The sequence below is a fragment of the Paraburkholderia diazotrophica genome, from assembly GCF_900108945.1.
GTDB lineage: Bacteria > Pseudomonadota > Gammaproteobacteria > Burkholderiales > Burkholderiaceae > Paraburkholderia > Paraburkholderia diazotrophica.
In genome coordinates, this window is sequence record NZ_FNYE01000006.1 from 172,258 (window position 1) to 229,928 (window position 57,671).

The window sequence follows — 57,671 nt, forward strand, 5'->3', positions numbered from 1 at the left end:
GCCCAACATGATTCATCCGATGCTCGCTGACTTCGGCCTGCGCTTCGTGTTCATCGTGCTGCTGCTCAGCGGCCTGAGCTTTCTCGGCCTCGGCGTGCAGCCGCCAAACGCAGACTGGGGTTCCCTGGTGCGCGAGAACATCGGCGGTCTGGCGGAAGGAGCGCCTGCCGTACTGATGCCTGCCGTTGCAATCGCGACGCTCACGGTTGGCGTGAACCTGCTGATCGATAGCCTGCGCCGGCATGTCGCGCGCACGCATGGAGGCGCCAAATGAACATGATCGAAGTCAAAGGCCTGCGCATAGTCGCGGGCTCGGCACCCGACCCGGTCGTCGAGATCGTCAAGGGGGTCGATTTCACCGTGAAAAAGGGAGAGGTGCTCGCGTTGATTGGCGAGTCAGGCTCGGGCAAGACGACGATTGCGCTATCGCTGCTGGGGCACGCGCGAGGCGGCTGCTCTATTGCTGGCGGCTCGGTGAAAATCGGCGGCGTCGAAGTGCTGTCACTCGATGCAGCCGGACGTCGCGGGTTGCGCGCGCGCACCGTCGCTTACGTCGCACAGAGCGCATCGGCAGGTTTCAACCCGGCCCGCACGATCATGGACCAGGTGACGGAGCCCGCGCTGCTGCACAGGTTGATGACGCCTGCCGCGGCCCGCGAGAAGGCCGTAGGACTGTTCCGCTCGCTCGCGCTGCCTGCGCCGGAAACGATCGGCTCGCGCTATCCGCATCAGGTCTCGGGCGGGCAGTTGCAGCGGCTGATGGCGGCGATGGCGCTGATTACCGATCCCGCCGTCGTCGTGTTCGACGAACCGACGACCGCGCTTGACGTCACGACACAGATCGAGGTGCTCGCCGCGTTCAAGAAAGTGATCCGCGAACTGGGCACCACGGCCGTCTATGTGTCGCACGATCTTGCCGTTGTCGCGCAGATGGCAGACCGTATTGTTGTGCTCAACGGCGGTACCGTGCGCGAAAACGGCACGACCGGGCAGGTACTTGATGCGCCGGCCGACGACTATACGCGGCAACTGCTTGCGGCAACCCGACGACGGGAGCCAGAGCTTGCGATTGCGGCCACAGATTCGTTGCCACCGCTGCTTGAGGTCCGCAATCTGAATGCCGGGTATGGACGGACCGACGCGAACGGCATACCAGCCGTGTGTGTGCTCGACAATGTGAGCCTCAAGATCGCGCGCGGCAGCGCGCTCGGCGTGATCGGCGAATCGGGTTCGGGCAAGACGACGCTCGCGCGCGTGGTGGCGGGACTGGTGGATCGTGCCCGGGGCGAGGTGCTGCTGGACGGCAAGCCGCTGCCCGAGAAGCTCTCCGCGCGCACGCCCGATCAGTACCGCCGCGTGCAGATCGTGTTCCAGAACGCCGACACAGCGCTCAATCCGAGCCACACGATCGCCGACATCCTCGCTCGGCCGATGAACTTCTATCACGGCCTGCGCGGCGCGGCGGCACAGAAGCGCATGCTCGAACTGCTGGATCTGGTGAAGCTGCCGGCGTCTATTGCCAGGCGTCAGCCGGGCGGTCTGTCGGGTGGCCAGAAGCAGCGCGTGAACCTGGCGCGTGCGCTTGCGGCCGACCCTGCGCTGATTCTTTGCGACGAAGTGACCTCTGCACTGGACACTGTAGTTGGCGCGGCGATTCTTGACCTGCTCGTGGAACTGCGGCGAGAACTCGGCGTGTCCTACATGTTCATCAGCCACGATATTTCGACAGTTCGAGCGATCTGCGACGACGTCATGGTGCTCTATGCCGGTCAATGCGTTGAAGCGGGGCAGCGCGATGTACTCGTCGCGCCACCGCACCATCCCTACACAGGGCTACTCGTCGATTCGGTGCCGGCGCTGCGCCCGGGCTGGCTCGACTCACGGCGCGCACTGACGGGCACCGCGTTGCCGTCGATGGGCCCCGCCAGTGACTCCACTGAGCTGTGCAGTTTTCGGGCGCGTTGTCCGGTCCGCATAGACGGCAAGTGCAACGTTACGCCTCCCTCTGTCATGAAGCTGCCCTCGGGTGCCGTGATCCTGTGCCACCACTCCGCTACGGAACTCGAGCGCGCACAGAAAACCAATCCGGTGACGGCATGAGCACTCGTGCCGCATGCGCGGCGGAGAGCGAGCGCATCACCCGGAATGCGTGGATGAACGCCCCGTCGACGTCGCCTGAGGCGGCACGTTGCTGTTCGGGCCTCTGAAGGCGGGATACGGATTTCGAGTCCGGCGAGAGCCGTCGTCCGCGAGATTCGCCCGCATGATGTGCTGTTAGGGATTTCAGGACAACTGGATTGTGTTTTTTTACTGCTCAAATCAGTGACTGCGAGACTTTTTATACTGGTTAAATATTCGATAAGGGAGGCATGGTAGGACAGGCCTGGACTTTAGCCGTTTAACTGGATTTTCAACGATAAGACTCTTCCATGATCGACTTCGATGGGCAAATACATTGAATTCCTAATTGATCATATGCCTCGAGGCCCGCGTGGCCAACAGCTCGATACTGCATTCCCTTCTTTGAGTCGATAATTGCGCAATGCGCAGGAGCAAAAATGACCGCGGCTTTTGTGCTGCACCGCGCCGACGGTGCACCACTTTCAACCTCTTTCCGCAGGGCGGCATTCGGAACTGACGACCCTTTTGGCCGAAATCGCGAAATCGCGTGGGAAGGACCCGACTCGATGATCGCAGGTCGGGCCAGCTTCATTGGCGAGCTTCGCGTCCCGAGTTTCCCCCACATTGAAACGATTGTCGTGGTGGACGGCCAGCTCACTCTCGAGACGGTCGGGAAGCCGCCGTTGGTGCTCGGTCCAGGAGCGGGCGCCGTCGTCGGTTGCGGTACCGCGCTTCGCATGGGCGCGGAATCTCGCACGCGTTTTGTGTTCTGCGCCGCCGCTTGCAAGCGGCCGACGAAGACCGGGCTCACCCCGTTACGCGCCGACGCCGATTTCAAGCCAACGGCAACCCTGCCGGCGGAGGTGCTGCTGGGGCCGGCTCCCGAATGTCGCAGCGACAATGTATTCACCGAGGACGACGTGGAGTACAAGGCAGGTACGTGGGATTCGACGCCGTATCACCGGATCATTCGCCCTCATCGCCTGAACGAGTTTGTGCATCTTCTGGCCGGCAGCGTGCGCTTCGCCGCGCCTGACGGCAGCGTGCTCTCGCTTGGCGTGGGCGATGCACTGTTCGTGCCAAAGGGGGCGCCGATTGGATGGGAAAGCAGCGAGCGCGTGGCGAAGTACTACGTTGTTCAAACCGTCCAGGATTCAAGCGAACGAGGTTAGTCATGTCCCCTCCGCTGAACCAAATCCAAACCTCACCGACGTTACCGGCCGCTGCCGACGTGGTCGTGATCGGAGGCGGCATCATCGGCGTATTTGCCGCTTATTACCTCGCCCGGCGCGGCGTGTCCGTCGCTCTCGTCGAGAAGGGAAGGATCGGCGCCGAGCAATCGAGCCGCAATTGGGGCTGGTGCCGGCAGCAGAATCGCGACGCACGCGAATTGCCGATGGCGAGCAAAAGCCTTGATCTTTGGGAACGATTTGCCATCGAGTCCGGCGAGGATACGGGCTTTCATCGCTGCGGGCTGCTGTATCTGAGCAATGACGACGCCGAGCTCGCTCGTTGGGCCAGTTGGGGCGAATTCGCAAAGACGGCGGGAGTGACGACCTACATGCTCGATAGCCGCCAAGCCGCCGAACGCGGAAAGGCGACTGGCCGGCCTTGGAAAGGCGGCGTCTTCTCGCCCAGCGACGGCACCGCGGATCCAGCGAAAGCCGCGCCCGCCGTGGCAACCGCACTCATGAAGCTCGGGGGTAGTGTCATTCAACACTGCGCGGCGCGCGGCATTGAGCTGGAGGGCGGGCGGGTCTGCGGCGTCGTAACGGAAGCCGGCGTCATCAAGACGCGCACAGTCGTTCTCGCAGGTGGCGCATGGGCATCCGCGTTCTGCCGCCAATTGGGCGTCCGTTTTCCTCAGGCGTCGATCCGCCAGTCTATCCTGAGCGTGTCCCCTGTCGAACATCGCTTGCCGGATGCTCTGTTCACCGCTGGCGTATCGGTGACTCGCCGCAACGACGGACGCTATGCATTGGCCATCAGTGGTCGCGCGCGGGTGGATGTGACGCCGCAGTTCCTGCGATTTGCCCCGCAGTTCATGCCCATGTTCGCCAAGCGCTGGCGCAGCCTCCTGCCGGGTGGCCTCGAGGGAGTCCGGGGTGGCCATGAAACGCTGCAGCGGTGGCGGCTCGATGCGCCGACACCCATGGAGCGCGTACGCATCCTGGATCCCAAGCCTGATCGGGCGACGGTCACCGAAACCCACCGCCGCGCCGTCGAACTGCTGCCCGAACTTCGCAAAGCCAATATCACGCATGCGTGGGCCGGTTTCGTCGACAGCACGCCGGACGGCGTGCCGGGTATTGGCGAGTTGCCGGGTGTGCCCGGATTAGTCCTGGCTGCGGGTTTTTCGGGCCACGGCTTTGGCATCGCGCCCGGCGCGGGGCACTTGATCGCGGACCTTGCCAGCGGTGCGCAACCGATCGTTGACCCTATACCGTATCGGCCCGGCCGATTCGCCAATTCCTCGTGGGGTAAGGTCGCCGATTTCTAGGGCACACCTGAGCCATCTGACTTCTAATCAATGACGTCTACGAGTCGAATCAGACTATGACAACCATCGCCGTGGTTCACACAGGACCAGTATCGGTCCAGCCGATCAAGGAGCAAATCAGCGAGCTGATTCCTGATGCGCGGGTGATCAACATCGTCGATGACAGCTTGCTCAATGACGTTCGTGCCGCCGGCCATCTGACTCCGGAAGTCGCAAGTCGAATTCATTCGTACATGTCCAATGCGCAGGCGATGCGCGTCGACATCATCCTTAACGCCTGTTCGTCCGTCGGCGAAGCTGTTGACTCGGTGCGCAACTTAATTAGTACTCCGATCGTGAAAATCGACGAGGCGATGGCAGAAGAGGCTTGCTCCATCGGTTCTCACATTGGGGTGATCGCGACTGTGCCGACTACGCTGGAGCCCACCGTTCGCCTCGTTAAAAAGAAGGCCGGAGAAATGCGGCGCGCCGTCGAAGTGACCGAGCGGATTGCCGAAGGCGCTTTCGAGGCCCTCTTAAGCGGGGACGGTGCGCGCCATGACGAAATCGTAAAGAGCGCAATCTCGACCCTTGCAGCACAGGTCGGCGTGATTGTACTGGCGCAGGTCTCAATGGCGCGGCTCGTGCCGCAGTTGGAGGGCGTACGCGTTCCCGTGCTATCTAGTCCGCGTAGCGGTGTTGCTGCTTTGAAACGCTCGCTCGATAACCTGCCTAAGGTAAGCGTGCCCAACCAGAACAGATGATTGGCAGCGTGACAGGAGCGCGGATCGCGCGGGCTAAGCAGTCGGTGGGTACAACGGCATTTTTCAACAGACTACGATACACACAGGCTAGCCTGTTCAAGGGGCCGATCCGTAGTGGAGTGGTTGAATTCAACGGTCGTAAGTTTCTCCATTGACGATTCCGAACGTGGTCTTAGGCATTGTATCGCTGCGCATTTTCACGCAGATGGACGTCTCCGGTTCATTGTCGACGCGTTAGCTCACACTCTCGTCGTCTTACGCATGAAAACGGACGAGCTCACTGACCTTCTTGTAACAGCAGCGGAGTCTTCCGCGTCGGCAGCTATCGGCACGGTTCCGGGGAAGGTCCTGCGTGAACGCGTGGTCGGACTAAACCGCATTCTGATCGGAGAAGACCAATGACAGTATCGGGCATCGCCAGCACCGAGGTACTCGCGGACGTGATCGTGGTAGGCGGCGGCATCGTCGGCTCTGCAATCGCCTACGGCCTTGCCCGCGAAGGGGCACGGGTGACCGTGCTTGACGATGATGACGGAAGCTTTCGCGCCTCACGCGGCAACTTTGGCCTTGTCTGGATTCAGGGCAAGGGACACGACCTGTCGCCTTATGCGCGTTGGTCGCGCAATTCAGCGATGTGCTGGCCGGAATTGGCCGAGGCGCTGCTAAGCGAAGCGGATGTCGACGTCGCCCTGAAGCAGCCGGGCGGCTTTCACTTCTGCTTCAGCGACGACGAGCTCGCTGAGCGCGAGAAGCGCCTGTCGACGCTCAGGGACGAACTCGGCGACTACCCCTATGAGTTGCTGGACGCCGCCGAAGTGCGCCAGCGCATTCCGCAAATAGGGCCTGCTGTGATCGGCGCGAGTTACACACCGATGGACGGCCATGTCAATCCTCTCAAGCTGCTGCGCGGCCTGCACACCGCGATGAAGAAGCGCGGTGTCCGGCTTGTACCGGGGGAGCGCGCGGACCGCATTGTGCCGGAGGCGGGCCGCTTCACCGTGCACGGGAAGCGCGGTACGCATCGCGCGGCGCGCGTTGTGCTTGCCGCTGGGCTTGGCAATCGGGCGCTTGCGCCTTCCGTCGGACTGCATGCGCCCGTCATACCCAATCGCGGGCAGGTGCTGGTAAGCGAGCGGGTCACTCCGTTTCTCAATTACCCGACGCTCAACGTGCGCCAGACTGATGAAGGCACCGTACAGTTCGGCGATTCAAAGGAAGAAGTCGGTTTTAACGATTTCACGACAACGCACGTGCTTTCCGCCATCGCCCAGCGCGGCGTTCGCGCGTTCCCGATGCTGAGCCAGGTGCGGCTCGTGCGCATGTGGGCGGCGCTACGCGTTCTAAGCCCCGACGGCTTCCCGATATACAACGAGTCCGAGGCGCATCCAGGCGCGTTCGTCGTTACGTGTCATAGCGGCGTGACGCTGGCCGCCGCGCACGCGACGCGGATTCCCCCCTGGATTCTCGGTGCAGCGATGCCCAAGGAGTTGGCAACCTTCTCCGCCCGCCGCTTTCGGCACGCCGAAGATCTGACCTCTGCAGACTGAGTTCGACATGAATTCCCAATTGACCCAGACGCTTTTCAAGCCATTGTCGGAGTCCGAAAACACCAATGTCGCGATCTGGTTCAACGACAAGCGGCTGGCTGTGCCCGGTAATCGCTCGGTCGCAGCCGCGCTGCTCGCCGCGGGCGTGTCGCGCTTTCGTGCGACACCGGTCCTGGGCGCCCCGCGCGCGCCGTACTGCATGATGGGCGCGTGCTTTGAATGCCTTGTGGAGATCGACGGCGTACCGAACCGCCAGAGTTGCATGGTCGAGGTAACGGCTGGCATGCGCATACGATCCCAGGAAGGCGCCCGCGACCTGCCGCCTACGAATGTGACTAACGCTTTGGTGGAGAACGTCCATGCTCGCTAATTTTCCGTCTGAATCCGCAGACGTCGTCGTGGTTGGCGCTGGTCCGGCGGGTATGAGTGCGGCAACCCGTGCCGCCCGCGCAGGCCTCAAGACGGTGCTTCTTGACGAGCAGAACGCCACGGGTGGTCAGATCTATCGGGCGATTGGCCGTGCCAGCGCACGTCGCAAGGAAATTCTCGGCCCGGATTACGTGGCGGGTGCGGCGATCGCCAATGCGTTCGCGGCATCGGGCGCTCGGCACCTGACGAACGCGAGCGTGTGGCAAGTCACGCGCGAACGTAGCATCAACTATCTGAAAGATGGCAAGGTCGGCAGTTTTGACGCGCAGCGCGTAATTCTTGCCAGCGGCGCGCTCGAGCGTCCGTTTCCGATTCCAGGCTGGACGCTGCCGGGTGTACTTACGGCTGGTGCAGCACAGATTCTCCTCAAGAGCGCCGGCGAAGTGCCCGCTGCACCCCCGGTGCTCGCCGGTTGCGGGCCGCTGTTGTATCTGCTCGGCTGGCAATATGTGCGCGCCGGCGTGCCGATCAGAGCGCTCGTCGATACCACCCGCCACGAAGACCGCTGGCGCGCAAAGCGCCATATGCTGTCGGCGCTGCGCGCGTGGCCATTCATCAGCAGGGGCCTTCGGCTGGTCCGCACGTTGCGTGACGCGCGCGTGCCCATGTTCGAAGCCGCCGACGATCTTTGCATTGAAGCGCGCGAGGATGCAAACGGCCTCGCGCGCGCAGGGGCACTGCACTTTAGCGTGAAGGGTAACGCCCATCGCATCGAAGCAGACGTGATCCTTCTGCATCAGGGAGTAGTGCCGAACACGCAGTTTACACAGGCGCTGCGCGCGTCGCATCGCTGGGACGATGCGCAACTCTGTTTTACGCCTGAAGTCGACCCTTGGGGCGAACTCGATGTGCCCGGCATTTTCGTTGCGGGCGATGGCGCAGGCATTGTCGGGGCGCAGGCGGCGGCCCTGCAGGGGACGCTCGCGGGCCTCGCAGTTGCTGGCCAATTGGGTGCGGTCGAGGCTGCGAAGCGCGATTCTGAAGCCGCCGTACATCGACGCGAGCTTGCCAGCGTTATGCGCATCCGCCCGTTCCTCGACAGCCTCTATCGCCCACGCGACGTCAACCGCATTCCGCACGACGACACGACTGTGTGCCGTTGTGAGGAGGTTACGGCGGGACAAGTGCGCAAGTTCGTCGAACAAGGCTGTATCGGACCAAATCAGGCGAAGTCGTTCGGGCGTTGCGGCATGGGTCCTTGCCAAGGACGCATGTGCGGCCTGACGGTGACGGAAGTGATTGCCGATGCGCGCAACGTGTCGCCCGCTGAAGTCGGGTATTACCGCATTCGTCCACCAATCACGCCTCTCTCGCTTGGCGAACTCGCCGGTGAGTGAAGCAAGCACCGTTCAGGAAGCCGTGTGCCCCTTCTGCCACAAAGGGCCTGGCTTTGATGCCGTCATTAAAGAACCGCGCCAGCGGTTCGAATTAAGGGTCGACTGACGTCGGTTGAAACAGCAACTACGCGGCTTCACAATTCGGGTCCTGCGCAACGGCTGAGCTAGCCGCCACGCTCGAGTAGTTCACCCGCTATCCAGCGCTCGCCCGACGCTTTAAGGTGCATGCGCATCGCGGTTTGCGCCGCAATCGGGTCACCTGTCTGCAATGCCTTGAGGATTTCCTCGTGTTCCCGTACTGCAGCCGACCAGGTCTCAGTACTTTCGGAGTGGTCGCGAATGGCAGCAGCGATGGGGTCGTGGCGGCTATCGAACATCTCAGCGACAAAACGGCTAAGGACCGAATTGCCAGCTGTCTCGGCGATCAACATATGAAACTGCCGGTCTGCATCAACTGGCGATTTACCCGCCGCCGCCAGACGTTTCATTCGTTCGACAGTGCGGCGCAACTTGTCGAGCGTGACTGCCGATAGCTTGCCCGCAGCGAGCACGATGACCGACCCCTCGATGGCCACCCTGGCCTGCATTAACTCCGAAGGGCTTTCGCCGAGTGCGGGTACGGTGCTGTCGCCGCCCTCCTCACGAGCGCGGACGTAGACACCCGATCCCATACGTATCTCTATCTGGCCACCGATCTCTAACGCAATCAATGCTTCGCGCAGCGAAGGACGCGATACCCCCAGGACGGTCGCGAGTTCGCGTTCGGGAGGCAGGCGCGTGCCAGGCGTCAGCTCGCGCTCGTGGATGAGAGAAAGGATCTGTGTCGCTACGGATTGGTAAAGCCGCTTTGGCTCGGTTTGCTTCATTGCGCGAAGTTTTTTGGTCGGCGGCCCGCCGAATCGGACCTGCAACCAATCTTAGCATAGCCGCGCTTGCCTTGAATGGCGGGCGTTTCAGGCTATCCAGGGTTTTCCTGATTGGCTGAACGGAGCCGCTTTAAACAAATTGGCTTGACCAAATTTGGCGCTGTGAGCTTTAATACTTGCCAGATTGGCCTAGCCAGTTGGCGCGGTCCGGTGCGTCAAACGAAAGAGGCCGCAAGAATGGAGACGCGAGTGACACGCCACAACATGCTGCGCCAGTCCGGGTCCGCGCCTGAGCAACGGGTGCTTCCGGAGGTCCTGAAACTCAGAGGTGTCGGGAAGCGCTTTCCAGGTGTCATTGCTCTTGATGGCATCGATCTGGATCTGCGCGCAGGCGAGGTGCACGCAATCTGCGGGGAAAACGGTGCAGGCAAGTCCACGCTGATGAAGATCATCAGCGGACAGTACCGTGCGGATGAGGGTGTCATGTCGTATCAGGGCAGACCGGTACAGTTTTCTTCAACGTCGGATGCACAGGCGGCGGGCATCGCGATCATTCACCAGGAACTGAACCTGGTGCCTCATCTGTCGGTCGCGGAGAACATCTACCTCGCGCGCGAACCCAGGCGCGGACCGTTCGTCGACTACCGCAGGCTGAATGCCGACGCAAGGAAATGCCTTCAGCGCATAGGGCTGAACGTATCGCCGACCACGCTGGTCGGCGCGTTGTCGATCGCGCAGCAGCAGATGGTAGAGATCGCGAAGGCACTGTCACTGGACGCGTGCGTGCTGATCATGGACGAGCCCACGTCCTCCCTGACGGAGTCGGAAACGGTTCAGCTGTTTCGCATCATCAAGGAACTGCGCGCCGACGGAGTCGCGATTCTTTATATCTCGCATCGACTCGACGAGATGGCGCAGATCGTGGATCGCGTCACGGTGTTGCGCGATGGCCGTCACATCGCAACCAGCGACTTTGCATCTACAACGGTCAATGAAATCGTGGCGCGGATGGTCGGACGTTCGCTTGACGACGCCTATCCGCCGCGCCAGTCGGTTCCCACGGACGAGACCCTGCTACGCGTGCGAGACCTGGAAAGGACAGGGACGTTCGGTCCGTTGTCCTTCGACCTGCGCAGGGGCGAAATCCTTGGCTTCGCCGGGCTAATGGGTGCAGGGCGCACGGAAGTGGCTCGCGCCATCTTCGGCGCGGAGCGGCCGGACGCCGGCTCGATCATGCTCGGCGACACGCCTGTTTCAATCGGCTCGCCACGCGAGGCCATCCGTCACGGGATCGCGTACCTGTCCGAGGACCGCAAGAAAGACGGCCTGGCACTGTCGATGGCCGTCGCCGCGAACATCACTCTCGCCAACGTCCAGGGCGTTTCGTCGCGCGGTTTTCTGCGCTTCTCCGAAGAGACCTCGGTCGCCGAGCGTTACGTGCGCGAACTCGGCATCCGTACCCCGGGCGTCAGGCAGATCGCGAGGAACCTGTCTGGAGGCAATCAGCAGAAGATCGTCATCGGCAAGTGGCTTTACCGCGGCTCGCGCATTTTGTTCTTTGACGAACCGACGCGCGGCATCGACGTCGGCGCGAAATACGCGATCTATGCGCTGATGGACCGGCTTGCCGCAGACGGCGTTGGTGTCGTGCTCATCAGTTCCGAGTTGCCGGAACTGCTCGGTATGACCGATCGCATCGCCGTGTTCCACGAAGGGCGCATTACCGCCGTCCTCGACACGAGACAGACCAGTCAGGAGGAGATCCTGCACCATGCATCAGGGAGAAGCCATGCTTGAAATCACATCCGGCCAGACGCAGGCCATCGAGCGGCATGCGCGGCAGCGCCGTCGTGACCTGATTCAGAAGTTCGCCGCACTCGGCAGCCTCGTCGTGTTGATCGTCGCGTTTTCGCTGGCGAGTGCCGCATTCTTCTCGGTCGGCAACCTGATGACCGTCGCGCTCCAGGTTACGTCCATCGCGTACCTCGGCGTGGCGGCAACGTGCGTCATCATTACGGGCGGCATCGACCTGTCCGTTGGATCCGTACTCGCGCTGGCCGGTGTCGCGGCTGCGCTGCTGGTCAAGGCCGGCGTGCCTGTGCCCGTCGCGATGCTGGGCGGCATGCTGGTCGGCGCCGCGTGCGGCTGGGTCAACGGCATCTGCGTCACGCGGATGAGGCTGCCTCCCTTCATCGCCACCTTGGGCATGATGCTGGTCGCCCGCGGTCTCGCTCTGCAGATCACAGGCGCAAGGCCGGTTTCGGGACTCGGCGATGCGTTCGGCGAACTGGGCAACGGCGCGCTCTTCAAGATTTCCCATATCGGGGCTGATGGTTTTCCGGACACCGTGTTTCCTGGCATTCCCTATCCCGTCGTCATCATGATCGTGCTGTTTCTGGCCGTCTCTGTCCTGCTTTCCCGGACATCGCTTGGCCGACACATTTACGCAGTGGGATCGAACGCAGAAGCTGCGCGGCTTTCCGGCGTCAATGTGCAGGGCGTCAAGCTTTTCACCTACGTGCTGTCCGGATTGCTTGCAGGCGCCACCGGCTGCGTGCTGATGTCGCGCCTTGTCACTGCCCAGCCGAACGAAGGTGTGATGTATGAGCTCGATGCCATAGCCAGCGCCGTGATCGGCGGCACCTCGTTGATGGGCGGCGTTGGCACGATCTCCGGCACGGCCATCGGCGCGTTCGTGATAGGCGTGCTGCGCAACGGCCTGAACATGAACGGCGTATCGAGCTTCATCCAGCAGATCATCATCGGTGTTGTCATTCTTGGCACCGTGTGGATCGACCAATTCCGTAACCGGAAGATGTAGTCAGCAATGTCAAATCACAAACGAGGAGCGAGACATGAAAAAGTTGGCCCTGATGGCTGCGGCCGCAACGATGTGCGCGGTGTTCAGCGCGTACGCACAGGCCGCGGGCGGCGAAATTGCCGTCATCGTCAAAACGGCGAATTCGAACTACTGGCAAAACGTGCAGAAAGGGGCCACCGCTGCTATGGCCAACGCGAAGGGGTACACGATGACGTTCCAGGGCCCCGCGGCGGAATCGGCCATTGCCGATGAAGTCAACATGGTCGAGAACGCAGTGAACCGGCACGTCGCTGGCATTGTCCTCGCGCCGTCCGATCCCGACGCCCTTGTTCCCGCCATGAAGAAGGCGTGGGAAGCGCATATTCCCGTGGTGCTGATCGACTCGACGGTATCGGACGCTGGCAAGCAGTACTACCAGTCGTTCCTGTCGACCGACAACGTCAAGGCGGGCGAACTCTGCGCGAAGGCGATGATCGATCGCGTTGGACAGACAGGCAAGATCGCCGTCATGTCGTACGTGCCGGGAGCAGGATCCGAAGTCGGCCGCGTCGGTGGATTCCGCAAGTACATTGCCGAGCATTCGAAGCTGCAAGTAGTCGGTCCTTTCTATTCGCAGTCGCAGATGGCGAACGCACTGAACCAGACGACAGACGTGCTGTCGGCCAACCCCGATCTGAAGGGCATCTTCGGCGCGAACGAGCCGACGGCCGTCGGGATGGGGCGCGCGCTTCAGCAATCAGGTAAAGGCGGAAAGATCATTGCGATCGGCTTCGACGGCAACCAGGACCTGCAGGGATTCGTTCGCGACGGCACGATCCAGGCGATCGCAGTGCAGAGCTCCTACCAGATGGGCTACAAGGGCATCGAGACCGCCGTCAACGTGATCGAGCGCAAGCCTGTGTCGAAGCAGGTCGATACGGGCGTGATGCTGGTCGAGAAACAGAACCTCGACTCGTCTGAAGCAAAGAACGTTCTCTACTGACGGACGGGCACGGACGGGACGTTTCAAAGCCCGTCCGCCCGCCCATCATTCATCACAGAACTCTCGATGAAAGCCAACGAAACGCACGAGCTGCCAGGAAGCGGACTGGCGATGACCACACTTGGCCTCGGCTGTTCACAACTGGGTGGTCTTTACAGGCCGATGCAAACGGCCGACGCCAGTGCGCTGGTGGACTGGGCGTGGGACGCGGGCATTCGCTATTTCGACACGGCGCCGTTCTACGGCTATACGCTGTCGGAGCGACGCGTCGGTCAATCGCTGCAGATGCGCGAGCGCGAACGTTACGTGCTGAGCACGAAGGTCGGGCGTCTGATGCGTCCCGACGATACGGTTCGGCCGGGCGATGATGGCTGGGCGCAACCTTTGCCCTTCCGGCCTCAGTACGACTACACGTTCGACGGCATCATGCGCTCGTACGAGGATAGCCAGCAACGTCTCGGCATGAGAAAGATCGACGTGCTCTATGTTCACGATATCGGCATGGCGACGCACGGTGATGCGCATGGACACTATTGGCAGCAACTGACGCGAGGCGGCGGATTCCGGGCGCTTGCCGAGTTGCGCGACTCGCTTGCCGTCTCCGCGATCGGACTCGGCGTCAACGAGTGGCAGGTCGCCGTCGATTCGATCCAGGAAGCCGACCTCGATCTCGTTCTGCTCGCGGGGCGCTACACACTGCTTGAACAGGAAGCGCTCACGCCCTTGCTGGACCGATGCGCCGGCACCGATACGCGGGTTGTCGCCGCTGGCGTATTCAATTCGGGCGTGCTTGCGGGCAACGGCAAGTTCAACTATGGCGACGCTCCACCCGATGTCTCGCAGAAAGTCGCGCGCCTCGCCGCCGTGTGCGCGCGCTTCGACGTTCCGCTTGCCGCCGCGGCGCTTCAGTTTCCGTTGGCGCATCCCGCCGTCGTCTCGTGCGTGGTCGGTGCGCGAAGCATCGATCAGTTGAGCAAGAACATCGAATGGCTCGAAACGCCCATTCCGGACCAGCTCTGGCACGCGTTGCAGCGCGACGGCTTGCTCGCCGAATCGGCGCCCGTACCGGAGGTCTGCGCATGACGTTCGGGATCGATGCGCACGACTGGCTCGCGTGGTGCGAAGCGTGCGGCGGCCGTTTCCTTGGCCGCGAGGCACAGCCCCGCATGTTCGGCAGCAGTGCATTCCATTTCTACAGAATCGATCGGCCATCCGGTCATCGAGTCGCTCAATCTTAAGGACGTCACAATGCTCAGCGTCATCTGTGAATCGCCCGGCGTTCTGCGCCACGAAGACCGCAAACCGCCTCACCGCGCAGACGGCGAGGTACTGCTGCGCGTCAGTCGCGTCGGTATCTGCGGCACCGACATGCATATCTATACGGGGAATCAGCCGTATCTCCAGTATCCGCGCGTGATGGGACACGAGCTGTCGGCTATCGTCGCTGAGGCGGAGACCGGCGCGCACGTTGCGCCCGGCGACGCCGTCTACGTGATGCCCTATCTGTCCTGCGGGACATGCGTCGCGTGCAGGCAGGGAAAAACGAATTGCTGCGTCAATATCAAGGTATTGGGCGTGCATCGCGATGGCGCGTTGGCGGAATATCTGTCGGTGCCCGCGCAGTTCGTTCACAAGGCGGACGGCGTTACGCTCGATCAGGCGGCGATGCTCGAATTCCTCGCGATCGGCGCACACGCGGTTCGCCGTGCCGACGTATCGGCCGGCCAGCGGGTGCTCGTCGTGGGCGCGGGGCCCATCGGCATGGCCGCCATGCTGTTTGCAAAACTGCGCGGCGCAGTCGTTACCTGCCTGGACACCCGCGCAGACCGTCTCGCGTTCTGCCGCGAGCACATTGGCGTTTCCACCGTTTCCATCGGGCCTGCTGACGCTGATGAACTATCGGCGCTCACGGCCGGCGAGTTCTTCGACGTCGTGTTCGACGCGACTGGGAACATCAAGGCGATGAACCGGGGCTTCGAGTTCATTGCACACGGCGGAAAATATGTGCTTATCTCAATCGTGCCGGGCGAGGTCACGTTCTCCGACCCGGAGTTTCACAAGCGCGAAGCGACGCTGCTCGGCAGCCGCAATGCAACTGCGGAAGACTTCGAGACAGTGCTGGACGCGATGCGCGCAGGCCTCATCCCGGACAAGGCGCTCAATACTCACCGGATGAGCCTGGCAGACGTGCCAACCGAGTTTCCGAAACTGATGGAGCCGGGACAGACCGTCGTCAAGGCTTTGGTCGAGTGCTAAACGAAACGGCAGGATCGTTCGAATGAGTCAACCCATTCTTCAGTTCGGCACCAGCCGCTTCCTGCAGGCACATGTCGCCCTGTTCGTCTCGCAGGCGCTCGAACGCGGTGATGCGCTCGGCGGCATCGGCGTCGTGCAAAGCACCGACAATCCGGCAAATCATGCGCGCATCGCGGCATTGAATACAGCGAACAGCTATCCCGTGAAGATCCGCGGCTGGCAGGAGGGCGCGATCGTGGACACGGTGATTCACTGCCGCGCCGTGCGCGCAGCGTGGATCGCCGATCGCGACTGGGCGATGATCCGTCATACCGCGATTCATGATGCACGCGTCATCGTGTCGAATACGGGCGACGGGGGCTATCGCCTCGATGAGCGCGATTCGGCAGCACTGCTCTCGACGGACACACGGGTACCGCGCAGCTTCCCGGCCAAGCTGCTTGTGCTCCTTCATGCACGATGGCGCGAACGACCCGACCGTGGCGTATCAGTCTTTCCCTGTGAACTGGTCGCGAGCAACGGCGACACGCTGCGCGATATCGTACTGGGTCTTGCCAGACGCTGGCAGCAGCCTGCTGCGTTCGTCGAATACCTGTCGCAGCGATGCGTGTGGGTCAATTCGCTCGTCGACCGGATCGTATCGGAACCCATCGAACCCGTGGGCGCAGTGGCCGAACCCTATGCGCTGTGGGCGATCGAGCGACGCGCAGGCATGGAACTGCCGTGTACCCACGAAGACATCATCGTCACTGACGATCTGCGCAGCTACGAGCGGCTCAAGCTGTTCTTTTTGAATCTTGGACATACGTGGCTGGCCGATCAGTGGCTTGCCCAAAGCCGAAGCCCGAGCGAAACGGTCGCCGATGCGATGAACGATGCCGCACTGCGCGAGAGCATCGAGGCTGTCTGGGAGAAGGAAGTGATGCCTGTCTTCACTGCAATGGGTTTGCGCGCCCGCGCTGAAGAGTACGTCGCGAGCGTGCGGGAACGGTTTCTCAATCCGTATCTGGATCACCGCATCTCGGATATCGCAAACAATCATGTAGAGAAGGTGCGGCGGCGAATCGTGCCGCTCATGGATCTGGCGGATTCACTGTCGATTGCGCCCCGTCAGACGCGTCTTCGTGACCTGCTTACGCGGCATGGAATGGCACCTTCGACGCAAGGGGCGGACGCATAATGAAAGACCAGACGGTCGTCATGCTTCACGGTGACGACAACGTTGCCGTGGCGCTGCGGGCAATCGAGGCCGGCACGTCAATCGAGGCCGGCGGGCAATCGGTTCTCGCCGGAAGTGAAATTCCGGCTGGACACAAGCTGGCTATCCGGCACATTTCGCGTGGCAGCGCAGTGACCAAGTACCGGCAGACCATCGGTGTCGCGCTGACTGATATTGAGCCAGGTGAGCACGTGCACGTTCACAACGTCGGCATGCCGGAGCATCACTCCCATTGCTCCGCGCACAACGGGGCTGCACCCGCCCGCACGGCTGCTGCGCAGTCTGAAACTTTTCAAGGGTTTCTGCGCGCTAACGGACAGGTCGGAACCCGCAATTATGTCGGGCTCATTGCCAGCGTCAATTGTTCGGCGAGCGTCTGTCACGCGATCGCGGACGCTTTCAGAGGCGACGTCATGGCCCCGTTTGATGCGGTCGATGGCGTCGTCGCCATTACTCATCAAAGCGGTTGCGGAATGTCTGCTGCGGGCGACGGCATGACATTGCTCCGACGCACGCTTATCGGCTATGCCAACAATCCGAATTTTGCAGGTGTATTAGTGGTGGGACTCGGCTGTGAAGTCAATCAGGTCAGCGGCATCATGAATTCGTCAGGCCCTGACCGCCCCGATCTTGTCCAAAGCCTGGTCATACAGGATGAGGGCGGCGTACGGGAGACGGTGGCACGCGGAATAGCGATCGTTCGGGAGATGTTGTCCGCGGCCAACCGTTTGACGCGTACAGCGGTTCCCGCCGCACGACTGAAGGTGGGGCTCCAATGCGGCGGCTCGGATGGGTATTCGGGGATTACAGCGAATCCCGCGCTCGGCGCAGCCGTCGATCTTCTCGTACGCAGCGGCGGCACGGCGATTCTTTCTGAAACGCCCGAGATCTATGGCGCGGAGCACCTGCTGACACAACGGGCCACGTCAACCGAGCTCGCGCAACGACTGCTCGACAAACTGCGGTGGTGGGAGCGATATGCCGCCGAATCAGGCGGTGATATGAACAACAACCCGTCGCCCGGCAACAAGGCGGGTGGCATCACCACCATCCTCGAGAAATCACTAGGTGCAGTGTCCAAGGGTGGAAGCACAGCGCTCGCCGCTGTCTATGATTACGCTGAACGCGTATCAATGCCCGGCCTGGTGTTCATGGACACGCCCGGCTATGACCCGGTGTCCGCTACCGGTCAGATCGCGGGCGGTGCCAATCTGGTTTGCTTTACGACCGGGCGAGGTTCAGTGTTCGGCTCCAAGCCGGTGCCGACCATCAAGCTCGCGACAACCAGCGGACTGTTCGAGCGAATGCGCGCGGATATGGATTTCAACTGCGGTCGGATTGTGGACGAGTCGCTTACCGTAGAGCAAGCTGGTACTCAGCTCTTCCGACTGATGCTGGACGTCGCCTCCGGCAGGAAGACCCAGAGCGAACGGAATGGAATCGGCGACCGTGAGTTTGTGCCCTGGATGCGCGGCGCAATCATGTAAGGCTCCTCCGTGTATCGCGCAAACATTTGCTTGACGATAACTCCTGGCACCTGCGGATACTTCACCGGCAGTCAACGGCAATGCAGACAACAGCATATGGATTAACGCCACAAGATGGCGTGAGCGAAATCCACTTGTCAGTTCAGCAAAGACGCTTACTTGACGAGGCGCTTTCACTGCTGATCGACGCACGCTCGCGTGTGCTAGAGATTACGGTTCACGTCTGTCGACGACAGGGCGCAGTCGCTCCCGACGTATACGCCTTCGAACTGCCCGAAATCATTGAGCTTCAGCGGCGCATCGACGGAAAGCGCGAGTTACTCGACGCGATGGAGTTCGGGCTTTAAAGCGGAAGTCGCGGCCATCGCTGTCGGCGTTGACCGCGAGTCACGCCGCCTGACATTTAGCAGTAGGCACTGCGTCTGGCGGCGGCGCTCGTGCTCGACCGGCATTGCGCTTCTGGCGGGGGCCGCGGCTACGTTCCTTAGACACTACTCACTTCTTCTTGGACAAATTCACTATGCGTCACTGTTTCGCGCTAGATCTGAAAGACGACCACGCATTGATTACCCGCTACGAAGAGTACCACTGCAACGTTTGGCCAGAAGTGCTGCAGCATCTACGTGAGCATGGCGTCGTGGATATGAAGATTTTCAGGCTGGGGACGCGCTTAACGATGGTAATGGACACCGATGATTCTGTGTTCGATGCCGAAGCGATGTCGGGGGCAGCTGAAACGAATCCGGTTATCCGGGCTTGGGAAGATTTGATGTGGCGCTTCCAGGCTGCGACTCCCTGGACGCCGACGGGCCAGAAATGGGTTGCGATGAAGGAGATATTCGACCTGCGACACGCATGAAATACGAAGGCCTCTTACGCCACGCGCCCGTCTCCAGCGAAAATCGGTGAGGAATATGCGCGCCTCACCGGCGAACCTCCTGTTGCGCCTCGCGGAAGTCTCGCCAGGATTGCCCAGATACTGCAGCCTACATTCACCGAAATTTTCTTCGCGCAACGGCTCGTCCTGGTCGAAGGCATTGAGGACGTCGCCTACATTCACGCTTGGAAAAAAATCCGCTGCTTATCGGCGCCAAGCTAGCCTTCGCTATGGATGAAGGTGCTGGGTCGGGGTCGCTTACGAAGCTTTGCGACAAAATAGTTGCGTTTGGAACGTGTTGTTAGTCAACTGGCGCGCTTTGCAAATTGTGCGCCGGCATGTTGCGCGCCCCGGCGTGTCGTCCCGCTGCCAGGCCTGGTCGAGCGGCCGGTCTACGGCACTCAACGGCCACATTCGTTCAACTACACCAACGTCCGCTTCGGCCGATATCGAGTCAATCGACTTTCCCGTTTGCCGGCGGGATTGCCCCTGGCCATCCAGGCTGCGAGCACGCGCCATTAGACTACCGATCGTCGGTACGTTCCGGGAGCCGCTGCACGTACTGGAGGCGTCGTCGGAAGTGTGCAAAGTGTGATAGCGATATCGCTGGGTTTCATCTACCGTAGGTTTGTTGGCACCCGCGGGCTCGTGCGTCCGGAGTTGATCGTGATGTGCGAGGGCAACGGGGAAATTGCTAAGAAAAGAAACGCGACTTTGATCGTGCTCTGGTCGCGGCTCCACTGGGCGGGCGCGAGAGCTATGGATTACTGCCACGCTGAATAGCCATGGTCGACCCTGCGCGGAAGCGAATGACACGTGAAATATTAAAAAACAGCTTTCATTTTTCAGGGTTTATTGCACGACCATTCAGCGGCGTTTCTGAGTCTATTGCCCAATTTTTGCGGTCTATTGTGCAGGGACAATCGAAGCCACGCCGGCCGCGTGGTTTTGCCTTGAATTCTTGAATGCCCAGTCATAAACTGGGCTGCATGAGCGATAACACTGCATCCCGGCGCACGTCTGGCGCGACCCGAGACGCCAGGCCCGACGCCGTCGGCGCGCGCGGCCGTCCACGCGAATTCGACACCGACGCGGTGCTCGCCGAGGCGAGCAAGGTGTTCTGGCGCCAAGGCTTTCATGGGACCTCCGTCGACGATCTCTGCAATGCGACGGGCGTGCTGCGCGGCAGCCTGTACGGCGTATTCGGCGACAAGCACGGCATCATGATGGCGGCGCTCGACCATTACGCGGACAAGGCCATTGCCGGTCTCGTCGAGCGGCTGAACGCGAACGTGCCGCCGGACGTCGCCGTGCGCAACGCGCTGCTGCACCACGCGCGCATCTCGTCCACGCTAACGGGCTGCTTCATCACGAATAGCACGCTCGAATTGCAGCCCGAAGACGAGGCGCTGCACGCAAAAATCCGCGCGATCCAGCGACGTGTCGTCACGCTGCTTGCGGCGGCCGTCATTCGCGGACAGGCGGCGGGCGTGTTCAATGGCGACCTCGACGAAAAGGCGGTCGCCGATTTCCTGCTGTGCATGACGCAAGGCCTGCGCGTGCTGGGTAAATGCAAGCGCAAGGAGGACGAGATGAAAGCAATCGTCGATATTGCGATGCGCGCGCTGACCTGAAATTTTTTTATCGAATTTTTGAATGATCAGTCATGAATCAGACATGCATGAAGAGATCCGGTGCGAGCCAACACGCCGGAGGAGCCGCATCGCATGCCGATGCGCAGGTACATGAGCGTTTCGAACGGCAAAGGCTCGCGCTGACGGTGCTCTTCGTCGGTGCGTTTCTCGCGCCGCTCGACTATTTCATCGTCAATCTCGCGCTGCCCGCGATCCACACGGGCCTGAACGCAACCGACGCGCAGTTGCAACTGATCGTCTCCGCGTATGCATCGGCCTATGCGGTGCTGTTGATCACGGGCGGTCGTCTCGGCGATCTGTTCGGCCGGCGGCGCATGTTCATGACAGGCATGGCGGGCTTCGTGGTCGCGTCGGCGCTGTGCGGCTTTGCGCCCAACGGACATGTGCTCGTGATCGCACGCATCGTGCAGGGCATGGCCGCGTCGGTGATGGCGCCGCAGGTGCTGGCCACCGTGCGCGCCGTCGTGCCGCTTCATCAGCAAACGCGTGTGATGGGCTTCTACGGTTTCGTCTTCGGGCTTGCGTCGATCGTCGGGCAACTGGGCGGCGGCGCGCTAATTACGTATCAGCCGTTCGGCCTCGACTGGCGCGCGATCTTTCTGATCAACATTCCCGTCGGCGTGCTGGCGTTCGTCGGCGCGTGGAAGTTCGTGCCGGAGAATCAGCCCGAAACGCGTGAGAGCGTCGATCTGAAGGGCGTGGCGTTGCTGTCGCTGGTGCTGATCCTGCTGATCTATCCGATGACTCATGGCCGCGAAGCCGGCTGGCCGTGGTCGACCTTCGCGATGTTCGCGCTCGCCGTGCCCGCGCTTGCCGCGTTCGTCGCCACCGAGCGGCAGGTCGAGCGCAAGGGCGGCAGCCCGCTCGTCGATCTGCAACTGTTCCGCAATCCCGCGTTCTCGACGGGGCTCGTGATCGCGTTCCTGTTCTATTGCAACAGCGCGTTCTTTCTCACGTATGGCATCTATCTGCAGACGGGCTTGCACTGGACGCCGCTGCAATCCGGCATCGCGATCATGCCGTTCGCGCTTGGCTTCGTCGCCGGGCCGCTGACGTCGCCCGCCGTCGTGAAGCGCATCGGCGCGCATGTGCTGACGCTCGGCTTTGCGATGATGGCCGCCGGCTTTTCGTTGACCGGCTGGGCCGCGACGCATGCGTCACTGGGTACGCTGTTCTATGGCGGACTGGTGTTCGCGGGTGTCGGCCAGGGCCTCGTGCTGCCGTCGATCATGCGCATCGTGCTGGGGGAAGTCGCGCCGGCGAAGGCGGGACTCGCATCGGGCGTCGTCACGTCGACGCTGCAGATCGGCTCTGCGTTCGGCACGGCTGCCATCAGCGGCGCGTTCTTCGGCGCGCTGTCCGCGCAGGCTTCAGCGGCGGGTTATGCGTATGCGTTCCAGCGCAGCCTCTTGATCAACGCGGCGCTGATGGTGGTCTGTATCGTCCTGAGCGTGACGCTCGTGCGGCATCAGCAAGTCGCGCATCGACGCGCGATAAAGGTCGCTTAAAAGACTGCCGCGAGCCCTTTTAGACACCCTTAAAAGCCCGCTTAGGGAAAATCCCGAGTCGCCGGATGATTCCGCATATTTGTATTGGCGCCGAACAAATGCGCGTCGAGATATCAGCTGATATCGTTTTCGGCGCGTGCAGTCATACTATTTAATGGCGTCGCATGGCGCGTTGCAACCGATATTCCCGTTCAACAGTGATGCGATTATTTACTGGTGGCATCGATTTTCTCCGGCGCCAATCCATTTAATCCGCGTTAACGCGGAGAAAATGCGGAGAATGTCATGCTTATGACAGGTGATGGTCGGGCGTATTTACACATACCCGGCACGATCGGTCTAAACTGCCTGCCGCAACCTGCTGCGCAACAGCATCCGGCCTTCTGCCACAGCGCATTCGGACACTAAACAATAATGAACGAACGTTCGCGATATAACGCGTGTTATTGCGAATTGGCTGAAAACGCTTCCAGGAAAAAATACTTGATCCCGAAATATTCAATTGTTAATCTTCGTCCACTCTTATTAATTCGTGGGACGGCGGTGCGTTTATGGCAGTGAATTTTCAGCCAGCCTAATGCTTATATCGGGGACATCCATGCTGACTGCTACTTACACTTACGACGCATTTGATACGACGCAAGCAGCGCAATTTAACGTCGGCGATGTGGTGACGCTCAAGACGGGCGGCTCGCGCATGACGGTGACGTATATCGGACCGGTCGCGGGGGAAGCGGGGGAACGGCTCGTCTGCCAATGGTTCGACGAGCAGGGCGAACTGCGTCAGGGAACCTTCGCGCAGGATAACGTGCGGCGCCAGCCGCGCTCGATTCCCGCCGGATCGGTGCTTCAGCACAAGTTCATCAGCGTCGTGATGCGTTGAAAACGAAGGCGCGTCCAGGCGGCGCGTCTTGCATTCACTCTCTACCTGTGCCGGGCCTTCGCGCCCGGCACATTTCGTTAACGCCCGTTCGTCAACGCCGCGCTTGCGTCGCCATTCTCACGGCGAGGCTCGCGAGCACCGTGCCCATCAGCCAGCGCTGAATGACGAGCCACGTCGGCTTGCGCGCGAGAAATCCGGCAATCGATCCCGCCGTGATCGCGACGGTCGAATTCACTGAAATGCTCAACACGATCTGAATAGCGCCGAATATCAGTGACTGTCCGAGCACGCTGCCCTGCTGCGGATCGATGAACTGCGGCAGCAGCGACAGATACAGCACCGCGATCTTCGGGTTCAGCAGATTCGTGACGAAGCCCATCGTGAAGAGCTTGCGCGGGCTGTCGACGGGCAGTTCGCGCACCTGGAACGGCGAGCGGCCGCCCGGCTTCACGGTCTGCCAGGCGAGATACAGCAGATACAGCGCGCCGCCGAAACGCAGCGCGTCGTACGCAAACGGCACCGCGAGCAGCAGCGCCGTGATGCCGAATGCCGCGCAGAACATATAGAACACGAAGCCGAGCGCGACGCCACCGAGCGAAATCAGACCGGCCGTGCGGCCCTGGCTGATCGAGCGCGAGACCAGATAGATCATGTTGGGCCCCGGCGTGAGCGCCATGCCGAGCGCGACGAGGGCGAATGCGAGCAGATGCGTGGTTTGAGGCATTGCGTGGGTTCCCGTGTGTGGAAAGAGCAGGAAAGAGCGATCGACGGATCGTGACAAGAGGCCCAGGCGCGCGGCGGAACGCGAGCGTGCTCGCGGTTCGCGTTCCCCGGTGGTGGCCACCTCGATTGAGCGCCAGTTGCGCGAACGGTTCATTGTTCCGTGCGAGGCAAGCGCATGCCAGAGACAGAATCGGCGCTGGTTGTCGATACACCTGAGCGCACAAGTGCGGCAGTGGCATCACCATGCAGGTGATGCGCTCGCGCTGACGTACGGGTGCAGCGCGAGCGTGAAACGTGAACCGCGCTCAGGCGGAGTTAACCACGCTCAACCACGCAGTGGCCGGAAGAAACGCCGGATTTCTTCGGCGAGCAGCGCGGGTTGCTCCATCGCCGCGAAATGCCCGCCGCGCGGCATGTCGGCGAATTGCGTGACGTTGAACACGCGCTCGATCCACGAACGCGGCGGCTGGCTGATTTCTTTCGGAAAGCGCGCAAAGCCGAGCGGCGGCGTCGCGCGCTGGCCGGACTCGAAGCGCAAGGGCCGCGCGCGCGTTTCCGCGTAGAGGCGCATCGACGAGCCGATGGTCTGCGTGTGCCAGTAAAGCGAGAGGTCGGTCAGCAGTTGATCCTTCGAAAACGCGCGCTCGATATCGCCATCGCAATCGCTCCACGCGCGGAATTTCTCGACGATCCATGCAGCCAGTCCCACAGGCGAATCGTTGAGTGCGAACGCGAGCGTCTGCGGTTTCGTGCCGTGCATGTGCGAATAGGCGCCTTCGGCATCGGCCCATACGGCTTTGGCCGCGAGAAAGTCCTGTTCTTCCTGTGTGACGGGCGGATCGCTTGCGCTCACGCCAGGCGAGTACGAACTCGGCAGGAAATTGAGGTGAATGCCGTCGACATGCTGCGCATGGTTCGCGGCCAACGCCATCGATACGGCCGCGCCCAGATCGCCGCCTTGCGCGCCGAAGCGCGCGTAGCCGAGGCCACGCATCAGTTGGGCCCACAGGTCCGCGATCGCGAACACCGACATGCCGGGCTTCGACGGACGCTCGGAAAAACCGTAGCCGGGCATCGAGGGCACGACGACGTCGAATGCGTCGGCTGGGTCCGCGCCCACCGATGCGGGATCGCACAAATGCGGCAGCAGCTCGATGAACTCGACGAACGAACCCGGCCATCCATGCGTGATGACGAGCGGATAGGGCTTCGGACCGATGCCGCGCCGATGCAGAAAATGCACGCCGAGGCCGCCGACGCGCGCGATGAACTGCGGCTCGCGGTTGAGCCGCGCTTGCGTCGCGCGCCAGTCATAGGTGTTTGCCCAGTAGTCGACGAGTTCGCGCAGATAGCGCGGATCGGTGCCGAGCGCCCACGGTGGCGTGTCGAACGGATCGGGCCAGCGCGTTTGCGTGAGGCGCGCATTGAGCGCCGCAAGCTCTGCATCGGGAATCGCGATCTGGAACGGTGTGATCTGCATCGGCATGACTCCGGCATGATTCGCTTTCGTGCAAGGGGTTCACGGTTCAGGTGAGCGTCACTTCGTCGAACGGTCGCGCGACTCGCGCATCTGCACACGCTCGCCGAGCATCTTCGTGAAGGTCCGCATGCTGATGACGCGCCGCGAGCGCACCACTTCGCCTTCGAGATTGATGGGCGGATTCGGCTGAAATGCCCAGTAGAGCGCGATCAGCCAGCCAAACACGGTCCAGCCCATGCACGCATTGAAGAGCGCAATGGTCAGCACGTCATGGCGCTTGTGGCGATCGGCGACGATGGACGGCAGGAAGTACAGACCCAGCGCGACCACGGCCGCGACGCCTTGAACCACGATGTTGTTGCTCATCGAGGGCCTCCCAGGCGCGTCGTAGTTATGCGTGCATTGTCGCGCGAATGCGTAACGTGCGCACGCGGCGTGGAGAGCGCCTCGCAAGCCTGCGCCGGATCGCAAATCGGGCGCTGTGCTGCAGCGTCGTCACCGATCAGATGAATTCGGCAATGCGGGCGCGAGGGGCTTATCATGTGCGTTTCGACTGACCCGGATTGCCATCATGATCTCCGACGAAACCCAACAGGCTCACAAGCTGAATCACGATACACTGCGCGAATTCGTCGATCGCAAGTGGAACGATGAGATCGTGCCGGCGTTGACCGACTACATCGCCGTGCCGGCAAAGAGCCCGGCGTTCGATCCCGACTGGCAGCAGCACGGCTATATCGAGCGCGTGATCACGGAGGCCGCGAAGTGGGCCGGGCAGCAGCCCGTGCGCGGACTGAAGCTCGAAATCGTTCGCTTGCCGGGCCGCACGCCCGTGATCTTCTTCGAATCGCCCGCGACGCGTTCGGGCAGCACGGAAACGATCGTGCTATACGGCCATCTCGACAAGCAGCCCGAATTCGACGGCTGGCGCAAGGATCTCGGTCCGTGGACGCCGAAGCTCGAAGACGACAAGCTCTACGGCCGCGGCGGCGCCGACGACGGTTACGCGATCTACGCGAGCCTCACGGCATTGGCGGCGCTCGACGCGCAAGGCATCGAGCGGCCGCGCTGTGTCGGCCTGATCGAAACGTGCGAAGAGTCGGGCAGCTACGACCTGCTGCCGTATGTCGACGCATTGCGCGAGCGGCTCGGCAAGGTCGGACTCGTCGTGTGCCTGGATTCGGGCGCGGGCAACTACGATCAGCTGTGGCTGACCACCTCGCTGCGCGGCCTCGTCTCCGGCGACCTCGAAGTGCAGGTGCTCGACGAAGGCATTCACTCGGGCAGCTACGGCGGCATCGCACCGTCGAGCTTTCGCATCATGCGGCAACTGTTCGAGCGGCTCGAAGACGCAGCGGACGGCACGCTGCTGCCGAAGGGCTTCCATTGCCCGATACCGCTCGACCGTCTGAGCGAAGTCGAAGCGACCGCGAAGATTCTCGGCGACGACGTGTGGAAGAAGCTGCCATGGTCGTGCGGCCAGGACGGCGGCCCGGTGCTGCCGACGACAGCCGATCCGAAAGAGGCACTGCTCAATTCGACGTGGCGTCCGTCGCTGTCGGTGACGGGCGCGGCGGGGCTGCCTTCGCTCGCCGATGCGGGCAACGTGCTGCGTCCGCGCACGGCGTTCAAGCTGTCGCTGCGCCTGCCACCCCTCGTCGAAGCGGACAAGGCGGTGCAGCAGTTGAAGTCGCTGCTGGAGTTCGATCCGCCGTACAACGCGAAGGTCACGTTCAAGCCGGACGCGGGCGCCGCGACGGGCTGGAACGCGCCGGAGCTCGCGCCGTGGCTGGCCACCGCGCTGAACGACGCATCGCGCCAGCATTACGGCGCCGACGTCGCGTTCATCGGGCAGGGCGGCACGATCCCGTTGATGAACGTGCTGAAGGCGGGCTTCCCGACTTCGCAGTTCATGGTGTGCGGCGTGCTCGGACCGAAGTCGAACGCGCACGGTCCGAACGAGTTCCTGCATGTGCCGTATGGCAAGAAGCTCACAGCGGCCGTGGCGGAAGTGATTGCGGCGGCGCCTTGACGTTATTCGTAAAGTCGTTGTAGTCCTCCAAGTTGTTGTTCTCCGAACGTTCGCATCCCGGACGTTCTCGCGCGGGAGGGGCCGGCCGGTCGCTCCCGCTGTCCATCCGCCTCCTTTGAACGAGCCCATCGTCGAATGAACGACACGCGTACTGCCCAGACGTCCGCTCCCCGCATTCCGGCCGATCAACTGCACGCCTATGTGCGCGCGATCTGGGAGAAGGCGGGCAGCGCGCCGCGCGAAGCCCAACTCGTCGCCGATCATCTCGTCGCGGCCAATCTGACGGGACACGATTCGCATGGTGTCGGCATGATTCCGCGCTATGTCGATTCGTTGCGCGATTGCGAACTGAAGCTCAACGGTCACGCGAGTGTCGTCAAGGACATCGGCGCGGTGCTGACGATCGACGGCGGCAAGGGCTTCGGCCAGGTCGTCGCGCATGAAGCGATGGAACTCGGCATCGAGCGCGCGAATAAGCTCGGCGTGTGCGCCGTCGCGCTGCGCAACGCGCATCATATCGGCCGCATCGGGCATTGGGCCGAGCAATGCGCGAAGGCGGGCTTCGTGTCGTTTCACTTCGTCAACGTGGCGGGCGATCCGCTCGTCGCGCCGTTCGGCGGCGCGGACCGCCGCATCGGCACGAATCCGTTTTGCGCGGCGTTTCCGCGCGCGGGCAGGGCGCCGCTCGTGCTCGACTTCGCCACCAGCGCCGTCGCTTATGGCAAGACGCGCGTCGCGTACAACCAGGGCAAGGAAGTGCCGCCCGGTTCGCTGATCGACCACGAAGGCAAGCCGACCGTCGATCCCGCCGTGATGATGCAAGCGCCGTTCGGCGCGCTGATGCCCGTGGGCGGGCAGGCGGGCGGCCACAAGGGCTTCGGTCTCGCGGCGATGTGCGAGATCTTCGGCGGCGCGCTGTCGGGCGGCTATACGACGCACGACGTCACGCTGCAACAGACCAACGCGATCATCAATTGCATGCTGTCGGTGATCGTCGATCCCAACGCATTCGATGCGCCGAACGCCGAAGCCGAGGCCGATGCGTTCGTCGAGTGGGTGAAGGCGTCGCCGCTTGCCGCCGGTGCAGAACGCATCTACGCGCCGGGCGAACCGGAGCGCGCGACGCGTGCCGAGCGCGAGGCCAATGGCATTCCCGTCGATCCCGAGACGTGGCGGCAGATCCGCGGTGCGGCGCTGGCGGCAGGTTTGTCCCCGGAGCAGGCCGATGGCTGGTCGGTGCGTCTGCGATAACGCGCGAACGACCCACGCCACGAACCACCCACGCGCGCGATACTGCGCAACCTCGCGTAACGACAGCCTTCAGTTGATAAGAAACGGCGCGCATGACGTTGCATCAGCATCGGCATCGGCATCGCCATGCGTGCGTCACGCGCCTGTTCACGGGCAATGCGCTGGCGCTCGACGCGCCGTGTGAAAACGCCATTCATCGCGCATTCGAAATTCGCAATGCCGCTTTTTCGCTCGCATTGCCTCGATTTAACAAATGCGCGCAATACGGGCGATTACCGATAGGGTCATCCGCGGGCAAAAACGCCCGAGATTTAAAGCAAATATTCTAATGACGACTTTGCGCCCTTTTAAAGGACGTGAAAGCGCGCGCCCTTAGAGCTTTGCTTCGATTCGCAATCGTTTGCGCAAGCGGCGCTGTTCAAGAAACCCGCCCGGCGGGCACCGCAATCCTTATGACGAACTGCTCCCTTCTGTTCGTTAGCCCTCCCCCAACGCATTCCGGTCTGTTTTAGGCTCGCATTGCTTCACCAGTGTTTAACCTTAAAGGACCGTTCAAAATGAATCTGCAAAACCATCACGCCTGCCGTCCATTCCTCGAAGCGGGCAATCTGTCGCAAATCGCCGCATATTACGAAGAAGAGCGCAATGTCATGTGGATGATATTGCGGGCGCAGCCGCGTCCATGCTTCAACCTCGAACTCGTCCACGACATTCTCGAACTGGCGCAGGCCGCGCGCGATTCGCGCCTGCCGATCGATTTCTGGGTCACGGGCTCGGCCATTCCGTCGATGTTCAACGTCGGCGGCGACCTCAATTTCTTTGCCGATGCGATCCGCTCGGGCCGCCGACAGGAACTGATGGCATACGCGCGCGCCTGCGTCGATTGCGTGCATGCGGCGGCGCGCGGCTTCGATACGGGGGCCATCTCGATCGCGATGATCGAGGGCTCGGCGCTGGGCGGCGGCTTCGAAGCCGCGCTCGCGCATCACTTCGTGCTCGCGCAGAACGACGCGCGCATGGGCTTTCCCGAGATCGCGTTCAATCTGTTCCCGGGCATGGGCGGCTATTCGCTCGTCGCGCGCAAGGCGGGCATGCGCCTCGCGGAGGAACTGATCGGCGGCGGCGAATCGCACACGGCCGAGTGGCATGCGAGCCGCGGTCTCGTCGATCAGCTCTTCGAGCCGGGCGAGGCATACGTGGCGACGCGGACCTTCATCGATACGCTGCGCCCGAAGCTCAATGGCATCCGCGCGATGGTGCGGGCGCGTCAGCGCGTATTGCAGCTTTCGCGCGCCGAGCTGATGGAGATTACGGAGGACTGGGTGCAGGCCGCGTTCACGATCGAAGAGAAAGACCTCGCGTTCATGGAGCGGCTCGTGATGCTGCAAAACCGCCGCACGGGGAATCTGCGTCAGGCGGCCATGAACGCTGCATGAACGCGATGAATCGCGCGATCGGCGGAAGCGCAATCAGCGCTGACGCAATCAGCACGAACGCAATCAGCGCAACCATCAGCACAGCAACCATCGACGCAGCAAACAGGCAGTACACAGCATGTATCCAGCAGTAGCCGCCGCGCAAGCGGCCGACAGGCAGGTGATCCGTCGGGTCGAGCAGACTTTTCGGGGGTTCAGGCGATCAACCGGATCTTCTGCCTGTCATTCAGCCAGCGCTCGAAATCGGCCGCGGGCATCGGCTTGCCGTACAGATAGCCCTGCACGTATTCGACGCCCAATCCCTTCATGAACAGTTCTTCCGATTCGGTCTCGATGCCTTCGGCGACCACTTTCAGCTGCAACGCCTGCGCGACAGCCACCATCGAGCGCACGAGCGCCTGAGACTTCTTGTCCGCGTTGATCGAACTCACGAAACTTCGATCGAGCTTGATCACATCGAGCGGAATACGCCCCAATTGCGACAGCGACGAATAGCCGGTGCCGAAATCGTCCAGATGGACCTGCGCGCCGAGATCGCGGAATTGCGTGATCAGGTCGATCGCGGCCGCTTCGTCTTCGATCAGGCAGCTTTCCGTCAGCTCGATGTCGAGCAGGCACGGATCGAGTTTCGCGTTTTGCAAGGCCTCGCTGAAATGCGACACGACGGCCGTATCCACCAGTTGCCGCGCCGACACGTTGATCGCCACGCGTAGAGACAGCCCGCGCGCCTTCCATTGCGCGGCCTGTTCGGCGGCTGTCTGCATGACCCAGCGGCCGAGCGGCCCGATGAGCCCCGACTCTTCCGCATAACGGATGAACGCGGCGGGCATGATCTGCCCGCGCTCCGGCGAATTCCAGCGCACCAGTGCCTCGACGCCGTATACCTTGCCCGTCGCGAGCGAGAGCTTCGGCTGATAGTGCAGCGTCAGCTGGCCTTCCTCGAGCCCGCGCCGCAGGTTCGTGTCGAGCCACATGTATTCGGCGACCTTGCGGTTCATCTCCGGCGAGAACACGCGATAGGTGCGCTTGCCGTCGTCCTTCGCGACGTACATCGCGGTATCGGCGGCGCGGATCAGCGCTTCGAGGCTGTCGCCGTGCTCGGGGAACATCGCGATGCCGATCGAGCAGCCCGTATACACCTCGACGAGCCCGAGGCTGAACGGCGTGCGCAGCCGTTCGAGGATGCGTTGCGCGATCGCCTCCATCGACCCGGCCGTCGCGACGGGCGACAGCACGATGAACTCGTCGCCGCCCAGGCGTGCGAGCATGTCGTCGGCGCCGAGGCATTCGCGCACGGCCGACGACACATCCTGGATCAGCCGGTCGCCGAACACGTGGCCATAGTGATCGTTGACCTTCTTGAAGTTGTCGAGATCGAGAAACAGAATGCCGACGGAAACGTCCGGCGCCGCGCTCGCAATAGCCGTGCGAGTCTTGTCGTGGATCGCGTTGCGGTTGGGCAGGCCCGTCAGCGAGTCGGTGTTCGCGAGCTCGGTGAGGCGGTCCTGCGCACGACGCTCCTCGGTGATGTCGGTGCCGGAGCAGATCAGAAACTGCTCGTCGACGCCGCTGCCGCTCATCACGAACTTGTTGCGAAAGAGAAAGAGCCGTTCGCCGTGCACGGTGCGCACGCGGCGCTCGACTTCATACGCGACGCCGCGATTGAAAAAGCCCGAAATGTTCTGGCTCGACGCCGCGCCCGCTTCCGACGACATGAAGAGCGCCCACACGCTGCGCCCGATGACGTCTTCTTCCTTCATGCCCGTGAGTTCTTCGGCGAGACGGTTGAAGCGCTGGATGCGGCCGTTCCGGTCGACGATCACGACGACGGAGTTGACTTCCGACACGACCTGTTCCGCGAACGACAGGCCGTGCACCAGATCGCGTGCGACCGACTCCGTATCTTCGAACGCCGATGCGGTGCCCGCCCACGTGCTGCCGTTGAGCTTCTTGCCGACGAGATGCAGCCGCAGCGGCTCGCCGTGCAGGCGCACGTCCATCGTCAGGTGCGCGGTGACGCCCGTCAGCTGGCGAATCTGCGCGGCTTGCGCGCCGGATAGCGCAATCGCAACGGTGGCCGTACGGTCGTCCGTTTCCGGCGACAGCTCGAGCGCGTTGCTGTCGCTGGACAGGCGCCAGCACGGACTGCTCGTTCCGAAGCGGGCGAAAAGCACCTGATCGTGTTGGCCGTCGTTCATGAGAGATCCCCGGGCAAACCGTTGCCTTCAGTCGAACTCCGATTATGAGTAAGCACGCGGGCTGCAAAGCGTCGTATGGGCTGCGCTTCATTGTATCGAAGCGGCCGGGGCTGCGGCTCCGAATCTATTAACGACCTTTCACAAGCCATTCTTTAATCAGAATGCATGGAAATGATGCGCTTCCAACAAACCGGTTCCGCAAACGTTGACGTTCGATTGCGTGCGCATGTACTCGTGTGCGATGCTCGCAAGGCGATAAAAAAGCGCGACGGCAGACCAGACCGATTGTCCATCTTTCCGAGGAGGGAGACATGAGTATGCTGTCGTGTGTGCCATGCAGGTCTGTTCCGAACGACCATTCAACCGCCATTCCATCGACGACGATGCGTCGCGCGATCGCGTTATCGGGCTTCATGCTGTTCGCCAGTTTCGCGCACGTGGCGAGCGCCGATACGCAGATCGGCGGGCCGCTTCCGCCACCGCCCGACCAGTTGTATGGCGACCTGTTCGTCGCCGTGCAAACCGCGCAGATCTATCCCGACCAGAAGACCTTCGTCGACGCAACCCCGAACGCCGATCCCGCAACGATCGTCCAGTTGTATGACGCGCATAAGAACGATGCCGGCTTTTCGCTGGCGGACTTCGTCAACAAGTACTTCACGCCGCCTTCCGAGCCCGTGATCACGCCGCCCGCAAACCAGTCGCTGCGCGATCACATCAACTGGCTGTGGCCCGAACTCACGCGCACGACGACGAGCGCACCGCCGTACAGTTCGCTGATTCCGATGCCGAAGCCCTATGTCGTGCCGGGCGGCCGCTTTCGCGAGGGCTACTACTGGGACACGTATTTCACGATGCTGGGCTTGCAGGAGTCGGGTCACGAAGATCTCGTCGACAACATGCTCGACAACTTCGCGTACATGATCGACACGTATGGCCATATTCCGAACGGCAACCGCACGTACTATCTGAGCCGTTCGCAGCCGCCGTTCTTCTCGTATATGGTCGAACTCGCGGCGAAGGTCGAAGGCGGGCGCGTCTATCAGAAGTATCTGCCGCAGATGCGCAAGGAGTACGCGTACTGGATGCAGGGCGCGTCGGCGACGAAGCCCGGCGATGCGACGCGCAATGTCGTCGTGCTGCCCGACCATACGGTACTGAACCGCTATTGGGACGAACTCGACACGCCGCGCGACGAGTCGTATCTCGAAGACGTGCAGACGGCGCAGCAGGCGACGGGCCGCACGCCGGGCGACGTGTATCGCGATCTGCGCGCGACGGCCGAAAGCGGCTGGGATTTCAGCTCGCGCTGGTTCGGCGACAACATGCACCTGACGACGGTACGCACGACGGCCATCATTCCCGTCGACCTGAACAGCCTGATGTTCCATCTGGAGACGACCATCGCGCGGGGCTGCTCAGAAGCGCGCGACTTCGGCTGCGTCGTGCAGTTCATCGGCAAGGCGGCGAAACGCGCCGAGGGCATCAACCGGTATCTGTGGAACAGCAACGGGTACTACGGCGATTACGACTGGAAGCTCGCGAAGTCGCGCGACAACCAGACACCGGCGATGCTGTATCCGCTCTTCGCGGGCGCGGCGTGGCCGGATCGCGCGCAGAAGACTGCGAACGTCGTCGCGGGTATCCTGCTCAAGCCCGGCGGCCTGACTACGTCCACGTACAACACGACCCAGCAATGGGATGCGCCGAACGGCTGGGCGCCGCTGCACTGGATCGCGATCGAAGGCCTCACGCGCTATGGACGCCGCGATCTCGCCACGCAGATCGGCACGCGCTTTCTCGCTGACGTGAAGAACGTGTATGCGAAAGAGCAGAAGCTGGTCGAGAAGTATGTCGTCGAAGGATCGGGGACGGGCGGTGGCGGCGGTGGCGAGTATCCGTTGCAGGATGGCTTTGGCTGGACCAATGGCGTGACGCTCAAACTGCTCGACATGTACAGTCCGGGCGAATAAGCGGAAAACAAAGCGGCGACGGGCGCGGCGAACGGGTGACGTCGCCGCGCCCCATTCTCTTCTACAAATTTTGACGTTTAGAAATCCTCTACGAATTCACCCACAGTGGTAGGATTTTTATTAATGCAATGACGCGGCAAGACGCTCGGGAGGCGTATGGCAAGTGGAGCAACGATCGGTGACGCGCTGATCGAACTGATCGATTTCGCCCGTTCGGAGCCGCTTGTTTTTCTCGAAGTGATGCTGCCTTTGCTGATAGCGGGCCTGTTCGTTTCATTCTTTATTTTCCGGATCATCATCGACCCCGTCGGGCAGCAGCAGTCGGAATACGACGCAGCGCGCAAGGTCATGACCCGGCATTTCCGAAGGAGTGCGTCGAAATAATGGAATACTTCTATTTGCTGCGCTTTTGCGCCACAGTGGCCGTCTGCGCCGCTGTCTACCTGCTGCTGGCGAGGCGCCTCGCCGACGCCGTGCATCCAATGCGGCTCGAACTTGCGCGCGAGGGCGAAGCGCTGCTCGCGTCGGGCACATTGCGTGACGCCGACGCCGATTACGTCCGCTTCTGCCTCGACAACGCGTTCAACGGCAGCGTCGCGTTCCAGGGCATGTTGTTGATGCCGTTTCTGAGCGCATGGATACTCGCTGGTCTATGTTCGCGGCGCAGGACCTTCAGAACCATTCCGCAGCCACGCGTCGAGCGGCGCGCGCGTGGCACAAGCCCCGTCGACCCCATCACCGACCTGTTCTGCCGTTCCGCGTTTGCGGCCAATCCTTTGTGCGGCGTCATCGTCGTCGCGCAGATGGGAATCGTCGCGGCCATCGGCGTGCTGATCACAGGACAGTTGAGATCCGCGAAGTCGTTGTCGCGCGCAGTAGTCGACGCCGAAAGCGCGGTGCGCGCACGGCTGCGTTTCGGCGCGCGGGCCGCTTGAGGTACGAGCAAGCAGCCATCGTCGTTTGAGTGCAGCGCGCGCGTCGTTGCGCTCAATATCGCCGTGCGAGCCGCATACGCATCAGCTGTTTCGTTTCTCCATCGGCGTCGGGCGGGAGATTGAAATCGCCGGAAACGAGTGACGCGACGGGCACGCCATCGCGATACAACACGCGGTTGCCCGCCACGGCCGGCACCTTGCTGCCCGGCAGCAGCGTGCCCACGAGGTTCAGCGGATCGGTGCCCGCCACGCACACATATGCGCCGTCGTTCGCATGCCGCCGCACTTCGCGCAGCAGCGGAATCGCTTCCGGCAATGCGAACTGTTCGCCGGCGAGTCCGTTCACGAAGCGCCCGCCACGCACCTGGCCGCGCGCTTCGAGCCGCTGATACACGCGCAGCAGATCGCGCCACGGCGGCAGCCATTCGGCTTCACGTTCGAGGAGCCGCCAGAACACGACGCCATATCGCCGCAATAGCGCCATCGCGATGTGTTCGAGCACGTCGGGTGCGAGCGGCGGCGGACGGCGTGCGGGCAACGCAGCGGGCGCATCATCCGCCGTGTCTTTGGCCACTGCAGCGGGCCGCCGTAACAACGCCCAGCGTCCCGCGTCGTCCATGCCGCCGATCAGCGCGCCCGCGCCGCGCGGACGGCGGCTCGGATAGTACGACGCGTTGCGCTTCGCGACCGGTTTGAGCAGCGCGCGCAGACCCGCAAAGCTGTCCGAGTTGACGAGTCCGGCCGCGACCAGTTCGCCGAGCGCATTCTCCAGTTCGATACGCAGCAGATGCACATCGGACAGCAGCTCGTCGAAGAACATCGCGCCGTGCTGCGTCAGCGCGTCGAACACGAGCTGCGCTTTCGGCGACAGTTCCGGCTGTTTCGCCGGATCGATCAGCGCGCTCCACGCGGGCAGCGCGCGGCGCGGCAACAACACGATGGGCGTGCTACGTACGGGCGCGCTTGCGCCGCGCGCGCGTTCCGTGAGCCGCGTCCAGACGATCTTGCCCGAGCGGCAGAAGTCGTCGAGCGATGTGATCGAATAGTCCTTGAGGCGCGCGGGCAGGATGTCTTCCTCCCACGCGCCCGCCGCCGCCTGGAATCCCTCCAGCTGATCGAGTACGGCTGCGAGCGCATCACGCCCTTCGCCGCGCGCATCGGGCGTGACGCGCTGCCATTCGAACAGGAAGCGCATGAAGTCATGCCGCTCGACCGGCTCGATTTCCCGTCGCAAGCGACGAACCGTATAGCGATGAATGCGCGCGAGCAGATGCCGCTCGCACCATTCCTCGTCGACCGCGCGCGGCGTGAAACGGCCGCGCATCACGTAGCCTTCCGCTTCGAGCCGCGTCAGCGCCTGTGCGACTGCCGATGCGGGCAACGCCAGCGCGCGCGCAATGGCCGACAACGGCAGCGGTCCGGACCCCGTCAGCCGCGCGCGAATTACGTCGACCAGCGCATCGTCTTCCGTCCAGGCGTCGTCGAAACCTTTGGGCGCCTGGATCTCCGGTTCGATCTCGGCGTGAGGATAGATCGCGCGCAGACACATCAGGCGTTCGGCGGGCAGCCATAGCGCATCGTGCTGCGCGATCTGCATGCGCGTCGCGTGGCCCGTCTTTGCCAGCCCAGAAAGCCACGCGTTCCAGCCTTCGTTGCGCTGCGCCTCGGCTTGCGTGATGCACGCGAGACCCGTCAACGCTTCGTGCATTTCGTCGGCGTCGCGCACTTGTGGCCACGCTTCTTCGCCGACGCTCGCGATCGCGTCGGCATCGAGCGCGCCCAGATCGTCGGCGGATTCGGGGGCGCTCGTGTAGCGGCGATTCAGCACGGCCTGGGTGCGCCGCTCTTCGATCGGCGCATCGTCGAGAAACGCATACGGCTTGGCCGTCAGTATTTCGGCTGCAAGCGGCGACGGCGCCGGCAGATCGCGGCTCACGAGCGCAATCTCGCCTTGTTCGATCCGCCGCAGCAGCGTGAGCCACGCTTGCGTATCCATCGCGTCGTGCAGGCAGTCGTCGACGGTCTGATCGACGAGAGGGTGACTCGGCAGCTCGCGCTCGCCGACGATGTTTTCGAGGCACGCGGCCTGATCCGGAAACACGGTCGCGAGCAGATCGTCGCTGCGCATGCGCTGCAATTGCGGCGACGTCTTGCGGCCGCCCGTGTAGCGCGGCAGCGCGAGCGCCGTCGTCGCGTTCCAGCGCCAGCGCACGCCGAAAAGCGGCGCGTCGAGCAGCGCCTGGATCAGCACGTGCTCGGCCGTGGCCGAGCGCAGATAGCGCCACACTTCGTCGAGCGCGAAGCTGTGCGCGCCCGTCAGCGACAGCACGATCGCATCCTCGGTCGCGGCCGCCTGCAATTCGAAGTTGAACGTGCGGCAAAAGCGCTTGCGCAGCGCGAGTCCCCACGCGCGATTCACGCGGCTGCCGAACGGCGTGTGGATCACGAGCTGCGTGCCGCCCGATTCGTCGAAGAAGCGCTCCATCACGAGCGTGTCCTGCGTCGGCAGCGCGCCGAGCGCCTGACGCGCGCGTGCCAGATACTCGACGATTTGCCGCGCGGCCGGCGCGATCAGGCCCGTTCGTTCCACGAGCCACGCGATGGCCGGTTCGAGATCGAGTACGGCGGCGGGGCGCTCGGCGACGGCCGTGGGTTCGCCGCGCGCATCGGCGTACGCATCGGCGGGTGCTGCTTCAGGCGCGCGCAGCGTGGTCTTCGCATCGGCCGCAACCGCCGCAACCGCCAATAGTCGCTCGATCTCCGAACGCAAACGCGCGACGCCCGCCGACAATTCGTCGCTGCGCCCCGGCGCTTCGCCGAGCCAGAACGGAATGTTCGGCGGCTGGCCTTGCGCATCCTCGACGCGTACGCGGCCGCTCTCGACGCGCATGATCCGGTACGACGCGTTGCCGAGCTGAAAGACATCGCCCGCGAGACTCTCGACCGCGAAGTCCTCGTTGACCGTGCCGATATTGAGCCCCTGCGGTTCGAGGATCACTGCGTAATCGGCGTTCTCCGGAATCGTGCCGCCCGACGTGACGGCATACAGCTTCGCGCCGCGCCGCCCGCGCAGCGTACCGTTGACGGTGTCGCGATGCACGTACGCGGCGCGCGGGCCATGGCGGCTCGTATAGCCCTCGGCGAGCATGCGAAGCACGGCGTCGTATTGCTCGCGCTTCAAGTCGGCATACGGCGCAGCGTGCCGGAGCAGATCGAAGAGACCGTCCTCGCTCCATTCGGCATTCGAGACCTCCGCGACGATCTGCTGCGCGAGCACGTCGAGCGGCGCGCGCGGGATATGCAGCAGGTCGAGTTCGCCGCGCCGCACGCAATCGAGCAGCGCCGCGCATTCGATCAGATCGTCGCGCGAAGCGGGGAAGAGCCGTCCCTTCGGCATGCCGCCCACGTGGTGCCCCGAGCGTCCGACGCGCTGCAAAAACGGCGCGATCGCGCGCGGCGAGCCCATCTGGCAGACGAGATCGACATCGCCGATATCGATGCCGAGTTCCAGCGACGCCGTTGCTATCAGCACGCGCAGTTCGCCCCGCTTCAGGCGCTGCTCGGCGTCGAAGCGGTGCTCTTTCGCGAGCGAGCCATGGTGCGCGGCGACGGCATCCTTGCCGAGCCGCTCGGTCAGATGACGCGCGGCGCGTTCGGCCATCCGGCGCGTGTTGACGAACACGAGCGTCGTCCGGTGTTGCGCGACGAGTTCCGCGAGCCGGTTGTAGACGAGTTCCCACGCTTCGTTCGACATCACCGCTTCGAGCGGCACGGGCGGAATTTCGAGCGCGAGATCGCGCTCGCGCACGTGGCCGACATCGACGATCGCGCAGTCGGCGGGCGCGCTGTCGTGGGCGGCGCTATCGGTCAGGCTATCCGTCATGTTGTCGAGGCTCGCGCCGCCAACGAGAAAGCGCGCGACGGCTTCGATCGGTTTTTGCGTCGCCGACAGGCCGATGCGCGGCAAGCGCCGGCCGCACAACGCGTCGAGCCGTTCGAGCGTCAGCGCGAGATGGCTGCCGCGCTTGTTGCCCGCCATCGCATGAATTTCGTCGACGATCACCGTGCGCACCGTCGACAGCATCTTGCGGCCCGACTCCGATCCGAGCAGCACGTACAGCGATTCGGGCGTCGTGACGAGAATATGCGGCGCGCGCTTCTTCAGCGCGGCGCGCTCCTGCTGCGTCGTGTCGCCCGTGCGCACGGCCGTGCGGATGTCGAGCGCGGGCAGTCCGCGCTGCGCGAGTTCGCGCGCGATTCCTTCGAGCGGCGTCTGCAGGTTGATGCGGATGTCGTTCGACAGCGCCTTCAGCGGCGACACGTAGACAACCAGCGTTTCGTCGGGCAGCGCGCCGTCGTGCGCGAGCCCGTCGCGCACGAGTTCGTCGAGCGCGGCAAGAAAGGCGGTCAGCGTTTTGCCGGAGCCCGTCGGTGCGGCGACGAGCGTATGCCGGCCGCTGCGGATCAGCGGCCACGCGGCGGCTTGCGCGTCCGTGGGCGCAGCAAAGGTTTTCTCGAACCAGCCCGCGACGGCGGGATGGAAGTCGGCCAGCACGCGGGCGGCAGGAAAGGCGGACGTCATGGGATCGAAGATGAGGGCGGCGCGGCGTATATCCAGTCCAGTGATAGCCGCGCCACCGCAACCGTTAGACCGCTTCAGTCTCGCAGGTTTTGTGGCTTCGTGCTGATCGTGCAATCGCAGAGGCGGCGCGGGGCTGGCTTCGCTGCGAGCCGACGCGTTCGTGGGCCGCTAAACGCAACTACCGGTCGGTCGCTCTCACGTCCACCCACAGCCGCGCAATCGCGTCGATTACAAGCGCCGGATCGATGCGAATGCAAGCAGGGGCGCGGGGCCGGCGGCATCCAGAACAGGTCACGAAAAACGGCGCCATTGTGTGCCGAATGAAAGCGAAGCGTCATGACCAACGCCGCATCGCACGAACCGAACCCTGGTGCCGCGGACCCACTGGCAACCCGCCAGCAGCATCGAGAGGCAACGAGTATCCTCATCGGCTGAGCACCGATTCATCACCCACGATGGAGTCTCGAACCATGCGATACAACCAGCTTGGCCGAACGGGCGTTTTCGTGTCGGAACTATGTCTCGGCACGATGACGTTCGGCGGCACCGGCGGCATCTGGCAGCACATCGGCGACTTGCAGCAGAACGACGCCGAACGGCTGATCGGCCGCGCGATCGACGCAGGCATCAATTTCATCGACACGGCCGACGTCTACTCGTCCGGCGTTTCCGAACAGATCACCGGGCAGGCGCTCAGGAACCTGAAGGTGCCGCGCGACAGCGTCGTCGTCGCGACGAAGGTCTTCGGCCAGACGGGCGACTTTGCGAATGCGCGCGGCGCGTCGCGCTATCACGTCATGGACGGCATCAAGGCGAGCCTGCAACGGCTGCAGCTCGATCACGTCGATCTCTATCAGATACACGGCTTCGATCCCGCGACGCCGATCGAAGAAACGCTGCGCGCGCTCGATACGCTCGTGCAGCAGGGGCATGTGCGCTATATCGGCGTATCGAACTGGGCCGCGTGGCAGATCGTGAAAGCGCTCGGCATATCGGAGCGGCTCGGGCTCGCGCGCTTCGATACGTTGCAGGCCTATTACACGATCGCGGGCCGCGATCTCGAACGCGAGCTCGTGCCGATGCTGAAGAGCGAAGGCCTCGGCCTGATGGTCTGGAGCCCGCTCGCGGGCGGATTGCTGAGCGGCAAGTATGGCCGCGAGCAGCAAGGCGAGGCGGGCAGCCGCCGCACGACGTTCGACTTTCCGCCCGTCGATCGCGAGCGCGCGTTCGATTGCGTCGACGTCATGCGCGCAATTGCCGAAGCGAAGGGCGTGTCCGTCGCGCAAATCGCGCTCGCGTGGCTGCTGCATCAGCGCGCGGTGATGAGCGTGATCGTCGGCGCGAAGCGGGTCGAACAGCTCGACGACAACATCAAGGCGACCCAGGTCGAACTGGGCGCGGACGATCTCGCGAAGCTCGATGAAGTGAGCCGCCTGCCGTCCGAGTATCCCGGCTGGATGCTGGAGCGTCAGGGCGATCCGCGCCGTCAGCAGATCGGCGAAACGCGCAAGGGCCGTGAAGGCGCCGGCTGAGTCTTCCGATCGTCAAACCTGCAAGCACATGACGCGGCGTGACGCTTCACGCCGCGTCATCATCGCGACGGGGCAACGGGGGCTCATTGCAGCATGAACGTCTCGTACTCGAGCGAATCGAGCTTGCGGTCGAGCAGATAAAGACTGGCGAGCACCACGACGAGCAGCGATGTCGCGAAGCCATAGCCGTAGTAAGCGGGATTCAGCGACAGCGTGATCGCCGTGAACACCACGTTCAACGCGACGAAGCCGCCCACCAGCAGCAACACGATCCTGCGCTTGTCGAGATAGAAGAACACATTGATGGTGCCCATGAACACGACCTGCATGCTGGCCGCGATCACATCGATATAGAGCAGCGGCAGATACAGCGTCGAAATGCGCAGCCATTGCAGCAGGATCGCGCCCGCCGCGAACAGCATCATCGCGGCAATCGCCTGTACTTTCATGATGTCCCAAATGCCGTTGCGCAATGCTTCGACCATCGCATCGCGCATGCGCTCGATATGCTGCAACGACGCGCCTTCGCGCACGGCATCGTAGAACGCTTCGTAGTATTCGACGAAATCCGTTTCGATGCGCATCAGGAACACGGCCATGCCCGGGATGATCGCGAGATACGCGAGAAACACGGGAATGTCGTAGATGATCGACGCGCGCAGCGGACCGATCACCGGCTGGCCCGTGCCCGGCGAATACCAGAACATGAACTTGTCGGCCCAGATCGCGAGGTTGTAGAAAAAGCCCGTCAGCATCAGCGACGGATAGCGATACGGCTTGCGGAACATCTCGAACGAGATGAAATGGCCGCTGTCGTAGTCGCGGTAGATCAGCGCAAGCAGACCCGTCAGCAGCACCGTTTGCCCGATCACGAAGCCCGACAGCAGACCCGTCAGCCCGAACGTGTTGAGCGCGAGCGCCGAGCCCGTCGTCACCGCATAGCCGATGAAGAACACGACGATGATCGACATGTACTGCTTCATGCCCGACAGGAAGATCGTCGCGATCCAGATGTTGCTCATCACGGCGAAGCCCGCGAGCATCAGCAGCCTGTATGCGGCTGTCTGCTGAGGAAAGAGAAAGACCATCGCGAGACCGCCCAGTATTGCCGAAGCCGCTGTCACGATGAACATCACCGCATGAAAATTCGGCAGCACGAGATCGCGCCGCTTTTCGAAGAGCCGGTCCGACGTGAAGCGCGTGAAGGCCAGTTGCAACGGCCCCGTCAAGATCAGCGACAACGCGATCAGATACGTGACCGACACCTGAAACTGTGTGATGAGTCCCGTGGGCACCACGAACGGAATGCTGAGTACGCCGATCAGCAGAATGCCGACGATGGACAGCACCCACGGCCCCGCGCCGATCAGGCCCGCGTACGTGTATGCCTGCATCAGCCCCAGCAGCGTATTGCGTCGGAGCATCTTGCGCAGTTCGAAACCGATGCCTGCCATCGTCGTGCGCTCCCGTTCAGTGCGACATGGGCATCGGCGCGGCTTCCGATGCGGGTGGATCGGCGAGATCCGCTTGCGCGGTGAGCCGCGCATAGAGAGTGCGATACGCGCCGACCATCTGGTCCTGCGTGTAGTAGCGCTCGACGCGCGCCATGCCCGCTTGCTGCGCGGCGTGCCAGTTGCCGTCGTCGAGCAGATCGAGCGCCGCTTCCGCCAGCGCGCGCGGATCGGCGATCTGCACGACGCGTCCGGCCGCGCCGAGCGCCGCATCGTCGCCTTCGAGCCCATAGATCAGCTGACGGCACGAACCGACATCCGTCGTCACGGACGGCACGCCCGCCGCGAAGCCTTCGAGCACGACGAGCGGCAGCGCCTCCGAAATCGAGCTGAGCACCAGCACGCCGCACTTCGGCAACAGCTCGTCGATCTTCTGGAAGCCGAGAAACTTCACCTTGTCCTGCAAGCCCAGGCTTTCGACGAGCGCCTGACATTCGGCCGCATAAGAAGGGTCTTCATTTTCGGGCCCCGCGATCCACGCTTGCGCTTCGGGCATGCGGCGTACGACGGTGAGCATCGCGCGAATGAAGGTCTTGACGTCCTTGATCGGGACCACGCGCCCGATCAGGCACAGCGTCTTCGGCACGGTGGCGGCGCGCAGCGCGCGCAGCGGCGCGAGCCTCGGCAGATTCACGCCGTTCGGAATGTTGGCCGTTTTCTCTTCGGGCGCGCCGTCGATCACCTGGCGCCGGCGGTTGCCTTCGTACAGCGCGATGATGTCCGCGGCTGCGTCGTAGCACACATGTCCGAGCGTCTCGAAGAAGCGCACCCACAGGTCGCGGAAATAGCCGATCTGCGATACGTCGCGTTCGAAGATGCTGCGGTTGTCGCGTATCCATTCGCTCTGGAACAGATCGATCTTGCGTTCCTTCGTGTAGATGCCGTGCTCGGACACGAGCAGCGGCCGCGCGTAGCGATAGCGCGCGAGCGCGCCGAGAAAGCCCGCATAGCCCGTCGACACCGTATGGAACATCTTCGCGCGCGGCAGCCCTTCGGCGATCTTCGCGAGCTGCCAAAGCGGCTTGTGCATGATGCGCACGGTCCAGAAGTAATCGACGAACGACGGGTCCGTGCAGAACTGCCGATACTGATCGGTCAGATAGTTCCAGGCCTCCTTTGAATAGAGAAACGCGTCTTCACCCAATGCGCCGCCGGGCCGCAGATCGCCTAGCATGTCCTTCAACATGCGGCCCGCCGCGTGACGCATCGCCGGATTGCGCAAACTGTCGTGCAGTTGCGCGGACCGCATGAACGCGGACGCATCGCCGCGCTGCTTCTGCACGAGCGGCGGAAGCGCGAAATCGTACAGATAGTGATTCTCCAGATGCACGACGTTATCGGGCAACGCGTACTGCATCTTCGGATAGTCTTGCGGACGGCTGCCGAGAAAGCACAGCGCAAACGAATACTCGGGAAACGCGCGGATGATCTGGTTGACCCAGCTCGACACGCCGCCGCTCACATAGGGGAACGTGCCTTCGAGCAGCAGGCAGATATCGGCGGAATCGGCGCGCGGCAGTTCGGGCGTTTGCGATGAGAGCATGATGTCGACGTCTCAGGCGGAGTGAGGACGCGCGGCGCCTGGGCCGCGCGGCTTCCAGAAATCGAGGACGGCGGACAGCGTCGGTGTCGTCGCGCGGCTGTCCATTTCGCCGATCAGCGCGCGCACGCGCGCGAAATCGCGGCGCAGCCAGGCCGCTTCCGCGAGCCAGGGCAGCATGCGGTCGCGCGGAAAGCCGCAGTCGATCGCACGTTGCAGCATCGTATCCGCGCCGTCGAGATCGAGCCGCGCAATCGCAAGACGGCCGCGCAGACGCCACAGCGCCGCGTCGTTCGGATCGTGCTCGAGCGCGGCGGTTGCGTATGCATCGGCTTGAGCGGCCGCATTGCGATACACGTCGCCCGTGACGAGATTTTCGTAAATCAGCTCGCTGTACAGTTGCGCGAGCGTCCTGTTTGCGTCGGCGCGCTGCGCATCGCTCAGCTCGGGATGCAGCTTCCGATCGAGCTTCGGGCGCTCGACGAGTATCCGCTGCGTGAGTCCCTTCTCGCGGTTGTCGAGAATGCCGTACGCGAGCAGGCGGATATCGTCGAGGGGATCGGCGAGCATGCCTTGCAGCAGCGGCGAAACGGTGCGCGCGGGCATCGACTGCATCGCGAGCAAAGCGGTCATCCGAAACGACGTGCCCGCTTCGGCGTTCTGCAATTCGGCCTTCAGCCGCGCGCCGCGTCCGTACGAAACGGTGCCCATCAGATTCGCGGCGAACTCGGGCTCGTCGACGAGCGCGACGGGCAGCTCCGCGCGCTGCGTCGGCAACACGGCGGCAATCGCCATCGCGCCGATCGGCCCGAGCAGGCCGCCGACCGGCACTGCGAAATTCAGAACCCACAGCGCAGTCAGCAAGCCGGCGCGCGGCAGACGATAACGCAGGGGCAACACCGATGCGAGGCCGTATGCTGCGACGAGTGCGGCGAGCGCCTGCACGAGCAGGCACAGCAGCAATACTTGTGTGTTCAGATGCGCGATCGAGTGCGGCGACGCAGTGCCCGTGCTCACGATGTCGCCGAGCCATTGCGCGGAGGTGTCGGGCACGCTGCGGGCAGCGATCGCGAACACGGCGATCTGCAACGCGAGCGCGAGCACGACGAGCAGCACGGCGACGAACGTGATGCGCGCGCGCTCCGGCTGCGCGCGTACGGCGCGCCGATGAACACGCGCGTTTTGATCAGTAGCGGACATCGCAACGCTCCAGCAGATGCCGCAATTCGGCGACGGGTTCATCGGCGGGCACGGCCGTCGAATGTACGGCGACGCGCGCCGCTTCGAAATCCACCCCGTACTGCGCGCGCAAATTTTCTTCGATACGCATCAGATAGCCGTCCACGGCGCTCTCGCCCGATAGCGGCATCAGCGTGAGCACTACGCGATGCCCGTCGTCTTGCAGCGGCCATTGCACGTCGAGCGCGCGGCGCGTGCGCAGCACGTGTTCATAGAGCGTCGCGCTCGCGTCGTCGTTGTGAAACACGAGCGCGACGATCGACGATTGCACCTGCGTATCGCGCTTCAGATGAACGAGCCGCGCGTAATCGAGCGCGAACGTGTGAGGGCATGACGGAAAAGCCGTCAGCGTATCGCGCGTGATGACGGCATGCTGCACGCCGTCCGCATAGAAGTTGCACAGCACCAGCAGGAATTGCAGATTGTCGCGCGTGAGCGCGAGAAACGGCATGCGTTCGACGGCCAGCACGCCGACGGGATTCTTCTGCGTATCCATGAGCGGCACAACCACGACGTAGCGGCTGCGCGCAATGTCCTGATTCGCTTTCGATTCGACATGGACCAGCGTACGCGTATCGAGCGCTTCGCGCACCAGCGGATCGTCCGGATCGAACGCGCAAGGCGCGCCGATCGACGCGGCCACGGCCGTCGAGGGCGCGGCGCCGCGCCACGCATGCACGCTCGCGGCTTCGATCTGGCAGGCCTGCGCCGCTGCGTCGAGAAACGGCTGCGCGCCGCGCAAGTCGACGGCGCCTTGCTGCGTCGCCGTCGGCTCCTGATCCAGCACGATTCTGCGCAGCCTCGCGAGCGAATCGCGCAGCGTGGCAGGGCGGCCCAGCAGATCCTGTTCGAGTCTTTCATGCGACAGCCGCAACATGAACTGATTGCGCGTGAGAATCGACAGGCGTTCGGCGAGATAGTCGTTGGCGATGCGGCCCTGGCGCAAGCGCGTGATCCAGATGTCGCCGAATTGCCCGCATAGCAGCGTGACGACGAAGCCGCCAAGGAAAAAGCTCACAGGAAAGATGTGCGTGTGCGGACCCGTCGTCAGCACGTGCGCGAGCGAAGCATGCACCGGCGCACCGCCGCCTTGCGGATAGAGTACATACCACGATGCGAGCAGAATCAGCCCTGAAAACACGCCTGCAATCGATCCATAACGCAGCGCAATCACGAGCGGCACGATCCACACCCAGCCGAAGCCGCTGTGCACGAGGAGCGGATCGTTGCGATCGAAAGCCCAGCACACGGCAATCGCGATCAGCGTCGCGACAACCGTTTCGAGTGTCGCGATCAGGCTGTGGTGCATGGAGCCGCGCGGCGGCGCGATCACGCGCGCCCACCACGAACCCGCGCCGACGCTTTGCTCCTGCCGCCGCTGGTGTCGTCGCTGGCGTGGCCGGTTATGGCGCCCGCGCGGCGCCGATTCTTCGTTAGCGTGCGTATTCATCGCGTTCGCCCGATTCAGTCTGGATTCGATTCGAACTCAGAGTCGATGATAGTCGCGTCGGACGCGCTCAGCGCGCGAGCGGCGACAGCAACTCGCGCTCGAGCTTCTGCGCGACGCCCGACACGGCATCGCGGCTCCAACCCGTGCGGCTGCCCGTGCCCGTCCATACGACCTTGCCCGACTGCACGTCGATCACGTCGAACGTGAGCCCGACGGCCGGTTCGCCATCGACGCCCACCTTGTAGCGCCATTCGTTGACGGCACCCGTCAACGCATAGCGCGCGTTCTGCTGACGCGCCCAGTTCAGCGCGTTCTGTTGCGCGTCGGGCTTTGCGGGATCGAACAGCGTTTCGTCGTCCGCGCTCGCGGGATAGCGCGATAGATTCGTGTAGCCATACGACGCGAGCAGGCTCTGCGCGATCGACGCGGCGCGCTGGCCCGCCTGCGGCGTCTCCGTGTTGTTCGCGATGGGCAGGATGGCGACGCTGTCGCTCTTCGAAATCGCGGGCGGCGCGCTGCGATCGACGACCGCGCAGCCTGCGAGCGCGGCCATCAGCGCGACGGACGAAACAAGCGTGACGGTGCGCGCGCGAATGGTGTTGCTGTGGTTCATGTCGTTCCCCTCTGGTCCATGCTCTTGAATGCAGCTTCAATACAGATAGCGATACCGCACGCCGACTTCCTTCACCGACGTCGAGTGATTCGACGAAACGCCCTGATACGCGCCATAGAGCATCAGCTGATCGTTGCCGAACACGCTGCCGACGACGCCAAGCTCCGCCTCGCCCGACCAGCCCGCGCGCGAGTCGCGCAGCGGCCCGCCGATGAACATCGGCCGCCATCCCTTCGAATACTCGTCGGGCAGCCCGTCGCCGAACGAAAACAGCAGTCCGCCTTGCGTGAAGGTCTGCGGCATGAACGAGGCCGCCGTGAACGGCGTGCCCTGCGGCAGCAGCACGCGCAGCGCGTCGCCGGGCGTGCCCGTCGCGTTGTACTGGCCATGCGCGAACACGGCGCGAATCGTGTAGTCGGGATAATCGGCCTTGATCTTGTAGCCGATGTTCGCTTCGACCAGACCGCCGTTGCCGAGATACGAACGGTCCTGGCCGTGAAAGCGCGCATATTCGTAGCGCGCGCCGCCGAACCAGTGCGGATCGAGCACGTAGATGAAGCCGAGCGACGCGAGGTCCTTGGTGCCGCCCACCGTAAGCTGTGTGGACTCCGTCGCCGCCAGGTTGTAGCCGAGCGCATAGATCAGCGTGAGGCGCCGCGTGACGTTGTACGTGCCCTCGATGCGCGCCGTCGTGAAGTCGTCGAGCGCATTGCGGCGGCCGAGTGTCACGTGCTCTTCGTCGTAGCGTCCCTTGTGTCCGTAGATCGCTTCGAAGAGCCGGTCGTGCTTCGGCGCATACGCGAGCTGCGAGCCGTCCACTGTCTGATCGCGCTGCATGTAGCGCAACTGCAGATTCTGCGAAGGCGTGACGCGCAGGCTGCCCGTCGCCGATTCCTCGGTGAAGCGCAACGGGCCCTGATCGGCGTAACGGAATGCACCCGCCAACGCCTGTGCGTTCGCGAGCAGTTGCTCGCGTGCCATCGCCTGGGTCGTCTCGTCTTCGGGCTCGCGCGTGAGCGAGTCGAATGCGCCTGTTTGCGCGGCGGCTACGCGGCCCGTCTGCGCTTGCGCCTCGATCCGGTTCTGCCGTGGAATCAGATCGGGCAGCGTGTCGAGCAGGCGCGACAGTTCGTCGACGTCGCCATCGCTGATCGCGAGCTGCGCCTGCGCATAGACGGGGCGCTGGCTGTCGCTGATGTACTGCCTCGTGAGCCATGCGCGCTCCATGTCGGACGCGTCTTCATTCTGCGCCCATGAAATCGCGGCCTCACGCGCGATCGCCGAATAGAGGCGCTGGTCCTTGCGGATTTCCTCCTGCTTCGCGGGCGGCAACTCACCGATGTCGCCGAGCCTGGACGCGGCCGCGTCGTTTGCATCAGCGTGATTGCGATCGGCGCGCAGCATCTCGATCAGCACCGCGCGTGAACGGTCGCCGTTCGCATAGAGCTGCGTGAGTGCGACGTAACGGGCGCGCAGATCGTCGACGTCGGCGGCGGGCAGCGGCGGTGGGCGTGATGGATCACGTGACGGATCACGCGACGGATCGCGCCGACGGTGCGCAAGCTCGATCCACACCTGCTTGCGCAAGCGCCACGCTTCGTCGACGCGGCCGTTCAGGTCGAGCCCGTCGGCATACGTCAGGCGCCACAGCAGGCTTCGTTCGCCCTGCGCGGTCTGCTTGTGCAGATAGTGCAGGGCCTTGCGTCCGTCGCCGAGACGCAGCCATGCCGCGCCATACGCGCCCCATAGCTGCGGATCGCTTTCGGCGTCGCTGGCGAAGCGGCGCAGCGCGGCCTGCGATGCGGCATCGGTGCCGCGCTCGTTCAGCATCCAGATGTAGGCCGCGCGCGCTTCCGGACTGTTCGGGTCGAGCGCGGCCGCGTGCTCGATGTCGCGCAACGCGGCGTCGTTCTGGCCCATTTGCCGCTCATAGTCGGCGCGCGCGAGCAGGAACGTCGCGGACTGTTCGGCTTCCTTCAACTGCCCGGACGTGAGCGACGCAAGCAACGCCCTGATGCGCCCCCATGCACGCGCGTGCTGATAGTCGTACAGCGCTTCCGACAACATGCGCGGCGATCCGCCGTGACGGTACGCGTATTCGGCGAGACGTCCCGCGTCGATCGGCGAATTGTTGAAGAAATTTGTCATCAGCTCGAAGTCCTGCACGCTCGCCTTGCCGCCCGCGATCAACCGACGATAGCCGAGGCCCGCATCGCGCGTGTTCTGGTTCGCATCGGCGAGCATCGCGTAGAAGCGCCAGAACTCGTCGTTCGACGGCGGCGCGGCGCGTTTCGCTTCGTTCATTGCGGCGAGCGCCTCATCGAAATGCGTGCGCGCATACAGCATCGTGGCGATCGTCAGGCCGTATTCCGCGTTCGGCCCGTATTCGCGTTCGAGGCCTTGCCATGTGCGCAACGCGAGATCGTCGTCGCCCTTGCGCCCGGCGACCTGCGCGTAGCGCTCCGATGCTTCGCGGCGCAGCGGGCCCTTGAAGCGCGTTTGCAAAAAGTGGAGTGCGGAGTCGGGATCGCCGAGACGCTCATATGAAAACACCACGGCGTCCACGAGCTTGAGATTGGCCGGCTGCTCGTCGGCCTGGTGCAGCGTGACGGCAAGCAGCGCCGCGTCGTCGTTGAGTCCAGGCGCGAGGCGCGCGACGCGGTTCCAGTCGTCCGGTGTGCCGCGCGTCTTCGCGAGGGCCATGTAATTCGACAGCGCGACTTCCGGGTGATGGTTCCACTCGGCGACCTGTGCCAGACGCTCGCGCCATACGACCGATTGCGGGTCCTTGTCGACGGCCATCTGCGCGATGCGCTGTGCGTTGGCGACGTCGCCGTTTGCGAGGAACACGCGATACGCGAGTTCGTAATCGGAGGCGCTGACATCGCCGGGCGCAGCAGTGGCTGTGCCGGCAGCGGGCACGGGCGCAGCGACGCGCACGAGCCGCGCCCGTTGATCGTCGATGGAAGCCGCGATGGAAGCCGCGATGGAAGCCGGGTCCAGCGCACGGCGCAGCGCCTCGCCGCGCTGCACGGGACGGCGATACCAGGCTGCGCGCAGCCACACGCCGCCCGACGTCCGATGCTCGACGATGCCTGTCTCTGCGCCCGGCTGATGCATCGGGCGCGAATACGATGCGCGCCGCGCGAGCGCATCGCGAGGGTCGAGCGCCGACATCTTCATCAGCCGCTTTACGTACTTCGATGCGAGATCGGGACGCCCCGCCGCGAGCGCAAGATTGGCGAGAAAGCGCAGCGTGTCGGGATCGTCGGCGAGATCGCCGATGTGCTGTTCGGCGGCTTGCATCGCGGCCGCCATGTCGTTGCCTGATTGCAGCGCGCGCAGACCCGCAATGAACGCCGCGCGCTTTTCGTCGCGCGTCGTGGCCTGTGCCTGCACGGCGAACCACGCATCGGCGGCGGCGCGCGGGTTCCGGTTGGCGAGTTGCGTTTGCGCGAGCGCCGTGAGCCAGTCGCGCGCATGGTTCGGATCGGACTTCGCGAGCAACGTGTAATCGCTTGCGGCCAGTTCGTTGTCGTTCAATCCGCGCGCCTCTTGCGCGAGCATCTGCAATTGCTCGTTCGTCCATGTATAGCCGAGCGCTTGATGCAGCAGCGCGTCGAGTTCGCGGATGCGCGCAGGCCGCGCGGGATCGCCTGGCTTGAGTGCATAGAGACGCTGCTGCGCGAGCGACACGCGCATCGCCAGCGCGCTTTGCCGCGCCGTGACATCGTTCGAATGCGAAAGTCGATCGAGGATATGCGTGGCATCCGCGACGCGCTGACCCTTCAGGTATTCGCGCGTCAGCTCGGACAGCACTTCCGCATTGTCGGGATCGACGCGCAGCCACGCTTCCAGATACGCGATCGTCAGGCTGTCGGCATTCGCACCTTTGAGCAGCCGCGCCTTGATCTTCTCGCTCGGAAAGGCGAGCACCAGCATCACGGCGACCAGCAGGCCGAGCACGAGAAGAACGGCGGGCGAAAAGAGCCGCTGCCGCTCAGGTGGTGCAGGCGACGTCGACATGCAGTTGGCGAGAGTCGTTGGCGGGGTTCGTCACGGGGCGCTTCGTCACGCGGCATGTGCCCGCGTTGGCGAGGCGAAATATCGGCGCGACATGCGCGCGCAGATCGAACGAAAAGCCGTCCCGCGTGCGCACGAAATGATCGAGCACGCCGTTGGCTTCGGCGAGATAGGGCACGGCGCGCGCGGCCGACTGATCGATGACGGCGAAGCGCGCGATGCCTTCGCCCGTCAGATGCACATAGGTGCCGCCCGGTCCCGGCAAATAGCCGGCCACGCCCGTTGCGCCCGTCATGTCGGGCACCTTGCCGGCGGGCAGCCGCACGGTACGAAGATGCGAGCCGTTGCGCACGACCCAGACGTTGCTGCCCGGCTCGCGATACAGGCTGGTGTCGAGCCAGTCGAGCACGTTGCGCGCGTACTCGGACGTGAAGACGGGTGTGACGGGCTGCTTGAGGACGGTATCGAAGACTTCGCGCAACGCTTTCATCGACGCGTACTTCGTGCCCGAGAACATGTGGTAGTAGATGTCGATCGGCTTGAAGCGGATCGGCTTGTCGGTCATCGCAAACGTTTCGAGTACGCGCGAAAAGCCATAGAACGGTCCGTGCCACAAGCCGGTGTACAGCTCCTCGTTCTGGTTCGGCGCGAAGATCTGGTAGTAGCCGTCTTTCATCACGCCGAGCGGCGCGATTGCCGTCCAGCTCGGATAGCTCTTCGTGATCAGCGTATCGCCGCCGTTCAGGTTGAGCATGCCCGCGTCGTAGGCGGCCTTCAGCACGGGCGAGGGCACCTGGCAGTCGCCGCTCCACAGCACCATACGTACGGACTTCGAGGCGGGCGCCACATTGCCGTCGATATAGTCGATCGAGCCTTTGATTTCGCGGTCGATGCTGAACCTGTAGCCGGGAATATCGATGGACAGGCCGCTGCTGCTCGCCTGTCCGCCGCCTTCCGTCTGCGTGCCCGTGCGGGAAACGCCGAGGCCCGTCACGCTCATCCATTGCAGCGGATGCGTGTACGTATGCGTCGCCACTTCGACGTTCGGCAATTCGAAGATCTTCCTTCCGATGGAGCGCAGGTGCGCTGCGTAGTTTTTGAACGGACCGTCGTCGCTGACTTCGCCTTCGATCAGCGATACCGTGGTCGGCATGCCCGAATCGCGCAGAAGCCGGTACAGCATATCGCCCGAATATTGCGGCGTGAGGTCGGTGTTGGGTGCGGCGTCGGGCGTGTTCCCGGCGTACTCGGCGCGCGACGCGAAACCGTCGCCGTCGATATGCGACATCAGCAGGCGCCGGCCGTTTTCCGTCGTCGTATCGGGCACGGGCATGTCGGCGGGCAGGCGCAACGCGGCGCGCAGGAACTCGATCGGCTGCGTGACCCAGCGCTCCTGATCGACGGCATCCAGTTCGTATACGCCGAACGGCCGCATTGCATAGCCGCCCCACGGCGTGATGGCGGCGCCGTCGATCACGAAGTCGCCCGAGCGCAAGCGCAGCAGCGAGCGGCTATGCGGCCCGGCACGTATCGGCGTGTAATCGCGCGCGAGGGGATGCGGCTTCATTTCGAAGCCCATCAGCTTCGGATCGTACGATTCGACTTCGAGCTTGCCGTTCGATGGAGCGCCCGTCACCGTTTCGAGGTCGAGCTTCTTTCCGAGTTGAGGGTCGATCTGCGTGCCGAAGGTCGTGAAGACGGCCATGGGCATCTTCGCGTCGATCTGCGCGACGAGCCAGTCGCGATATGCGCTGCTGTTCGGCACCGCGCCGTCGAGCCATAGCACGACGCCCGCATAACGGTCGTGCAGGTCGCCTTGCGGCAACGGGTCCCGCACGTCGCGGTAGTCGATCCGGTAGCCGAGATAATTGAGCGGCATCGCCAGAAAACGCACGCCGGGCGATACGTTCAGATCCGTGCGCGGCGGCGCGTCCTGAATCACGAGAATGCGCCGCTTGACGGGCTCGATCGCGCCGACGCCCATCGTTGCGAGTGCGCCATCCGTCACGTACGGCACGATGCCCTGTGCCTTGATCTTCGCGATGGTGTCCTGCTGGCATGTGTGGTCGGCGGGCGGGCAGTAGTCGATCGAAAAGACGGGCAGGCGATACTGCTCGCGTATCGTCTTCGCTTGCTGCAGAAGCCAGTCGCGGTCCTGCGCGGGCACTTCGATATAGCGCTGCTGCGACTGGTCCCATCCGCGATAAAGCGATTCGAAAGCGACCGCATACGCGAGGTCATGCACTTGCGGCAGGATTTCGAAGCCACGATTGAAAATCAGCTTTGCATCGGGATAGCGTGCCTTGATCGCGCGGACAACATTTGCGAGCCCGGCAATCTGTTGCGCGCGTGCGTCGTCTGTTCTGGCGACGAGTTGCCACGAATCCATCGTGTCGAGAAAGAAGCCGCGATAGCCTTTGTCCCAAAGCGGCTTGATCACGTGATCGACGAAAAAAGCGGGCCATTCGGGCTGGCTCTGGTCGACGACGCGCGAGGCCCACGACTCATTGCGTCCCGCGAGCCACTTCTTCGGCAAATCCGCGTAATAGCTGCGCGACGGCAGCACTTCGCCGACACTCGCATACGCAAACCACGTGGTATGCGGCAAGCGGTGCGCGAGCGGATCGAAACCGCTGTCGGGTTCGATCACGGCGGCATCGAATGCCGAGAGCATGTCGACGGGCGGCGACTTGCCGTAATAGAGCGCGAATGAGGGCTGCGTGATCGTTTGCGCGACCGTTTGCGCGGCATCGTTCGCATAAGCGGGACGCAGCGGCAACGCGAGCGCCAGCGCGAGAAGCAACAGCGCGCGGCATGGCCTGCCTGTGCGTCGCGAGCGTCCTCTGCGGGCCGCCAAGGGAATTGCTTCCTTTAAGGTGCAAAGAAAATCCCTGAAATGATGATGCAAGCCGCTTAATGTCATCCGCAAGGGTGTTCTGCTGAATTGAACAGACAGCATGCGTTATTGCATCTGGTTCTTTCAATTGCGACAGCGCATATCATAGACAAGATTTAACGGACCGCCTAGCGACATTGCTGTGCTGGAGTCGCGTATTGCCACGCGAATTGCTGCTTATAGCACGCCTGTTTTAAATGCGACGCTGTTTTTTAATCGACGTGCATTAGTCGCGGCGTTAAGGCAATTCAATGCCTTTCTGTTTTTGACTTTTTCGTGGCATTTAACGATTTCGCATGCGGTGATATCGGTTTCACCAATGGCGTTGCAAGGTAATAGAAAGAGCCGATGCCGCGAATGCCGAACCGGCTCATCAGTCTGCGTTGCGCGTGAGATGCGTGAGACACATCGGCGCCGAATAGCGCGCTTCGACTGCGAGCAGCCGCACGATGAAAAAGAGCGCGGCGATCAACCCGACTTTGCCATGTGAAGAGCGACGCGCAAGTACTCGTGAGCACATTGCCGACGATCACCGTCACGGCCACTCCGGCGATGCGTTCGGGTTCGATCGTGAAGCCGAGCACCGACTCGGCCATATACGCATGCGCTTTTTGCGGGTCGGCGGCCGTTGCGACGACGTCTTCCGAATCGACGGTCGTGTCCCCGCATCGACATCAGGGCGTGCGGCCGAATGCCTCGCGCAGCTTGCGCTTGGCCTGTTCGAGCGTGCTCTTGCGCGCCTTCGGCAGATTGCGGCCTGCGCGGTTGATATAGAAGTTGAGCATCGACATCGCGGACTGGAACGGCGTGCCTTTGCGCCGCTTGCTGCGCGTCGACGAATGTTTGAGCGACTGGGCGATTTCTTCGGCGCTGCCTGTCTTGAAGATGTCCTTTTCAAGGTCCATCGCGTCGCTTGTTTCCATCACGTGATGCGACCAGTACTTCGACGTGTTTTTCGATGAACTCGCCGACGACGTTCGCGAGCGGTGATGCGCGGCCTTCGCCTGCGTGTGCCGCTGGCGCGGCGGACGGCCGCCTTTCGTGCGCGTCGACGCATGCGCGGACGTCTTCTTGCCCCTCGATGTTCCACTGCGTTTGCTGGTAGCCATGATGGTCCCCGTGTATCACAGCTTCACGCCGCCCGCTTCGGGCGCATCGGACGATCCCGGCTCGATATCGCCGACGCCGAATCCGTCATCGCTTTTACTCCAATACGGCTCGCGTCCATAGAACTGATGCACCGATGTCGCCCACGTCGCGTCCGCCATCGACGGCCAGTGGTCCTTGTCGAAGCCCGGCGCGTTCTTCACGCTTTCGGTCGGCATGTCGAGCAGGAAGCACTCGCGGTCCGCGTCGAGCGTGAGCGCGCTCCATGGAATCGCGAGCAGCTTGTCGCCGATGCCGAGAAAGCCGCCACTCGACAGCACCGCATACCCGATCCGTCCCGAGCGCACGTCGAGCATGATGTCCTTGATCTTGCCGATATCGTCGCCGTCGGCGCTCAGTACCTTGTCGCCATCGAGCGTGGCGGCCGCCATCACGTCGGGGCCAGGGCCAGTCGATCGGCCGCCGCCTGTTCCGACGATATTCGCGCCTTGCGTCTGCTTCGCCATCGTCATGATCGTTCTCCGTCGTGAGTGTGCGTACAGCCGGATTCGAGCAACAGCTATTCCTCGCGCCGTCGCATTGGCGCGGAATGCGTGAACGGTTCAACGAACGCTTCAGCCGTCCTCGCCGACTTCGGCAGGGTCGGGCAGCTCGGGCAGTTCCTTCGTGGTGTCGGGCGGCTGGGGCTGGCCCTGTGGCGCGTCGTCGGGGCGGGGCGTGGTGTCGGCGGAGTCCGCTTCGCGGTTCATGATCTCTCTCCTTATGTTGCAGTCGCGGAATGACAGAAGCGCTGCACACGGCGTGCCACGTACGTAGCACGCCTCGTGCAGTATCGAATGCGAAGGGAGCGGGTAATAGCGAAGAGAGAGGCGCGAATCAGGGCCGCGCGGCGATTTCGTCGAGATGCTCGAGCAGATCCGCGGGATCTTCATAGACGCGCAACGCGCCTGCGCGTTCGAGCTCTTCCTGCCCGTAGCCGCCCGACAGCAGGCCCACGCCGAGCGCGCGGCAACGGCGCGCCGCGAGCATGTCCCAGATGCTGTCGCCGACCACGACGGCATGCTCGATCGGCACATTGAGCCGGTGCGCGGCGGCAATGAAGAGATCGGGGTCGGGCTTCGCGTATTTCACGTCGTCGCGTGTGACGACCACGGTCTTCGACGGATCGACGCCGAGCGCTTCGAGGTTCACGGCTGCCGTCTCCATCCGGCCGCTGGTCGCGATCGCCCATGGCGTGCCGCTTTCTGTCAGCGCGGCCAGCAATGCCTGCGCGCCCGGCAAGGGCCGCACTTTCGCATGCAGTTGCTTGTATGCGCGCGCATGTGCGCGGCGCAGACGTTCGACGCGCTCCGTGCTAATGTCGCCGCCCGTTTCGCGTAGCAGCTGATGCGTGAAGAGACCGCCGCTCATGCCGATCTTTCGATGAATGCGCCACACCGACAATTCGATGCCTTCTTCGTCGAGTGCTTCTTTCCAGGCGAGCACATGCTGATACACGCTATCGACGAGCGTGCCGTCGAGGTCGAACAGAAATGATGTGGATATACGCATGGGCTTCTCCTCTATCAAATGCGATCAGATGCGGTGGATGGGAAATCGGTAATCGAATGGACACGCAAGCCGGCGAGCAGACCGATAAGCAAGCCGACAAGCACGCCGACACGAAAGCCACGCAAGCGTGGCGCGCATTGCATGCATCGCGGCCCCTGGCGGCACAGCGCTCATATTGCGCCATTTATTCCACGAAAGATTTACGTCCGCTTTGTAAATATCAAAGAGCGTATGCGCGCGGCCCGGTTTTTTATCACGTGCGAGTGCCCGGAGAAACCGTGCCAGGCCCCATCCGGCCGGGCGCGCGAGACTTCGCAGGGGCACACCGTTTGCTGAACCGACGAGTGACGGCACCAGGTTTTTTGGCG

45 protein-coding genes, 1 pseudogene and 1 riboswitch (1 of these 47 running past the window's edge) are annotated in these 57,671 nt (G+C 63.1%); of the genes and pseudogenes, 28 read left to right on the top strand and 18 right to left on the bottom strand.

The features are described from left to right. The 8 genes from BMW76_RS10725 to BMW76_RS10760 form a co-directional block, all read left to right on the top strand. A protein-coding gene (locus BMW76_RS10725) for an ABC transporter permease (protein WP_090865104.1) crosses the window boundary here: on the top strand, nucleotides 1–274 show its 3' portion. The gene continues 683 nt to the left of window position 1, outside the view; the window shows 274 of its 957 coding nt (coding positions 684–957); its start codon lies off the left edge, out of view; its stop codon occupies nucleotides 272–274. Next, nucleotides 271–2,100, top strand: coding sequence for an ABC transporter ATP-binding protein (locus BMW76_RS10730; RefSeq protein WP_090865105.1), 1,830 nt, complete (start codon nucleotides 271–273; stop codon nucleotides 2,098–2,100). Before BMW76_RS10725 ends, BMW76_RS10730 begins: the two co-directional genes overlap by 4 nt. A 458-nt stretch (nucleotides 2,101–2,558) precedes the next feature. Continuing rightward, nucleotides 2,559–3,293 carry a cupin domain-containing protein gene (locus BMW76_RS10735; protein ID WP_090865106.1) on the top strand — a complete coding sequence of 245 codons (735 nt, stop codon included), beginning with the start codon at nucleotides 2,559–2,561 and terminating at the stop codon, nucleotides 3,291–3,293. Nucleotides 3,294–3,295: 2 nt separating this feature from the next. Continuing rightward, nucleotides 3,296–4,621: an NAD(P)/FAD-dependent oxidoreductase gene (locus BMW76_RS10740; RefSeq protein WP_090865107.1), complete on the top strand. Its 1,326-nt coding sequence runs from the start codon at nucleotides 3,296–3,298 to the stop codon at nucleotides 4,619–4,621. A gap of 56 nt (nucleotides 4,622–4,677) precedes the next feature. Continuing rightward, a complete protein-coding gene (locus tag BMW76_RS10745) occupies nucleotides 4,678–5,364 on the top strand; it encodes an aspartate/glutamate racemase family protein (RefSeq protein ID WP_090865108.1) in 687 nt (228 codons plus the stop codon). A 398-nt stretch (nucleotides 5,365–5,762) separates the two neighbouring features. Next, on the top strand, nucleotides 5,763–6,911 hold the full coding sequence (locus tag BMW76_RS10750) for an NAD(P)/FAD-dependent oxidoreductase (RefSeq protein WP_090865109.1): 1,149 nt from the start codon (nucleotides 5,763–5,765) through the stop codon (nucleotides 6,909–6,911). A gap of 7 nt (nucleotides 6,912–6,918) precedes the next feature. Next, on the top strand, nucleotides 6,919–7,281 hold the full coding sequence (locus BMW76_RS10755; RefSeq protein WP_090865110.1) for a (2Fe-2S)-binding protein: 363 nt from the start codon (nucleotides 6,919–6,921) through the stop codon (nucleotides 7,279–7,281). Further along, entirely contained in the window at nucleotides 7,271–8,677 is a 1,407-nt protein-coding gene (locus BMW76_RS10760) for an NAD(P)/FAD-dependent oxidoreductase (protein WP_090865111.1), read from the top strand. Before BMW76_RS10755 ends, BMW76_RS10760 begins: the two co-directional genes overlap by 11 nt. A 164-nt stretch (nucleotides 8,678–8,841) precedes the next feature. On the opposite strand, the gene BMW76_RS10765 is transcribed toward BMW76_RS10760, so the two are convergent. After that, the gene (locus BMW76_RS10765; RefSeq protein WP_090865112.1) at nucleotides 8,842–9,543 is read right to left on the bottom strand and encodes a FadR/GntR family transcriptional regulator; all 702 of its coding nucleotides are present in this window, start codon (nucleotides 9,541–9,543) and stop codon (nucleotides 8,842–8,844) included. Between the two features lie 264 nt (nucleotides 9,544–9,807). On the opposite strand from BMW76_RS10765, the gene BMW76_RS10770 reads away from it, so the two are divergent. The 12 genes from BMW76_RS10770 to BMW76_RS10830 all read left to right on the top strand — a co-directional run bounded on the left by BMW76_RS10770 (nucleotide 9,808) and on the right by BMW76_RS10830 (nucleotide 23,231). After that, on the top strand, nucleotides 9,808–11,340 hold the full coding sequence (locus BMW76_RS10770) for a sugar ABC transporter ATP-binding protein (RefSeq protein WP_090865113.1): 1,533 nt from the start codon (nucleotides 9,808–9,810) through the stop codon (nucleotides 11,338–11,340). Further along, the gene (locus tag BMW76_RS10775) at nucleotides 11,333–12,364 is read left to right on the top strand and encodes an ABC transporter permease (protein WP_090865114.1); all 1,032 of its coding nucleotides are present in this window, start codon (nucleotides 11,333–11,335) and stop codon (nucleotides 12,362–12,364) included. Before BMW76_RS10770 ends, BMW76_RS10775 begins: the two co-directional genes overlap by 8 nt. A gap of 34 nt (nucleotides 12,365–12,398) precedes the next feature. Continuing rightward, a complete protein-coding gene (locus BMW76_RS10780) occupies nucleotides 12,399–13,346 on the top strand; it encodes an ABC transporter substrate-binding protein (RefSeq protein WP_090865115.1) in 948 nt (315 codons plus the stop codon). A gap of 66 nt (nucleotides 13,347–13,412) precedes the next feature. Further along, nucleotides 13,413–14,429, top strand: a complete 1,017-nt coding sequence (locus BMW76_RS10785; RefSeq protein ID WP_090865116.1) for an aldo/keto reductase — start codon at nucleotides 13,413–13,415, stop codon at nucleotides 14,427–14,429. Nucleotides 14,430–14,594: 165 nt separating this feature from the next. Then, nucleotides 14,595–15,602 carry a zinc-binding alcohol dehydrogenase family protein gene (locus BMW76_RS10790; protein ID WP_090865232.1) on the top strand — a complete coding sequence of 336 codons (1,008 nt, stop codon included), beginning with the start codon at nucleotides 14,595–14,597 and terminating at the stop codon, nucleotides 15,600–15,602. A 22-nt stretch (nucleotides 15,603–15,624) separates the two neighbouring features. Beyond that, entirely contained in the window at nucleotides 15,625–16,782 is a 1,158-nt protein-coding gene (locus tag BMW76_RS10795) for a mannitol dehydrogenase family protein (RefSeq protein ID WP_090865117.1), read from the top strand. Further along, nucleotides 16,782–18,308 (top strand): UxaA family hydrolase, encoded by a 1,527-nt coding sequence (locus tag BMW76_RS10800; protein WP_090865118.1) that lies wholly within the window; start codon nucleotides 16,782–16,784, stop codon nucleotides 18,306–18,308. Before BMW76_RS10795 ends, BMW76_RS10800 begins: the two co-directional genes overlap by 1 nt. A gap of 119 nt (nucleotides 18,309–18,427) precedes the next feature. Next, the gene (locus BMW76_RS10805) at nucleotides 18,428–18,655 is read left to right on the top strand and encodes a hypothetical protein (RefSeq protein ID WP_245763172.1); all 228 of its coding nucleotides are present in this window, start codon (nucleotides 18,428–18,430) and stop codon (nucleotides 18,653–18,655) included. A gap of 173 nt (nucleotides 18,656–18,828) precedes the next feature. Next, a complete protein-coding gene (locus BMW76_RS10810) occupies nucleotides 18,829–19,167 on the top strand; it encodes an L-rhamnose mutarotase (RefSeq protein WP_090865120.1) in 339 nt (112 codons plus the stop codon). A 1,007-nt stretch (nucleotides 19,168–20,174) separates the two neighbouring features. Continuing rightward, nucleotides 20,175–20,819, top strand: a complete 645-nt coding sequence (locus tag BMW76_RS10820; RefSeq protein WP_090865122.1) for a TetR/AcrR family transcriptional regulator — start codon at nucleotides 20,175–20,177, stop codon at nucleotides 20,817–20,819. Between the two features lie 47 nt (nucleotides 20,820–20,866). Then, the gene (locus BMW76_RS10825; protein ID WP_245763173.1) at nucleotides 20,867–22,348 is read left to right on the top strand and encodes an MFS transporter; all 1,482 of its coding nucleotides are present in this window, start codon (nucleotides 20,867–20,869) and stop codon (nucleotides 22,346–22,348) included. Between the two features lie 598 nt (nucleotides 22,349–22,946). Continuing rightward, on the top strand, nucleotides 22,947–23,231 hold the full coding sequence (locus BMW76_RS10830) for a YodC family protein (protein ID WP_090865123.1): 285 nt from the start codon (nucleotides 22,947–22,949) through the stop codon (nucleotides 23,229–23,231). Nucleotides 23,232–23,322: 91 nt separating this feature from the next. Here the strand turns inward: BMW76_RS10830 and BMW76_RS10835 are convergent, their stop codons facing one another. The 3 genes from BMW76_RS10835 to BMW76_RS10845 all read right to left on the bottom strand — a co-directional run bounded on the left by BMW76_RS10835 (nucleotide 23,323) and on the right by BMW76_RS10845 (nucleotide 25,800). After that, nucleotides 23,323–23,955, bottom strand: a complete 633-nt coding sequence (locus tag BMW76_RS10835) for a LysE family translocator (protein ID WP_090865124.1) — start codon at nucleotides 23,953–23,955, stop codon at nucleotides 23,323–23,325. A 53-nt stretch (nucleotides 23,956–24,008) separates the two neighbouring features. Next, a riboswitch (ZMP/ZTP riboswitch) is annotated at nucleotides 24,009–24,105 on the bottom strand. Between the two features lie 174 nt (nucleotides 24,106–24,279). After that, entirely contained in the window at nucleotides 24,280–25,434 is a 1,155-nt protein-coding gene (locus BMW76_RS10840) for an epoxide hydrolase family protein (RefSeq protein WP_090865234.1), read from the bottom strand. A gap of 57 nt (nucleotides 25,435–25,491) precedes the next feature. Continuing rightward, nucleotides 25,492–25,800: a superinfection immunity protein gene (locus BMW76_RS10845; protein ID WP_090865125.1), complete on the bottom strand. Its 309-nt coding sequence runs from the start codon at nucleotides 25,798–25,800 to the stop codon at nucleotides 25,492–25,494. A 205-nt stretch (nucleotides 25,801–26,005) separates the two neighbouring features. Between BMW76_RS10845 and BMW76_RS10850 the strand changes: the two genes are divergently transcribed. The 4 genes from BMW76_RS10850 (at nucleotide 26,006) to BMW76_RS10860 (ending at nucleotide 30,153) form a co-directional block, all read left to right on the top strand. Further along, nucleotides 26,006–27,466, top strand: a complete 1,461-nt coding sequence (locus BMW76_RS10850) for a M20 family metallopeptidase (protein WP_090865126.1) — start codon at nucleotides 26,006–26,008, stop codon at nucleotides 27,464–27,466. Between the two features lie 135 nt (nucleotides 27,467–27,601). Beyond that, nucleotides 27,602–28,717 carry a malate/lactate/ureidoglycolate dehydrogenase gene (locus BMW76_RS10855; protein WP_090865127.1) on the top strand — a complete coding sequence of 372 codons (1,116 nt, stop codon included), beginning with the start codon at nucleotides 27,602–27,604 and terminating at the stop codon, nucleotides 28,715–28,717. A gap of 92 nt (nucleotides 28,718–28,809) precedes the next feature. Beyond that, the gene (locus BMW76_RS40255) at nucleotides 28,810–29,046 is read left to right on the top strand and encodes a hypothetical protein (protein WP_143062241.1); all 237 of its coding nucleotides are present in this window, start codon (nucleotides 28,810–28,812) and stop codon (nucleotides 29,044–29,046) included. 228 nt (nucleotides 29,047–29,274) lie between these two features. Further along, nucleotides 29,275–30,153 (top strand): crotonase/enoyl-CoA hydratase family protein, encoded by an 879-nt coding sequence (locus BMW76_RS10860; protein ID WP_090865128.1) that lies wholly within the window; start codon nucleotides 29,275–29,277, stop codon nucleotides 30,151–30,153. A gap of 194 nt (nucleotides 30,154–30,347) precedes the next feature. On the opposite strand, the gene pdeR is transcribed toward BMW76_RS10860, so the two are convergent. Continuing rightward, complete coding sequence (gene pdeR / locus BMW76_RS10865; protein WP_090865129.1) at nucleotides 30,348–32,351, bottom strand: cyclic di-GMP phosphodiesterase; 2,004 nt, start codon at nucleotides 32,349–32,351, stop codon at nucleotides 30,348–30,350. Between the two features lie 311 nt (nucleotides 32,352–32,662). Between pdeR and treA the strand changes: the two genes are divergently transcribed. The 3 genes from treA to BMW76_RS10880 all read left to right on the top strand — a co-directional run bounded on the left by treA (nucleotide 32,663) and on the right by BMW76_RS10880 (nucleotide 35,259). After that, complete coding sequence (gene treA, locus BMW76_RS10870; RefSeq protein WP_090865130.1) at nucleotides 32,663–34,324, top strand: alpha,alpha-trehalase TreA; 1,662 nt, start codon at nucleotides 32,663–32,665, stop codon at nucleotides 34,322–34,324. A gap of 156 nt (nucleotides 34,325–34,480) precedes the next feature. Continuing rightward, entirely contained in the window at nucleotides 34,481–34,708 is a 228-nt protein-coding gene (locus BMW76_RS10875) for a hypothetical protein (RefSeq protein WP_090865131.1), read from the top strand. Next, nucleotides 34,708–35,259, top strand: coding sequence for a hypothetical protein (locus BMW76_RS10880; protein WP_090865132.1), 552 nt, complete (start codon nucleotides 34,708–34,710; stop codon nucleotides 35,257–35,259). Before BMW76_RS10875 ends, BMW76_RS10880 begins: the two co-directional genes overlap by 1 nt. A gap of 52 nt (nucleotides 35,260–35,311) precedes the next feature. Here the strand turns inward: BMW76_RS10880 and BMW76_RS10885 are convergent, their stop codons facing one another. Then, entirely contained in the window at nucleotides 35,312–39,841 is a 4,530-nt protein-coding gene (locus BMW76_RS10885; RefSeq protein WP_090865133.1) for a DEAD/DEAH box helicase, read from the bottom strand. 470 nt (nucleotides 39,842–40,311) lie between these two features. Between BMW76_RS10885 and BMW76_RS10890 the strand changes: the two genes are divergently transcribed. Further along, nucleotides 40,312–41,373: an aldo/keto reductase gene (locus BMW76_RS10890; protein WP_090865134.1), complete on the top strand. Its 1,062-nt coding sequence runs from the start codon at nucleotides 40,312–40,314 to the stop codon at nucleotides 41,371–41,373. An 83-nt stretch (nucleotides 41,374–41,456) separates the two neighbouring features. Here the strand turns inward: BMW76_RS10890 and pelG are convergent, their stop codons facing one another. The 12 genes and pseudogenes from pelG to BMW76_RS10945 all read right to left on the bottom strand — a co-directional run bounded on the left by pelG (nucleotide 41,457) and on the right by BMW76_RS10945 (nucleotide 57,303). Then, complete coding sequence (pelG, locus tag BMW76_RS10895) at nucleotides 41,457–42,827, bottom strand: exopolysaccharide Pel transporter PelG (protein WP_090865135.1); 1,371 nt, start codon at nucleotides 42,825–42,827, stop codon at nucleotides 41,457–41,459. Between the two features lie 16 nt (nucleotides 42,828–42,843). Then, nucleotides 42,844–44,427 (bottom strand): GT4 family glycosyltransferase PelF, encoded by a 1,584-nt coding sequence (gene pelF / locus BMW76_RS10900; RefSeq protein WP_090865136.1) that lies wholly within the window; start codon nucleotides 44,425–44,427, stop codon nucleotides 42,844–42,846. 12 nt (nucleotides 44,428–44,439) lie between these two features. Then, on the bottom strand, nucleotides 44,440–45,624 hold the full coding sequence (locus tag BMW76_RS10905) for a sugar ABC transporter permease (protein ID WP_090865137.1): 1,185 nt from the start codon (nucleotides 45,622–45,624) through the stop codon (nucleotides 44,440–44,442). Continuing rightward, nucleotides 45,611–47,113 carry a PelD GGDEF domain-containing protein gene (locus tag BMW76_RS10910; protein WP_090865138.1) on the bottom strand — a complete coding sequence of 501 codons (1,503 nt, stop codon included), beginning with the start codon at nucleotides 47,111–47,113 and terminating at the stop codon, nucleotides 45,611–45,613. The genes BMW76_RS10905 and BMW76_RS10910 overlap by 14 nt, the downstream gene beginning before the upstream one ends. A 67-nt stretch (nucleotides 47,114–47,180) precedes the next feature. Next, nucleotides 47,181–47,726 carry a penicillin-binding protein activator LpoB gene (locus BMW76_RS10915; protein WP_090865139.1) on the bottom strand — a complete coding sequence of 182 codons (546 nt, stop codon included), beginning with the start codon at nucleotides 47,724–47,726 and terminating at the stop codon, nucleotides 47,181–47,183. Between the two features lie 36 nt (nucleotides 47,727–47,762). Continuing rightward, complete coding sequence (locus tag BMW76_RS10920) at nucleotides 47,763–51,752, bottom strand: tetratricopeptide repeat protein (RefSeq protein WP_090865140.1); 3,990 nt, start codon at nucleotides 51,750–51,752, stop codon at nucleotides 47,763–47,765. Then, nucleotides 51,727–54,606 (bottom strand): bifunctional glycoside hydrolase 114/ polysaccharide deacetylase family protein, encoded by a 2,880-nt coding sequence (locus BMW76_RS10925; RefSeq protein ID WP_245763174.1) that lies wholly within the window; start codon nucleotides 54,604–54,606, stop codon nucleotides 51,727–51,729. The genes BMW76_RS10920 and BMW76_RS10925 overlap by 26 nt, the downstream gene beginning before the upstream one ends. 332 nt (nucleotides 54,607–54,938) lie before the next feature. Then, nucleotides 54,939–55,301, bottom strand: a pseudogene (locus BMW76_RS10930) (cation:proton antiporter); the annotation flags it as partial. 18 nt (nucleotides 55,302–55,319) lie between these two features. Further along, nucleotides 55,320–55,754, bottom strand: coding sequence for a DUF3175 domain-containing protein (locus BMW76_RS10935; protein WP_090865142.1), 435 nt, complete (start codon nucleotides 55,752–55,754; stop codon nucleotides 55,320–55,322). A gap of 15 nt (nucleotides 55,755–55,769) precedes the next feature. Continuing rightward, nucleotides 55,770–56,264 carry a PRC-barrel domain-containing protein gene (locus BMW76_RS10940; protein WP_090865143.1) on the bottom strand — a complete coding sequence of 165 codons (495 nt, stop codon included), beginning with the start codon at nucleotides 56,262–56,264 and terminating at the stop codon, nucleotides 55,770–55,772. A gap of 102 nt (nucleotides 56,265–56,366) precedes the next feature. Then, nucleotides 56,367–56,501, bottom strand: coding sequence for a hypothetical protein (locus tag BMW76_RS42430; RefSeq protein WP_281248508.1), 135 nt, complete (start codon nucleotides 56,499–56,501; stop codon nucleotides 56,367–56,369). A gap of 127 nt (nucleotides 56,502–56,628) precedes the next feature. Beyond that, a complete protein-coding gene (locus BMW76_RS10945) occupies nucleotides 56,629–57,303 on the bottom strand; it encodes an HAD family hydrolase (RefSeq protein ID WP_090865144.1) in 675 nt (224 codons plus the stop codon). Between the last annotated feature and the right edge of the window lie 368 nt (nucleotides 57,304–57,671).

Bases quoted from the DNA above. Each gene is read 5' to 3' on its own strand.
- BMW76_RS10765 (WP_090865112.1), bottom strand. From the start codon at position 9,543: ATGAAGCAAACCGAGCCAAAGCGGCTTTACCAATCCGTAGCGACACAG.
- BMW76_RS10835 (WP_090865124.1), bottom strand. From the start codon at position 23,955: ATGCCTCAAACCACGCATCTGCTCGCATTCGCCCTCGTCGCGCTCGGC.
- BMW76_RS10940 (WP_090865143.1), bottom strand. From the start codon at position 56,264: ATGACGATGGCGAAGCAGACGCAAGGCGCGAATATCGTCGGAACAGGC.
- BMW76_RS10890 (WP_090865134.1), top strand. From the start codon at position 40,312: ATGCGATACAACCAGCTTGGCCGAACGGGCGTTTTCGTGTCGGAACTA.
- BMW76_RS10750 (WP_090865109.1), top strand. From the start codon at position 5,763: ATGACAGTATCGGGCATCGCCAGCACCGAGGTACTCGCGGACGTGATC.
- BMW76_RS40255 (WP_143062241.1), top strand. From the start codon at position 28,810: ATGACGTTGCATCAGCATCGGCATCGGCATCGCCATGCGTGCGTCACG.
- BMW76_RS10760 (WP_090865111.1), top strand. From the start codon at position 7,271: ATGCTCGCTAATTTTCCGTCTGAATCCGCAGACGTCGTCGTGGTTGGC.
- BMW76_RS10880 (WP_090865132.1), top strand. From the start codon at position 34,708: ATGGAATACTTCTATTTGCTGCGCTTTTGCGCCACAGTGGCCGTCTGC.
- BMW76_RS10905 (WP_090865137.1), bottom strand. From the start codon at position 45,624: ATGTCCGCTACTGATCAAAACGCGCGTGTTCATCGGCGCGCCGTACGC.
- BMW76_RS10825 (WP_245763173.1), top strand. From the start codon at position 20,867: ATGAAGAGATCCGGTGCGAGCCAACACGCCGGAGGAGCCGCATCGCAT.
- pelF (WP_090865136.1), bottom strand. From the start codon at position 44,427: ATGCTCTCATCGCAAACGCCCGAACTGCCGCGCGCCGATTCCGCCGAT.
- BMW76_RS42430 (WP_281248508.1), bottom strand. From the start codon at position 56,501: ATGAACCGCGAAGCGGACTCCGCCGACACCACGCCCCGCCCCGACGAC.
- BMW76_RS10945 (WP_090865144.1), bottom strand. From the start codon at position 57,303: ATGCGTATATCCACATCATTTCTGTTCGACCTCGACGGCACGCTCGTC.
- BMW76_RS10885 (WP_090865133.1), bottom strand. From the start codon at position 39,841: ATGACGTCCGCCTTTCCTGCCGCCCGCGTGCTGGCCGACTTCCATCCC.
- BMW76_RS10775 (WP_090865114.1), top strand. From the start codon at position 11,333: ATGCTTGAAATCACATCCGGCCAGACGCAGGCCATCGAGCGGCATGCG.
- BMW76_RS10780 (WP_090865115.1), top strand. From the start codon at position 12,399: ATGAAAAAGTTGGCCCTGATGGCTGCGGCCGCAACGATGTGCGCGGTG.
- BMW76_RS10795 (WP_090865117.1), top strand. From the start codon at position 15,625: ATGAGTCAACCCATTCTTCAGTTCGGCACCAGCCGCTTCCTGCAGGCA.
- BMW76_RS10915 (WP_090865139.1), bottom strand. From the start codon at position 47,726: ATGAACCACAGCAACACCATTCGCGCGCGCACCGTCACGCTTGTTTCG.
- BMW76_RS10855 (WP_090865127.1), top strand. From the start codon at position 27,602: ATGAACGACACGCGTACTGCCCAGACGTCCGCTCCCCGCATTCCGGCC.
- BMW76_RS10800 (WP_090865118.1), top strand. From the start codon at position 16,782: ATGAAAGACCAGACGGTCGTCATGCTTCACGGTGACGACAACGTTGCC.
- BMW76_RS10785 (WP_090865116.1), top strand. From the start codon at position 13,413: ATGAAAGCCAACGAAACGCACGAGCTGCCAGGAAGCGGACTGGCGATG.
- BMW76_RS10850 (WP_090865126.1), top strand. From the start codon at position 26,006: ATGATCTCCGACGAAACCCAACAGGCTCACAAGCTGAATCACGATACA.
- BMW76_RS10790 (WP_090865232.1), top strand. From the start codon at position 14,595: ATGCTCAGCGTCATCTGTGAATCGCCCGGCGTTCTGCGCCACGAAGAC.
- BMW76_RS10755 (WP_090865110.1), top strand. From the start codon at position 6,919: ATGAATTCCCAATTGACCCAGACGCTTTTCAAGCCATTGTCGGAGTCC.
- BMW76_RS10935 (WP_090865142.1), bottom strand. From the start codon at position 55,754: ATGGCTACCAGCAAACGCAGTGGAACATCGAGGGGCAAGAAGACGTCC.
- BMW76_RS10770 (WP_090865113.1), top strand. From the start codon at position 9,808: ATGCTGCGCCAGTCCGGGTCCGCGCCTGAGCAACGGGTGCTTCCGGAG.
- BMW76_RS10875 (WP_090865131.1), top strand. From the start codon at position 34,481: ATGGCAAGTGGAGCAACGATCGGTGACGCGCTGATCGAACTGATCGAT.
- BMW76_RS10730 (WP_090865105.1), top strand. From the start codon at position 271: ATGAACATGATCGAAGTCAAAGGCCTGCGCATAGTCGCGGGCTCGGCA.
- BMW76_RS10735 (WP_090865106.1), top strand. From the start codon at position 2,559: ATGACCGCGGCTTTTGTGCTGCACCGCGCCGACGGTGCACCACTTTCA.
- BMW76_RS10910 (WP_090865138.1), bottom strand. From the start codon at position 47,113: ATGAATACGCACGCTAACGAAGAATCGGCGCCGCGCGGGCGCCATAAC.
- BMW76_RS10845 (WP_090865125.1), bottom strand. From the start codon at position 25,800: ATGAGCAACAACATCGTGGTTCAAGGCGTCGCGGCCGTGGTCGCGCTG.
- BMW76_RS10810 (WP_090865120.1), top strand. From the start codon at position 18,829: ATGCGTCACTGTTTCGCGCTAGATCTGAAAGACGACCACGCATTGATT.
- BMW76_RS10920 (WP_090865140.1), bottom strand. From the start codon at position 51,752: ATGTCGACGTCGCCTGCACCACCTGAGCGGCAGCGGCTCTTTTCGCCC.
- BMW76_RS10860 (WP_090865128.1), top strand. From the start codon at position 29,275: ATGAATCTGCAAAACCATCACGCCTGCCGTCCATTCCTCGAAGCGGGC.
- pdeR (WP_090865129.1), bottom strand. From the start codon at position 32,351: ATGAACGACGGCCAACACGATCAGGTGCTTTTCGCCCGCTTCGGAACG.
- BMW76_RS10820 (WP_090865122.1), top strand. From the start codon at position 20,175: ATGAGCGATAACACTGCATCCCGGCGCACGTCTGGCGCGACCCGAGAC.
- pelG (WP_090865135.1), bottom strand. From the start codon at position 42,827: ATGGCAGGCATCGGTTTCGAACTGCGCAAGATGCTCCGACGCAATACG.
- treA (WP_090865130.1), top strand. From the start codon at position 32,663: ATGAGTATGCTGTCGTGTGTGCCATGCAGGTCTGTTCCGAACGACCAT.
- BMW76_RS10830 (WP_090865123.1), top strand. From the start codon at position 22,947: ATGCTGACTGCTACTTACACTTACGACGCATTTGATACGACGCAAGCA.
- BMW76_RS10745 (WP_090865108.1), top strand. From the start codon at position 4,678: ATGACAACCATCGCCGTGGTTCACACAGGACCAGTATCGGTCCAGCCG.
- BMW76_RS10740 (WP_090865107.1), top strand. From the start codon at position 3,296: ATGTCCCCTCCGCTGAACCAAATCCAAACCTCACCGACGTTACCGGCC.
- BMW76_RS10840 (WP_090865234.1), bottom strand. From the start codon at position 25,434: ATGCAGATCACACCGTTCCAGATCGCGATTCCCGATGCAGAGCTTGCG.